This window comes from Collinsella aerofaciens (assembly GCF_028206795.1).
GTDB lineage: Bacteria > Actinomycetota > Coriobacteriia > Coriobacteriales > Coriobacteriaceae > Collinsella > Collinsella aerofaciens_AX.
In genome coordinates, this window is the sequence record NZ_JAQLFJ010000005.1 from 1 (window position 1) to 57,671 (window position 57,671).

Here is a 57,671-nt window from a genome sequence, read left to right on the forward strand (position 1 = left end):
TTTCTCGGGGCCGCCTCTCGGCGGCCTTGCGAAAAACAAATCCAAGTTAGACCATTTCAAATGGTTCGATGTCTGCCCGGATGCGACACTGAATGTGTCCATCCTCGCAGTATCCGGTTCTCAAGGTGCACGCCTGGCGGCTGATCCGGTCCGACCGGGCCGCGCGGCAAGGAGCTATATTGCCAGACCGCGAAGCCCTGTGGGTCGTCAATTCCACTCTTCACAAGTCCTACACAACATATCGCTTTTTATAGCTAATAGAAAGACTGGTGCGGATCTTCCGCACGTATCAGATGATGACCCTTTGGTTTAGGAATATATAGAGATCGGTCACCTGTAAGTGTCTATCTACCCGCGCTTTTAGCAATGTAAACCGCGCTTCAGATAAAAAGAGGGAGCGCCGCGCACACGCGACACTCCCCTAGCGATTCAAGAGAATCTATTAGGCCTCGAGAGCCTTCTTGGCGATGGTAGCCAGCTCGTTGAAGGACTCGATGTCCTCGTAAGCCATCTGAGCCAGGACCTTGCGGTCGAGCTCGATGCCGGCAACCTTCAGGCCGTGCATGAACTGAGAGTAAGAGATGTCGTTCAGGCGAGCGGCAGCGTTGATGCGGGTGATCCAGAGAGAGCGGATCTCGCGCTTCTTGTTGCGGCGATCACGATACTGATACTGCAGGGAGTGCTGGACCTGCTCTTTAGCATGCTTGTAAGTACGCGAAGCGGCACCGTAGTAACCCTTCGCACGGTGCATAACGGTACGGCGCTTCTTCTTGGCGGCAACAGCGCGCTTAATACGTGCCATGTTCTATCAACTCCTAGACGGTAAAACGAAAAACGGGAACGCGAACTTAGGCGAGACGCGACTTGATGACCTTGCGGTCGGCAGCGGCGATCTCGGTCTCCTGACGGAAGCCACGCTTACGCTTGGTGGACTTCTTGCTCAGGATGTGGCTCTTGAAAGCCTTGGCGCGCATAAGCTTGCCGGTGCCAGTCTTGCGGAAACGCTTCTTGGTGCCGCTGTGGGACTTCATCTTAGGCATGAAATACTCCTTAATCGGTTACAGAACACTAGTTACTTGGTATCGCTTGCCGCATTATCCTCATCGAAGGCGCCCTTAATCGGGGCGAGCAGCATAAGCATGTTACGGCCTTCCATCTTAGGCTTGGACTCGACCGTAGCGTAAGGCTTGAGATCCTCGGCGAGACGCTCGAGAACGTTAAGACCCTGCTCCGGGTGAGCCATCTCACGGCCGCGGAACATGATGGTGATCTTAACGCGTGCGCCCTTCTTGAGGAAACGCAGAACGTGGCCCTTCTTGGTCTCGTAATCGCCAACGTCGATCTTGGGTCGGAACTTCATTTCCTTGACCTCGACCTTAGACTGGTTCTTACGAGCGGCCTTGGCCTTCATGGCCTGCTGGTACTTGAACTTACCGTAGTCCATGACCTTGCAGACCGGCGGCTCCGCGTTGGGAGCGATCTCGACCAGGTCGAGACCCTGATCGTCAGCGACGCGCTGGGCATCGCGGATGGCGAACAGGCCGAGCTGAGAGCCATCGACGCCAATCAAACGGCACGAAGATGCAGTGATCTCGTCGTTGATGCGGGTGTCATCAGACTTAGCTATTTTCCCTACCTCCATTCATAAAAAAATAACCCGGCGCTTCTTTGCAACCAGGTCGTACACATAGACATCCTCGATACGAGGAAGGGAATCTAAGTTGTATGACCAGTCAGCTGCTCATTGGCGCCAAAAGGTGGGAACCCTCGGGTTCCTCTTTAGGGCATTGCGGGAACAACGCCTTGCGAATAATAACACGTATAGTGCGCTATCACATTACGTACACGAAAAAGGGGGTCTTGACCCCCTTGAACGCTCAGTTGCATGTATGGTGCCCGAGGCGAGACTCGAACTCGCACGTTGTTGCCAACGGTGGATTTTGAGTCCACTGCGTCTGCCAATTCCGCCACTCGGGCACGTAATGCGTGAGTTAGTTTATCACAGCTTTCTGTTGATTAGTCCGAAAATGGAACTTCGAGCATTTCGATGAGTTCGACCGTGCGGAGCATCTCACGCTGACGGCATCCGCGACCGTCGACCGAAGCCTCACCCATCTGGTTATCGTAAGGGTCCTCGCGCATGCCGTCGAAAGAGGGCTCAAACTCTGCCTGGAATCGATTGTTGGCCACCATACGCCACGGGTCGAGATTGCCAAAGTAGTGATGGCGGCGCCACTCCTCCCCCATCCTGCGAGCAGAAGATCCAAATGACACGTCGGCGTTGAGCCAACCGGTCTGCGGCGTATAGAACTCTGCCCAGTCGTGCGGCCCCACCGAATCGGGCGCAACATACAGGCCGCTCTGCCAACGGGCAGGCACGCCCGCGATACGGCACATGGTGATGAACGTGAGCGCCATAACGCCGCAATCGCCACGGAGCGAATGCGCGCAGTCATCGGCAATAGATCCCAAAAGCAGGTACGGCGGCTGATAGCGATAGTCGATATGCTGCGTCAGGTAATCATAGATAGCACGGGCGCGATCGAGCGGATCCTCGAGTCCGTCAACAACACCGGCCGTCAGCTGCTGCAGATACGGCGTGAATGCAATGTGCGGACGGTCCTCGGAAATATCTTCGGGCAACGGCGCGTCCATACAGGGATGCGCTGGAAGTGCACCCCCATAGATATCGCGATAAGCGGCATCGATTTGATAGCGATAGGTCACCGAGAATGTGCGATCGGTCGAGGAGACCCACGAGGCAGTACGCGCCGAGGCGCTCGCAGGAGCAATGGCCCCCTCCGGCGTCATATCAAGTATCTCGACCTGGGACTGCTGGCGGCAGGCGGCGGCAACGGGAAGCCACGCGCGAACGGTCTCCCCCTCCAAAACACCGGGGACAGACACGCATGCCTTAAGCGTAATGGTGCGAGACAGCCCGCCCTGCGACTCCATCTCCTCGAGCATCTGGTTGCGCAGCGCAATTCCATCCGCAGAATCGGGACGCAGACCCGGAACCTCCTTGGGATACACGCGCAAAGAATCAAGGAAGTTGTCAAGAACGAACAGCTCGCCATCGATAAAGCGCCAATCGATACGCTTGCGGTCAATCAGGTCGTCAAACTGCTCTTCGGTAAACTCAGGCCACTCCTCGCGGATCATCTCGATAGCCCGATCACGCGACACCGAAAAATGAAGCGGCGTCTCGATCATGCGATACCGCTCGGCGCGAACGCAGGCAGCCAGCGAAGGCTCAGGGTTCTGCTCCAAAAGGCGATCGCAGGCGGCAACAGCCTGCGTCAAATACCCGGCATCCTTAAGACGAAGAATCTCAGGCGGTAGCCCAATATCGAGATGGCGAAAATCATCACAGCAAACATCAACAGAGCAACCAACAGGACCCTCGTCAATAACCTTCCCATCCGAAGGCAGCACATCAATAACAGCCACACCAAACTCCAAGTCATTCGAACTCCTGGAGTCCATTGTAACGAGATAGAAAGAAAGCCCCAACAAGGGAGCCATCAACGCCGCTGAACGGTACCTATAAAAATGAATTCAGCCCAGTAACCCTGTAGCGAGTTAACAAAGGAGGCCCCGTTCACCCGGAGCTTTTCCCATTGCGCGACTTCTGGCGAAGCCAGTAGCCACCTTAATTCAGACTCGTAACCCTGCGGCGTTAAACGAAGGAAGCCCCGTCCCCCGGAACTGTTTCCTTGGCGTGACTTCTGGCAAAGCCAGGTGAGCGCAAAGGAAACAGTGTAGGGGGACGGGGCTTCCGGCGGGAAGTTTAACGACGCTTACGCCTTGTTGACGGAGCCAAACTCCTCCATGAGCTCCTTGGTGCGGGCAACGATGTTGTCGCGACCAGGCTTGAGGAGCTTGCGGGGATCAAAGCCCTTGCCCTGCTGATCCTTGCCAGCCTCGATGTACTCGCGGACGCCCTTGGCGAAGACGAGCTGCAGGTCGGTGTTGACGTTGATCTTGGAGATGCCCAGGGAGATGGCCTTCTTGATCTGATCCTCGGGGATGCCGGTACCACCGTGCAAAACGAGGGGCAGGTCACCGGTCTGAGCCTTGATCTCGCCCAGACGCTCGAAGGAAAGGCCAGCCCAGTCGGCGGGATACACGCCGTGGATGTTGCCGATACCGCAGGCGAGGAAGTCGACGCCCAGGTCAGCAATCTGCTTGCACTCAGCGGGATCAGCGAGCTCGCCGCTGGAGGTCACGCCGTCCTCGGTGCCGCCGATGCCGCCGACCTCGGCCTCGATGGACATGCCCTTGGAGTGGGCAAGCTCAACGAGCTCCTTGGTGCGGTCGAGGTTAAGCTGGAAGGTCTCCTCGTGAGAGCCGTCATACATGATGGACGTGAAGCCGGCCTCGATGCACTTGAAGCAGTCCTCGTAAGAACCGTGATCGAGGTGAAGGGCGACGGGAACGGTAACGCCCGTGGCCTCGACGGCAGCCTTGACCATGTCGGCGCAGACCTTGAAACCGCCCATCCACTTAGCGGCACCAGCGGTGCACTGAAGGATCAGCGGAGACTTGGCCTCCTCGGCGGCCTGGAGAATAGCCAGGGTCCACTCGAGGTTGTTGGTGTTGAAGGCACCGAGACCGTACTTGCCGGCCTCAGCCTTCTTGAGCATGTCTGCTGCGTTGACGAGCATAAAAGAAACCTCCTGTAAGGTTGCTCCGATAACGCCTGAGATTTTACCACGGCGCACCCGAGCATAAACGTTCGTTTGTTCACGAATATCGTCCAAACAGACTTTTTTGACCGTTTGCCCTACGGAATCGACCCGTTGGGGAAAATAGCTTGACGTTTGGACGCTTCTCGTGCTTCAAAAGCCGACTATTAAGCTACATCTGCATGAAAGGGTTCTGCATGAGCTCGCGTGCCATGGTGGTCGAATCGCCATGGCCGGTTAGGCAAACGGCATCGGGCGGAAGAAGCCGGGCGAGCTTGGAGAGCGAGCGCAGAATCGCTGCCTCGTCGCCACCGGCAAGATCGGTGCGGCCGTGGCTGCCCGGGAATAGCGTGTCGCCCACAAAGGCAATGTTCCCCTGCTCGGTGGCAGCAAACAAGACGATCCCACCCGGCGTATGCCCCGGCGTCTCGATCACCTGCAGGCAGATATCGCCCACCTCGATAGCATCGCCCTCGGCGAGCAGGCGCGTCGGCTCCCCGGGGTCGGGCGTCTCAATGCCCCACATAGCTCGCTGCTCCTCGATGTTCGCATGCGGCACCGTCACATCCTTAGCACACAGCTCATACTGGCAGCCCTCGCCAACGGTGGTTCGCACGCCGGCAACACCACCAACATGATCGGCGTGGCCATGAGTGCATACGGCGCCAAGCACGCGTACGCCGGGATGCTCGGCTCGAATATGCTCCACCAAACGCTCGCCTTCCCATGCGGGGTCGATAATCACGCACTCATTGTCCGAAATAACAGCATAGCTATTGGTCTGAATGGGACCGTTTACGAGCGTCTCAATCTCGACCGATCCCTTGGGAGTTAAATCCAAGGACACAGCACTCATGTCCCTCTCCTCTCTATAGAACTCGAGGCATCAAACGATGCCTCGAGCGTAGCGAATATCAATAATGTGACACGTTCGTCGCGACTAAACGCGGCGCTTAAGCTGGGCTCCACCCTCGCCGGGCATCAGGCGGCGCGCATCGTAGACCGAGTCGACGCTGCTGATAGAGGCCAGCAGCGGATCCAGACCGCTCGCGTCCGAGATCTCGACCATAAAGCGCAGGGTTGCAATACCCTCGCGGTTGGTCGACGTGGCGGCAGAAAGGATATTGCCGCCCGCGTCGCCAATGGCAATGGTGACATCCTTGAGCAGGCCCATGCGGTCCAGGCACTCGACCACGATCTCGACCTGGAAGAGGGTGTCGGCAGCGCCGTCCCACTCCACTTCGATCATGCGCTCGGGATGCTCCATAAGACCCTTGACGTTGGGGCAGTTGGCGCGATGCACCGAAACGCCACGACCGCGCGTGATGAAACCGACGATGTCGTCGCCCGTCACCGGATTGCAGCAATGCGCCAGACGGACCAGCAGGCCGCTGTTGCTCTCGCCCTTGACGATAATGCCGTTGCTGGCGCTCTTGCCGCGCTTTTGCGGCTTGCGGTTGGAACCGCGGGCAGGCTGCTTGACGACCTCGGCAATAGCCTCGGCCTTGGAGAGCTGCTCCTCGGGCTTGGGGTCCAAGATTTGCTCGACCTTGTTACCCACAGCGCGCGGGGCAACCTTGCCGGCGCCGACGGCGGCAAACAGGTCCTCGAGCTGCTTGTAATTAAACTGCTCCGCCACGGCGTTGAGCGCACGCGTGGATCGCGGCGTAGAGATGCCGTACCCGCGCTTGCGCAGGTCCTTGGCCAGTATATCGCGGCCGGCGGCAGCGTCGTCGTCCTTGGTCGCGGCGGCAAAATAGCGGCGGATCTTTGACTTGGCCGAAGGCGTCTTGACGATCTTGAGCCAATCACGCGACGGCTTGGAGCTCTTGTTGGTCAGGATTTCAACGCGGTCGCCCGTCTTGATCTCGTGCGTGAGCGGCGCTACCGCACCGTTGATCTTGGCGCCGACGCAGTGGTTGCCGACCTCGGTGTGAACGGCGTAGGCAAAGTCGAGCGGCGTGGAGCCGGCACGAAGTGCCATGACCTCGCCCTTGGGCGTAAAGACAAAGATCTCCTGGTCGAACAGATCGACCTTCAGCGAGTGCAGGTATTCCTTGGCGTCGGTGATCTCATCAGACGCAGCCCAATCGAGCGAATGTTTGAGCCAGTTAATCTGGTCGTCCAAGCGCTGGGCATCATTGGTCTTAGACGCAGACGATCCGCCCGACTTCTTATAGAGCCAGTGGGCGGCAATACCGTACTCGGCCTGCTCGTGCATATCGTAGGTACGAATCTGAATCTCGAGCGGACGAGCCGTGGGGCCGATAACCGTCGTGTGGAGCGACTGGTAGTTATTGACCTTGGGCATGGCGATATAGTCTTTAAAGCGCCCGGGCATGGGGTGCCACAGCGTATGCACCGCACCGAGCGTGGAGTAGCAATCGCGCACCGAATGCGTGATGACGCGCAGCGCCACCAGGTCGTAGATCTCGGAGAATTCCTTGCCCTTGCGCTTCATCTTTTGGTAGATGGACCAATAGTGCTTGGAACGGCCGTTGATCTGGAAGTCCTCCAGGCCAATGCGGTTGAGCTCGTCGGTGAGTGTCTTGATGGTCTCGGCCAGATAGCGCTCACGGACCTCGCGCGACTCCGCCACCATGCGTGCGATGCGCTGGTAGGCGTCGGGTTCAAGGTAGAAGAAGGACAGGTCCTCGAGTTCCCATTTAATGGAGCTCATGCCCAGACGGTCGGCCAGGGGCGCATACACGTCCATGGTCTCGCGGGCCTTAAACAGGCGACGGTCCTCACGCAGGGCCGCAAGGGTGCGCATGTTGTGCAGACGGTCGGCAAGTTTGACGATGATAACGCGAATGTCTTTGGACATGGCGAGGAACATCTTGCGCAGCGTAAGCGCCTGCTTCTCGTCCATGCTATCGACTTCGATGTTGGTGAGCTTGGTCACGCCATCGACGAGCTCGGCCACCGTATCGCCAAACAGGCCGGACACATCGGCAAGCGAGGTCTCGGTATCCTCGACGGTATCATGCAGCAGCGCGGCGCACACCACATCGCAGTCCATCTTGAGATCGGCCAAAATGATGGCCACCTCGACGGGATGGTTGATGTACATCTCACCCGAGCGACGCTTTTGGTTGCAGTGCTTCTCGGCAGCAAAGCAGTAGGCCTGCTCCACCTTAGAGAAGTCGTCCTCATTCATATATTTGAGGCACAGGCGCTCCAGCTTGTCGTAGCTGTCCGCCATAATCTCGGGCGGCAGCTCATCGGCATGCTTATAGTGCTCCATCTCCGAGAACGGCTGGAGGGTGGAATCATGGGCGGTACGGGCTGCGGCATCCATCGAGGTCCCCTTCCCCTAGGCCCGCGGTACGATCGGGCGGTTAACTTTGGCTAGCATATCAGAAGCGCACGAATCGAGCGCCCAGCTCCGGAAAGCTGAGAACTCCATGCGCGAGCGCAAGCCCTCCAAATAGCGAATTGACCTGCTCAATTGCACGCGGCCGGGGTTTTCGGCCATCGCGATGCGACGGGTGTCGTCAAACCCCGAGACGCAACAGAAACCAAGCTCTTCGAAGATTCCCAGGCCACTTTCCACCGAGCGCTCGTCGACCGGCGTGCGAGCATCGATGGCAAGGCACATCTGCGCGATGTCGATATCGCTCGCGCTAAAGGAATCGTCCCCGGTCTTGCCGCGGTTGGAGCGCCACATGGTTTGCAGCGCGCGATAGAGCGTGACGAGCTCGTCGCGCTCGGGCGCATAGCAGTCGAGTAGGCGCTCGTTAATGCGAGCGTCACGCGACGAATAGAGCAGGTGGATCACGGCAGGTTGGCCGTCGCGACCGGCACGTCCGCTCATCTGGTTAAACTCAATCGCGCCAAACGGCATGTGATAGAGCACGACATGGCGAATATCGGGAAGGTTGACGCCCTCGCCAAAGGCAGAGGTCGAGACGATGCAGCTGAGGCTTCCGTCACGAAACGCCTCCTCTACGCGATGGCGGTCGGTGCGCGTAAGGCCCGCGTTGTAAAAGGCGATATGCGACGCGTAGTCGGGAACGCGTTTGCGTAGCGTCTTGGCAAGCGCCACGGACTGATCACGCGAGTTGACGTAGATGACGGTCTTCTCCCCCGTCGCCACGATTGACACCAGGCGGTTTTCGCGGCTCGCAAGATCTCGGTCATCCTCGAGCTGCAAGTTCTCGCGCACCGTCTCGTCGACCACCGTACGGGTAATCGGTAGCACGCGGGCGAGCTCGGCCACAACCGGAGCCGTTGCGGTGGCAGTCGTGGCCAGAACGACCGGGTCGCCCAGAGCCTTGAGGATATCGGGCATGTCGAGATAGGCGCTGCGGTCGCCGCCCTTGGCAAGACCGGCATGATGCGCCTCATCGATAACGACAAATCCGATACGCCCCGAGCGCGCAAAGCGGTCGCGGTGAATAGACAGGAACTCAGGCGTCGTGAGCACGATGCCGGTGCGGCCCGAAGCCAGGCCGGCAAACACGTCATCGCGCGCTGCTTCCACGGTCTCGCCGGTCAACACGCCCACGCCAATCCCAAGCGCAGCCATCGTCGATGAGAGGTGATAGGCCTGGTCGGCAACGAGCGCACGCAGCGGATAGACAAAGATGCTCGCACGCCCACGAAGGACCGCCTCGCGCGCGGCGTGCACATGGAAGATAAGAGACTTGCCGCGCCCCGTTCCCATAACGGCCAGAACACTTTGGTGATCGGCCAGGGCATCGAGTGCCTCGACCTGCGCGCGATGTGGCTGGTTCGAGCCGATAAAGCTATGGATAAGCGAGCGCGTGAGCTCGGTATAAGAAAGCTGGGCGAGCGTCTCGCGTTTACGCAACTCCAGGCGCAGGCCAGAATCCGCCGGTTGTACGCCGCGACGAAGCTCACATGCCGGGTCGTCAACGCTGGGCGCCGCGGTATCGCGCACCAAGACATCTTTGATCATGAGCTTGGGTTTTACGCGACCTTGCCAATGCTCGGCCACGGCCTCGAACACCAAATCGACAGCGCTATCGCAATTGATGAGCTTATCGATCTGCGGCACGCGGAACATAATGGCCGGCACACTCGCAGCGCCATCGGTCGCCACGAAGCGCATGTGCTCGCCGGTTTTGCCCACCACGGCGCGATCGCACATTGTCACGCCCTCGGCCGCCAACAGCGGCACCTTGTTGCCCTGGCCAAACGGCTCAAGACGAGAAATCTGCTCGATGGTCTCGATATTCAGCTCGGAGAGGTCGACCGTGGCGGCAACCTCGTCGGTGTCCTCAAAGTCCTCGGCGGGAAGCTCCGATAGCACGGCGGAAAGGCGGCGGCGGAACTCATCGAGCTTGGACGCCTCGATGGTCACGCCCACCGCGCCCGCATGTCCGCCGCGACGAATCAGCAGATCGGAGCAGCGTTCTACGGCGTCGAACAGGTTGACCTTACCCACCGAGCGACCCGAACCGCGAGCGATACCGTCTTCAATCGAGAAGAGCAGCGCCGGCACGTGATAACGGTTGGTCAGACGGCTCGCTACGATACCCTTGACGCCCTCGTGCCAGCCCTCGCCACCCACGACGATTGCGCGACCGCCATCATAGGTCTCCTCGACCCTTGCCATGGCATCGCGTGTGAGCTCCGCCTCGATCTCGCGACGCTGACGGTTGATCTCCTCGAGCTCGGCCGCCAGCGCGCTTGCCTCAATAGGATCGCGGGCAAGCAGCAGGTCGAGCGCCAGCTTGGGATCGGCCATGCGGCCGGCAGCGTTTAAGCGGGGAATGAGCGAAAACGACAGGCCGTCGGCCGTAATGCTAGAGAGGTCGGCCTTGGCGAGCGCGGCCAGCGCGATATAGCCGGGACGGGCGGTCACGCGCATCTGCTGGATGCCCTCGGCGACCAGTGCGCGATTCTCGGGCGTGAGCGGCATCATGTCGGACACGGTGCCCAGCGCCGCAACCTCAATCAGCGAACGCCAATACGACGGCTTGTCCAGACGCTCACCCAAAACCTGCACCAGCTTGAGCGCCACGCCGGCACCGGCAAGCTCACGCGAAGGGCCCTCGTCCTCGAGCTTAGGGTCGGTCAGGGGCACGCCCTGCGGCACCTGATCGGAGGGCTCGTGATGGTCCGTGACCACCAAATCGATCCCCAGGCTCTCCAGATAGGAGACCTCTTCCTTGGCGGCAATACCGTTATCAACGGTCACGATCAGCTGGGGGCGAGCGAGCTCGTTAACGCGGTCGAGCGCCGCGCGCGAAAGACCGTAGCCCTCGTCAAAGCGATGTGGAATAAACGGCGTGACATCGGCACCAAACGCGCGCAGTGCCTCGGTCAACAGACAGGTCGACGTAATACCGTCAACGTCAAAATCGCCAAAGACCGCGATGTGCTCGTGGTTGCGAATGGCACGCTCGACGCGGTCGGCAACGACCGCCATGCCCGGGATAATGAGTGGGTCGGCCCAGTCGCGATCGAGCGAAGGCGTCAAAAACAGCTGGCCTTCTTCGATGGATGTAATGCCGTGCGCAACCATAATGCGCGCCACCAGCCCGGGTATGCCCAGGCCAGCCGAAAGCTCCTTTTCGAGCTCGGGGTTTTGCTGAGCGACCGCCCAGCGATGCGTCGTCTTAAGCGATGACATAGGCACCCACCCCCGATAGGGGCAGGTCGCCGCGATACCTCTCACGGTTCATAGCGATGAGTCCTCTGTGTATGCCCGCTTCGGCAGGCAGATCTGTTGAACGGATTTATTATACCGTGCAGCGCGGACGCAAATCGCCGCAGCACGCCGCGGTTTCGGTAAACGATGCCGGTAATAGCCTCGAAATAATCGAGCGTTTCTGACGCACGGACGCACGCGAGCGTCTAGCATATCCATTCAAAACGGATTCACGAGCAAAGGGAGTCACAAGAGCATATGAAGCAATGGGTTGGACTGGGCAAGTTTCTCGCGGGGCACATGCGGGTCATCGTTCCGATTTGCGTGACGCTCGGCGTACTCTTTCCCCAGCAGATCGGCGTGCTCAAGCCCATCGTTCCCGCCCTGTTTGCCTTTATGACGTTTCAGGGTGCGCTCAGCAACACCTTTCACCAGGTAGCCGAGGTGTTCCACCGTCCGCTGCACCTGGTCTTGGCGCTGCTCGTCTCGGCGGTGCTTATTCCCATCGCGGCGTATGCCATGGGGTCACTCTTCTTTGGCTCCAATCCCAACCTTGTCTGCGGCATCGTGCTCGAATACAGTGTGCCCGTGGCAGTCACCGCCTTTATGTGGATTAGCATGTTCGGCGGCAACGGCCCGCTCGCGCTCACCATCATCCTGACGTCCTCGGTCATCTCACCTGTGACGATTCCTCTTACGCTCAAGCTCCTGCTGGGCGCCACCGTCTCGATCGACGTGCCGAGCATGATGCAAGACATGGCCTTTATGATCGCCATCCCCGCCGTGCTCGGTATCGTCATTAACGAACTCACGCGCGGCTGGGGTCATGAGAAACTCTCCCCCGCGCTTTCGCCCGCCTGCAAGTTCATGATGATGGGTGTCATCGCGTCCAACTCCACCGCCATGAGCGACTACGTGCTGCACATGAACACGGTGCGCCTGGAAGTCGCCCTCTTTATTTTGGTCTTCGCCATCAGCGGCTTTGTCGTCGGTTTTCTGGTCGCCCGTACGCTGCATCTGCCATATAGCGAGACGACTACCATGTGCTTTACCTGCGGCATGCGTAACATCTCTTCGGGTGCCGTCATCGCCACGCAGTACTTTCCGGGCGAAGTCGTGTTCCCCGTCATGTGCGGAACGCTGTTTCAGCAGGTGCTGGCCTCGATTATCGGGCACCTCTTTGAGCGCCTAACCGGCGAGGAGCGCGCCAAACAGCGCAAGCGGGTCGAAGCCGGCCGCGACGCGATGGCACGCTAGGCAGCACACTTTTCGCAGGCGTTCGCCTTGCTATGCGAGCGTTTCCAGCTGCGCGCGTAGGCGCTCAGCATCGATATCGAGCGTGGTCTCGGCATTGACCTGGGCCAGACGATAGCCCACAAAGTAGGGCGAAACCACCCAACGCGGCAGCGCCTTGGCAATAGTCCGGCCGTCCATGTGGTAGAAGAACAAGTTGTACGACTCTGCGCGACCACCGTGGTGCCCGTTTAGGATATAGCGCAGAGCTACCTGGATCGCATCGGCAAAGAGATCCGCCTCGGCTTGGTCTCGTGCGTCATCGCTGGCGGCGATTCCCTGCGGAGCCGAGACGTTGACCTCAAAGAACCCCATGATCGGTTCGGTTGAGATATTGACCGAGATTCTCCCCTGTTGCCAGACATTGATGCCTTCAAAATTGGCTGAGGTCAGCGCCGCATAGTCGTCCTCCTGTTCCAAGCCCACAATCTGCATGTGCGGATGGACGAGGCTGCCGCCCGAAAGCGGGCCTTTGTTCTTGTACATGAGCACACTGCGGTACTGCTGGGAATCGATCATCTGCTGCCAACAGCCCAGGGCAAACCGCATCACATGATGCAGCTCATCCGGTTCATAGGTCACCAGGTCGGCGTCGTGATTGGCCGACTCGATCAATACGGTCTGACGGGTGGCCCGCAAGGTCTTGAACTTATTCTCGAGCCAGATGCAGTCACCATCGCGCTCGATGATGTTGGCGAGCCCCTCCGTGTCGCAAAAGGGGCACGCGGTGCCAGGGCGACGATTATCGTCGGGCTTGCCGCTCGCCTGCTGAACGTCAAATACCAGCGCCACGGGTTATACCTCCAGCGGCACAATCTTGGTGCCATGGAGCTCGGAGACGCCCAGTGCCGCCGCCACGGTATCGCGATTGGCCGTGGAAATGCCGCCACCGGGAAGAATGGTCAGGCGGTCGCCCGCATACTCGACAAGACGCGACAGGTGCTCCAGGTTGTCCTCGATCGGCGTTCCGGCAGCACCACCATGCGTCAGGATGCGCGTGATGCCGCAGTCGGCGAGCGTGTCAATGGCATCGAGCTGAGCCTCGAGCGAGAGCTGGTCAAAGGCCATGTGAAAGGTGATATCGATGGCCCCGCGCTTGCACTCCTCGGTCGCGCAGCCCGTAGCCATCACGAGGGCGCCGAGGGTGAGCTCGTCGAGCGCCCAGCCGCCGGCACAGGGCTTGCAGCAGCCAAAGACCAGGCCGTCAACGCCGGCGCTCACGGCAAGACCCAAGTCCATCTCCATCATGCGCAGCTCGTCCTGGTTGTAGTGAAAGTCACCGCCACGCGGGCGAATCATGCACATCACTCGCGCGTCATGCTCGTGAGCATAGCTGACCGTAGTGCTGATAACGCCGGCCGAGGGCGTGGTACCACCGACGGCAAGGTTGTCGCACAACTCGATGCGCTTAGCACCGGCATCGATAGCCGCCGGCACACGCTCAAAGTTCTCGGCACAAAACTCGTACAGCATAGATAGCCCCCAGGAGACATTTCGATTTCCACACGGCATTGTCGCACGTTAAATAGCAACCCGCACGATGGAACAAAACCTTGACAAGGAGTGTCCCAAAGTGCCGGCACATAAGGAACGTCCCCAGGTGCCACCTTGAGCGATGGGTACTCATTTAAGTACGTCCCCAATGAGTACCCGCAGGGGACAGACAGACCGGACTCCCTATACGACAACTGTTGACATCATATACTATATGTCATATAGTAGGTGTTACACAGTATACTACGAAAGGAGGTGTGCGGATGGAGGCACAGATGAAGCGCGGCTTCCTCGAGGCCTGCGTGCTCGCGGCCGTCTCGGGCGAGGAATCCTACGGCTATCAGATCGTGAAGGACGTGCCCGCGAGTATGGGGCTCACGGAATCCACGCTCTATCCGTTGCTCAAGCGCCTGGAGAAGGCGGGCTGCATCACCGCGCGCTCCGCCGAGCACAACGGGCGGCTGCGGAGGTACTACCGCATCACGGACGCCGGGCGCGAGCGTATCGCCGAGTTCCTCGCCGAATGGCCATCCGTGCAGGAGATCTACCGTTACGTGGAGGGGGCGCACCATGACGCGCGATGAGTTCTTGAACCGGCTGGGCGAGCTTCTGGCCTGCCTGCCGGCAGATCAGGTAAAGGAAACGCAGGAGTTCTACGCGGAGGCCATCGCCGACCGTATGGAGGACGGCATGACGGAGGCCGAGGCTGTGGCCGCCATGGGCACGCCCGGTGAGGTCGCCGAGGCAACGCTCGACGAACTGCCCGCCGTGCCGCGCGCGATCGCGAGGACCAAGCGCAAGAGCACGGCACTTCTATGGGCGCTCGCCATCGTGGGCTCTCCGGTATGGATTCCGCTGCTGCTCGCGTTCGTCGCCGTTGCCGCTGCAGTCTACATCTGTATTTGGGTTCTTGCGCTCTGCGTGTGGATCGTGGCCGCGGCATTCGGGGGCGCGGGCCTGGTAGGGCTCCTGTTCGCCGTGGACGGCATCATTATCGGGCATGTTCCGTACGTTTTGGCCTCGATGGGAATGGGATTCGCTTCCATCGGTGTGGCGCTCCTCACGGGAGCCGGCGCCTGGACGGCGTCCAAGCAGATCGCGCGCCTCTCTGCCCTTTGGGCGAAGAAAGCCGTTTCGCCCTTCTGGAAAGATCGAGGCAATAAGAGCCGCATGGGCGCCGAAGCGGCGCCGCTCACGGCATAGGAAGGAGTGCAAACATGTCCAGCGTAAAAAAGATTTACCTTGCCGTAGCGGGTGGGCTTGTTGCCACGGGGCTCGTCCTGGCTGCTATCGGATTTGTGGCCTCCGGCTTTAACCTCGCTGTGCTCAACACGCAGATCGACCTGCGCGATGACACCATCATTCTGGGTGGTGTTGAAATAGACGACCCGACAGGGCTTCCACTCATCGAGCAGCTTGCCGAGGTCGGCGAGATCCATATTGGATCTGCAACGACTGGTTCGTCTTCTCCTCGCAAATGATCGAGCTCGTAGCAGCCGCCCCCCTTCGGGCGCACCACGACGGGCATGAGCACGCCGCGCTCGGAGCCTTTTTGCGAGACCTTCCGTCACGCTCTTCCTGCGTGGTGAACCGGTCATCGACCGACGAGAGGCTGATGGGAATCTCTCGACTTCGGGCCAATCCCGCTCACCGATCTGGTCTTCCTTCGTGATGCGCACATAAGCGAGCAGACACCGCGCAGAGCTTCAGCGCGGCCGCACTTCCACGTCTATGACGGAGGTGCCCGGCGGCGTCTTGGCGATCCCCTTGTTTGCAGGCGTTAGCGCGTGGGGATCGCCCACTCGGGGGCCGAGGCCGCCGAGGACGGCGGCGAACCTCGCGGTGTCATTCGACATCGCGAGGTTCCCGGACCATGACCACCTGGCCTCGTACCGCGGCATAGCCCCAAGGGTGAGGAGCTTCGGCACGTCGATCAGGGCGCCCGCGCAGCGTCGACTGGTCCGCCGTTCGGTAGAACGGCGGAACCGCCTAGCCGCCCAAGTAAGCTTTACGCACGTTGTCGTCGTGCAGCAGCTCTTGGCCGGTGCCGGTCATGGTGATCTTGCCGGTCTCGAGCACGTAGCCACGCGTGGCGATCGAGAGCGCCATCTGCGCGTTCTGCTCGACCAGAAGCACCGTGGTGCCGGCCTTGTGCAGGTCCTCGACAATCTGGAAGATCTGCTCAATCAGAATCGGCGCCAGGCCCATGGAAGGCTCGTCAAGCATGAGCAGCTTGGGGTTACTCATAAGGGCGCGGCCCATAACGAGCATCTGCTGCTCGCCGCCCGAAAGGGTGCCGGCGACTTGGCGACGGCGCTCCTTAAGGCGAGGGAACTGCTCGTAGACGCGCTCAAGGCCCGGAGCCACCGTGGACTTGGGCTGCGTGTAAGCGCCCATCTCCAGGTTCTCCTCGACCGTCATCTGCAAAAAGGCACGACGGCCCTCGGGCACCTGGGCCAGGCCCTTGCCCACCAGCTTGTCGGCAGGCGTATGGGTAATGTCCTCGCCCATAAACTTGATGGAGCCGGTCTTGGAACGCAGCAGGCCCGAGACAGTCTTAAGCGTTGTAGACTTGCCGGCGCCGTTAGCACCGATCAAGGCCACGATCTCACCCTCGTTGACGTTAAAGGAGATGTCCTTGATGGCGTGGATAGCGCCGTACCAGACGTTGATGTTGTAGACGGAAAGCATCGGCTCTGCCATTTAGTTCTCCCCCTTATCCTGCTTGCCCAGATATGCCTCGATAACGGCGTCGTTGTTCTGAATTTCCTCGGCCGTGCCCTTGGCGATGACCTTGCCAAAATTAAGCACGCAAATGCCCTCGCAAATATTCATGACGAGCGACATATCATGCTCGATAAGCATGATGGCAATGCCAAAGGTGTCGCGAATCTTGACGATGTTCTCCATGAGCTCGGCGGTCTCGGACGGGTTCATGCCGGCAGCAGGCTCGTCGAGCAGCAGCAGCTTGGGGTTGGTGGCAAGCGCGCGGACGATCTCCAGACGACGCTGGGCGCCGTAAGGCAGCGAGCCGGCCTGCTCGTTTGCCAGGTGCTCCATATCAAAGATGGACAGCAGCTCCATGGCGCGCTCGTGGGCGGCCTTCTCGTGCTTCCAGTACGTCGGCAGACGCAGCACGCCCTCAAAACCAGAGTAGCGCTCCTGGTTGTGCAGGCCGACCTTAACGTTGTCCTCCACCGTCATGGTGTTGAACAGGCGAATGTTCTGGAACGTACGGGCGATACCCATACGGTTGACCTGGTAGACGGACTTGCCCGAGGTGTCCTCGCCGTCGAGCAGGATAGTACCGTGCGTGGGCCGGTACACCTTGGTGAGCAGGTTGAAGACCGTGGTCTTACCGGCACCGTTGGGACCGATCAGACCGGCGATCTCGGTCTTACCGATGGTCAGGCTAAAGTCGTCGACTGCCTTAAGGCCGCCAAATTCAATGCCCAAGTGGATGCACTCGAGCGCCGGGCGCTGGCCCAGGTCGCGGTCGGGAACGATGGCGCCAGAAGGATACGGGACCATCTTGCCCTTGTTGAACTCAAACTTACTGGGCATCGGCTGCTACCTCCTTCTTGGAAGCAAAGCGGTCCTTAATGCGTGCGAAGAACGCCTTGAGCTGCGGGTTGTTGGTAAAGATCATGACCAGGATCAGCACGATGGCGTAGATGAGCATGCGGTAGTCCGAGAACTGACGGAGCAGCTCGGGAAGCACCGTGAGCAACGCCGCCGCGATGACGGAGCCGCGCATATTGCCCAGACCGCCCAGGACCACGAATACCAGGATGAGGATGGACGTGTTGAAGTCGAACTTGGTGGCGGAAAGCTGCGAGAAGTTACCGCCGAAGAGAGCTCCGGCAGCACCGGCGAGGGCAGCGGAAACCACGAAGGCGATCATGCGGTACTCGGTGACGGAGATGCCTACGGACTCGGCTGCAATCTTGTTATCGCGCACGGCCATAATGGCACGGCCGGTACGGCTGCGAACCAGGTTGAGTACAATCACGAGCGCGACCATAACCAGGATGGCACCGGCGAGGAAGGTCGAGTACGTCGACACGCCCGAGGCACCCTGGGCGCCCTTGATGATGGCGGTGCCGTCCTCGAGCAGGTGCAGGTCGTCGATCGTAGAGTTGCCCGTGATGTTAAAGATCACGTGCAGGCCGCGGGAGTCGACACCCACAATGAGGCAGGTGACGATCTCTTTGATGATCTCGCCAAAGGCCAGCGTCACGATAGCCAGGTAATCGCCGCTCAGACGAAGGACCGGGATGCCAATCAAGAAGCCCAGAATGGCGGCAGCGATGGCGCCGACCACGATACTGATGATAAGGCGCACCGGATCGGAGGGAACGGCGCTCTCCAGCGCGACGGCGGTGACGATGCCCGTATAGGCGCCGACGCTCATAAAGCCCGCGTGGCCCAGCGACAAGTCGCCCGCGATACCGACGACGAGGTTGAGGGAAATGGCCATGACGATATAGGCCGTAATGGGGACCAGCTGACCGGCGATCATGCGCGGAATCATGTGGTTAGACTGCATAAAGAACACGATGGCGAACGCCACAAGGCACATGGCGTACGTAACAAAGTCGTGACGCGTCTGCTTGTCTTTAAGAAACTTCATAACGCTCACCTACACCTTCTCGGGGACGTACTTGCCCAAGAGGCCGGCAGGCTTGACGAGCAGGACGATGATCAGAACACCAAAGACGATGGAGTTGGCAAGGCTCGTGGAAATGTAAGCCTGTGCCATCGCCTCGATGATGCCGATAAGAATACCGCCAACAAAGGCACCGGGAATGGAGCCGATGCCGCCGAAGACGGCAGCGTCGAAAGCCTTGATACCAGGCATGGCACCCGTGGTGGGCTGCAACACCGGCGAGTAGGAGCACAGGAGTACGCCGGCGATGGCGGCGAGGGCGGAGCCGATGGCGAACGTCATCGAGATGGTGCGGTTGACGTTGATGCCCATGAGCTGAGCAGCGGCCTTGTCCTCGGACACGGCTCGCATGGCCTTGCCCATCTTGGTCTTACCCGTAAAGAACATCAGGCCGGCCATGATAACCAAGCAGGCGACGATGGTGACGAGCGAGACGGCGCTTACGTTAAACTTGGCCAAGAACTCCGGCACCGGAAAGGTGACGAGCGAAGTGAAGTTCTTGGGTGTGGCGCCCCACAGAAGCTGCGCGGCGTTCTGCAGGAAGTAAGACACGCCGATAGCCGTGATCAGAACGGCCAGCGGACCTGCTTGGCGCAACGGCTTATAGGCCAGACCCTCAATGAGGACACCGAGAACCGTGCAGACCACACAAGAGAGAACTACAGATGCCCAGCCCGGGAGGCCGAGATACGACGTGGCGCAGAACGAGACATAGGCACCGACCATGATGACATCGCCGTGAGCGAAGTTCAGCATCTTGGCGATACCGTAGACCATGGTGTAGCCCAACGCGATGATGGCGTAGACGCTGCCCATGGACAGGCCGTTGACCAGGTATTGGATAAAGACCGTCATGTTCCACATCCCCCTTTCGAATAGGTTTCCAGTTGATGTATGAAACAGGGACGTTACATCGTCCCTAGATACCAAGCAAGCAGGGAAGGCCACAACCTCCCCTGCTTGGGATCAAAACCGCTCTATGTAAGGCGGCCTATTATGCCTGTACGTACTTGCCGTTGGTGATGACGTACGCAGTGGGCTCCTTCTGGACCTGGCCCTTATCGTTCCAGGTGAGCTTGCCGGTCAGACCGTCAACGGTAATCTTGAGCATAGCCTTGGGCAGCTTCTCGGAGACCTCGGTCGGGTCGGCGTCGACACCAAGACCGGCCTCCTTGAGGGCCTCGGCCACCGCGTGCACGCCGTCGTAGGCGTCGGCGGCAAACTGGTCGGGGGTATCGCCGTACTTATCCTTGTAAGCGTTGACGAAGTCGGCGTTCTTCTCGTCGTCGGCGGAGAACGGGGTCATGAGCAGCAGACCCTCGGCAAGAGAGGTGTCGAAGCCCTCAACGCCCAGGATGCCGTCCATGCCGTCGCAACCCATCATCTTGACGTCGTAGCCCATATCCTTGGCGTTCTTGAGCAGGACGGACGCCGGCGTGTAGTAGATCGGCGCGAAGATCATGGTAGCGCCGGCCTGCTTGGCCTTGGTCAGCTGGTTGGTAAAGCTCGTAGCAGAATCGTCCTTAAAGGTCTCCTCGTCGACAATCTCGAGCTTGGACTCAGCGGCCTGGGCCTTAAAGGAATCCGCGATACCCGAAGAATAGGCGTCGCCGGAGTTGTAGAACAGCACGAACTTCTCATCCGCATACTTCTCTGCCAGGAACTTGGCAGCGTTGACGCCCTGGTTGGGGTCGGTGAAGCAAACCTGGAAGACGCAATCCTTGCCGTCAGTGACGTCCTCGGAGGACGCGGACGGGGTGATCATGAACGTCTTGGGGTCGTTACCACACTCAGCGGCAACGGCAACCGACGCACCCGTGGTGGTCGGGCCGACGAGGGCCTGCATGCCCCAGTCGAGCAGGGTATTAAAGGCGTTGACGGCCTTCTCGCCGTCGGCCTGGTCGTCCTCGGCCTTGCTGGCAAGCGGCAGCTCCTTGGTGGAGAAGTCCTTGCAGCCAAGCTCGACGCCCTGGGTAACGGACTTGCCGTAAGACGCGGCGGCACCGGTCAGCGGGCCGATGGTGCCGATCTTAAACGAAGCGTCGCTCGAAGCGGAACCGCTGTCGCCGCCGTTGGAGGAGCAGCCAGCTAGAATGGACATCGCCCCCAGACCTGCTGCGCTCGCGATAACGCTCCTGCGATTCATAACAGGGTTCAATGACTTACCGGTGAGGCTCGACATGCGGCTCTCCTCTCAAATCTCGTCGGGTTTTGGTTACCCGACAGGCCATCCTTCGCCGTGTTCGGCGTTCGCAAAATAGTAGACGCTTTAGTTAGGAAAAGTGGCGGTTATTTCGACTTTTCTTTGGATTTGTTCATTTATCCATAATTATGCGTATTTATATCGGTTTATGCAGTTTAGCCACTTTATTGTGTGAAAGCAATGTTTCCGTTCTGTTACAAGCGCTCCTGCCCTGATAAAACAGCCTCACCGGTCGCGTTTTGTACGCACCTAGGCGGCGATGTACTTGCCGTCCTGAATCACCAAAGTCGACGTTTTTCTCGTCGTCGGCGGAGAACGGCGTCATGAGCAGCACACCCTCGGCAAGAGAGGTGTCGAAGCCCTCGGACCGTTCATGCCGTCTCTTGCGGTACAGGGCAAACCTTATGGTGCAAACGTTGACAGTTTGTTACGGAGTTCCGTTTGTAGCGAGCATGTTTCCAATGTTTCCGCAGCGTTTCGGGGGTGCCGTTTTGTGCGACTCCTGTTGCCTGACGAGCACACGCCCTCGGTTCACGCTAGAATGCACTCAACCTTTAAGCGGTTAATCCATCCATAAGATGCACGAAGGAGCTATCTATGAGCGAATCCCTGCGCACCGTGAACGTCGGTCTGATCGGTTTGGGAACCGTCGGCGGCGGCGTGGCCCGTCTGATCAAGAGCCACCACGATGAGTACCTGGCAGCCTACGGCATCGACCTTAAGCTGACCCGCGCCTGCGCGCTTGCTTGGGAGCAGGCCGAGGCGGCAGGCATTGGGCGCGAGGCCTTTACGAGCGACTGGCACGATGTCGTCACCGACCCCGCCGTCGACATCGTCGTCGAGCTGATTGGCGGCGAGCATCCCGCAACCGAGATCTTCACCACTGCCTTCGAGAACGGCAAGCATGTCGTCTCCGCCAACAAGGCCCTGCTGGGCCGCCATGTCGAGACGCTTGCCGAGAAGGCGCGTGCGTGCGGCGTGCAGATTAAGTGCGAGGCCAGCTGCGGTGGCGGCATCCCCATTGTCAGCACACTCGAGCACGACCTGGTGGGCAACAAGATCCTGACCATCGCCGGCATCCTCAACGGCACCACCAACTACATCCTGTCGCGCATGGACGCCGAGGGCGCCGATTACGCTGACGTGCTTGCCGACGCGCAGGCCAAGGGCTATGCCGAGGCCGACCCGTCCGCCGACGTCGACGGCTTCGATGCCGCCAGCAAGACGGCCATCCTCGCCTCCATCGGCTTTGGCACCCGCGTTACCACCGACGATGTGTACCAGCAGGGTATCCGCACCATCGGCGCCGAAGACATCGCCCAGGCCCGCGAGCTCGGCTACACCATTAAGCTGCTCGGCATTGCCCGCAACACCGACGCCGGCGTCGACGTCCGCGTGCACCCCACGCTGATTCCCGCCGACCACATGCTCGCCAAGGTCAACGGTGCCATGAACGCTGTCTACGTGGTAGGCGACGCCGTGGGCGAAACCATGTTCTACGGTGCCGGCGCAGGCTCCTTCCCCACCGCGAGCGCCGTCGTGGGCGATATCCTGTCGCTCTCCGAGCAAATCAGCCGCGGCGTGGCTCCGCTGCCCGAGATTGAGCCCTATGGCCACAACCTCACCTTTAAGCCCATGGACGAGCTCCAGACCAAGTACTATGTGCGCCTGAAGGTCGCCGACCGCGTGGGCGCCCTGTCCGAGACGGTCGACATCTTTGCCAAGCACAACATCTCGATCTCGCTCATCAACCAGGTCGAGGACGGCAAGTCGGGCATCAGTGATGCCTGCTCGGTCATCTTCCTGACGCACCGCGCGCTCGAGAAGGACGTCCAAACTGCCGCCGCCGAGCTTGCCGGCGTCGACTGCGTGGCCGAGGTCGCCAACGTCCTGCGCATCGAGGACGTCGAGGCCTGGACCGAAGGCGTCATGGCCAACTAGTCCACTACTTCGAACCCCAACGGAGCTCAACGCAAAAGGCGCGCTGCCTGCATCAACCGCAGGCAGCGCGCCTTCTATTATTTGGACGGAACCCGTATCCCGACATTCCTTGCTACTTGCCGTCGTCGTCCTGGGCTTCATCGCGCGCATAGAGCTCCAACATGCGGCGGCGGTATTCGCGCACGGCAAGCTTGGCGCGCTCCAAGCGGCGACGCTCGCGCGGAGTCAGCTCGGACGGGTCAACCTCGTCTCCATAGGTCTTGTCGGCAAGCAGGTGCGCCGCGTCCACAATACGGGCATCGATGTGGCCGCTCGCCGCCTCGGCGGAAAGACGCTCGGCAATCGTATCGAGCGTAGGCAGGCCCTCGAATACGCGACCGTGACCATGCGAGGTCAGCAGCTCGTGCTCGCGTGCGAGCAGACTCGCCAAATCGTGATGGGCACGCAGGATGTCGAACGCATCGGATGGATGCTCGGCAACCTCTGCCACGGCGGCGACCGGCGCGGCGTCGACCACGCGGTAGAAGAGCTGCGCGAGCAATGGCATCAAGAACACCGTGATGGCACCGGCGGCAACCATGACCGACGCAATTTCTTGCGACAGCGCGCCCGCGTTGACGGCAACGCTTGTCACGGCGACAATGATCGGCAGGGCCGTGGTGCAGTAGAGCGCCACGGTAATGCGACCATACGCCGACACATCGCGCGTCGCAGGACAAATGCTCATAGAGATGAGAATCGGCACGGCACGAATTATCAGCAACGCCACGATAAAGCCCGCGAGCAGCCCGGGGCGCGACGCCACGGCCGTCAGGTCGATCTTTGCGCCCGATACAGTAAAGAACACCGGAATCAAAAAGCCGTAGGCCAGGCCGTCGAGCTTGGTCTCAAGCGTATGGTTGCCCTCGGGGATGATATAGCGCAGGACGAAGCCGGCGGCAAAAGAACCCAACACGATGTCGAGATCAAAGACGGCCGAGAACGCCACGAGCGTGACCAGGATGAGCACCGTCAGGCGCACGAAGGTCTGCGACGTGGTATCGGCGCGCTCCTCGACAAACGCAAAGAAGCGGCTGCCGACGCGCTTGGAGCGGCTTGGGACCACGGCCAGCAATACACAAACCACCGCAAACAAGCCAAGGATTACGAGCGTTTGGATGCCAGTGCGAGCAGACAGCAGCACCGACATGGCGAGCACGGGACCGAGCTCGCCCCAAGTGCCATACGCGAGAATCGAGTCGCCCACACGCGTGCCGGTGAGCGAGCGCTCACGCATGATGGGCACGAGCGTGCCGAGCGCCGTAGAAGTGAGGGCAAGCGTCACGGCAATACCGTCGAAATGACTGACCGAGAACCACGGGGTAAAGCGCACGGCAAGCCAGGCGATACCAAACGTGACGACCCACGTCGCTAAGCCGTAGCGCCCCTCGACGCCCGTGATGCTCTTGGGGTCGATCTCAAAGCCGGCAAGCAGGAACAAAAAGGCCAGGCCGAGCTCGGACACAAGCGAGACCTCAGCATCTACATGGATGACGCCGAGCATATGAGGGCCCAGCACCGCGCCGAACACGAGCAAAAAGACCGTTTCGGGAACGGGTTTTCCGGGAATCGCCGAGGCGATGAAGGGGCTTGCAAAGGCCACGAGTGCGATGATGGCGAGCGAAACGAATGCCATGTGATGCCTTTCTCTTGTTTGCGCTTCACTGTAGCACCCTCGCCGTCCTCAACGCGCCGCGAGCTGTCGTATCATAGTGAGGTTTACAAACATGTGGCTCAAGGCGACCGCAGGGCAGGCCCCGCAAACCGACCGCTGCCGCATACCGTACCGTACGCCCAACCGATCAGGAAGGCAGGAACCAATGGTCTCTCGTATCTACGTGGAGAAGAAACCCGGGTTCGACGTCGAGGCTCAGCAGCTCAAGGGCGAGCTGACCGAGATTCTCGGCATCAAGGGCATCGAGGCCCTGAGGATCATCAACCGCTACGACGTCGAGGGCATCGACGAGGAGCTTTTCCGCTCCTGCGTGCCGACCGTCTTTAGCGAGCCCCAGGTCGATGTGACCTACGACGAGCTCCCCGCAAGCGATGGCGCCGTCTTTGCCGTCGAATTCCTGCCTGGCCAGTTTGACCAGCGCGCCGACTCCGCCAGCGAGTGCGTGCAGCTCATCAGCCAGGGCGAGCGCCCCGCCGTGCGCTCCGCCAAGGTCTATATGATCTCGGGCGCTCTGGACGAAGCCGCCATCGAGGCCATCAAGCACTACGTGGTGAACCCCGTCGAGGCACGCATCGCCTCGCTCGACCTGCCCGAGACGCTGTACATGGAGACCCCCGAGCCCCAGCCCGTCGAAGTGCTCGACGGCTTCCGCGAGCTCGATGAGGCCGGCCTTGCCGCCTTTATTTCCGAGCGCGGTCTTGCCATGGACGAGGCGGACATCGCCTTCTGCCAGCAGTACTTCCGCGATGAGGACCGCGACCCCACCATCACCGAGATCCGCGTGATCGACACCTACTGGTCCGACCACTGCCGCCACACCACCTTCGGCACCGTCCTGGACGACGTGACGATCGATGACGCCGTGGTGCAGCAGGCCTTCGACCGCTACATGGAGATGCGCCACGAGCTCGGCCGCGACGCCAAGCCCGTCTGCCTCATGGACATGGGTACCATCGGCGCCAAGTACCTCAAGAAGACCGGCGTCATGACCGATGTCGACGAGTCCGAGGAGATCAACGCCTGCACCGTCAAGGTAAAGGTCGATGTCGATGGCGAGGACCAGGACTGGCTGTTCCTCTTTAAGAACGAGACTCACAACCACCCGACCGAGATCGAGCCCTTCGGCGGTGCCGCCACCTGCGTGGGCGGCGCCATCCGCGACCCGCTCTCGGGCCGCAGCTATGTGTACCAGGCCATGCGCGTCACCGGCGCCGGCGACCCCACCGTCCCGGTTTCCGAGACGCTCGAGGGCAAGCTGCCGCAGCGCAAGCTCGTGACCACTGCCGCCGCCGGCTACTCCAGCTACGGCAACCAGATCGGCCTTGCCACCGGTCAGGTCAACGAGCTCTATCACCCCGGCTACGTGGCCAAGCGCATGGAGGTCGGCGCCGTCGTGGGCGCTACCCCGGCAAACCACGTGCGTCGCGAGTGCCCCGCCCCCACCGACAAGATCATCCTGCTGGGCGGCCGCACCGGCCGCGACGGCATCGGCGGCGCCACCGGCTCCTCCAAGACCCAGAACACCGAGTCGATCGAGACCTCGGGCGCCGAGGTCCAGAAGGGCAACGCCCCGGTCGAGCGCAAGCTGCAGCGTCTGTTCCGCCGCGGCGATGCCTGCCGTCTGATCAAGCGCTGCAACGACTTTGGCGCCGGCGGCGTCTCGGTCGCCGTGGGCGAGCTTGCCGACGGCCTGTATGTCGACCTTGATACCGTAACCAAGAAGTACGACGGCCTGGACGGCACCGAGCTCGCTATCTCCGAGTCCCAGGAGCGCATGGCCTGCGCCGTTGCCGACGGTGACGTCGAGGAGTTCATGGGCTACGCCGCCGAGGAGAACCTAGAGGCAACCGTCATCGCCGAGGTTACCGCCGAGCCGCGCATGCGCATGGCCTGGAACGGTGTCGCCATCGTCGACCTGTCCCGCGAGTTCCTCAACTCCAACGGCGCGCCCAAGCACCAGGTCGCCCACGTGTGCGCCCGCAGCGTGTGGCAGCCCAGCTGGGCCGGCACCACGCTTGCCGAGCGCATGACCTCGCTGGTCACCGACCTCAACGTCGCCTCCAACAAGGGCCTTTCCGAGCGCTTCGACTCCACCATCGGTGCCGCGACCGTGCTCATGCCCTTTGGCGGCAAGACGCAACTCACCCCCAGCTCGGCCATGGTCGCCAAGTTCCCCGTGGACGGCGAGACCACCACGGCAAGCGCCATGGCATGGGGCTTCAACCCCTACCTGATGGAAGCCGACCAGTTTGCCGGCGCCTACCTGTCCGTGGTCGAGTCCATCGCCAAGCTCGTGGCTGCTGGCTTTGAGCACAAGCGCGCTTACCTCTCCTTCCAAGAGTACTTTGAGCGTCTGCGCACCGAGGCCGAGCGCTGGGGCAAGCCCATGGCAGCCGTCCTGGGCGCCCTTATGGCCCAGGTCGACCTGGGTGCCGGCGCCATCGGCGGCAAGGACTCTATGAGCGGTTCGTTTGAGGACGAGGCCGGCGAGCTCAACGTTCCGCCGACCCTGATCAGCTTCGCTGTCGCCGTGGGCAAGGCGGCCCGCGCCGTCTCCCCCGAGTTCAAGGGCCTCACGCACCGCGTCGTCCGCATCGCCCCCGCCACCTATGGCCAGGACTACCGTCCCGATGCCCAGCAGCTTCTCGCCGCATTTGACGCCGTCGAGGCGCTCACCGCCACTGGCGACGCCCTGGCCGTCTCCACGCCCGGCTACGGCTGCGGCGCCGAGAGCCTCTTTAAGATGTGCGTCGGCAACCAGATCGGTATCGAGCTTGCCGAGGACGTGGACGTGGAGAGCCTCTTCACCCCGCTCTACGGCAGCTTTATCGTCGAGCTCGCCGAGGATGCCGAGCTGCCCGAGGTCGCCGACGGCGTTGTCGTCGAGCCCCTAGGCACCACCGTTGAGGGCTATGTCATCGATACCGGCTCCGAGGTCATCGAGCTCTCCGAGCTCCAGGAGGCCTGGGAGAGCGGCATCGAGGGCGTCTTTGCCTACCGCAGCGCCGGCGAGACCGCCGAGGTCGAGACCATCGACTTCCGTGCCAAGGATATCCACGTGTACGGCGGCGCCAAGATCGCCCGCCCGCACGTGGTAATCCCCGTGTTCCCCGGCAACAACTGCGAGTACGATAGCGCCCGCGCCTTCCGTGCCGCCGGTGCCGAAGCCGACACCTTCGTGATCAACAACCTCACGCCCGAGGCCGTCGCCGAGAGCACCCACGAGCTTGCCCGCCGCATCCGTGCAAGCCAGATTGTCATGATCCCCGGCGGCTTCTCGGGCGGTGACGAGCCCGATGGCTCCGCCAAATTCATCACGGCGTTCTTCCGCGCTCCCGAGGTCACCGAGGCAGTCCGCGACCTGCTCAAGGCCCGCGACGGCCTGATGCTGGGCATCTGCAACGGCTTCCAGGCTCTGGTCAAGCTCGGCCTGGTGCCCTACGGTGACATCGTCGACGCCACGCCCGATGCGCCCACGCTGACGTTCAACACCATCGGTCGCCATCAGAGCCGCCTGGTGCGCACCCGCATCTCGTCCAACCTGTCCCCGTGGCTGTCGCAGTGCAGCGTCGACGACCCCTACACCGTCGCCATTAGCCACGGCGAGGGCCGCTTTGTCGCCAACGACGAGGTACTCGCCCAGCTGATCGCCAACGGCCAGGTCGCCACTCAGTACGTGGGCGAGGACGGCAAGCCCAGCATGGATCTTTCCGTCAACCCCAACGGCTCTGCACTTGCCATTGAGGGCATCACGAGCCCCGACGGCCGCGTCCTGGGCAAGATGGGCCATGCCGAGCGTCGCGGCGACAACCTGTACCGCAACGTGCCCGAGCATGTCCCTGGCGATAAGTTCATGCCGGTCTTTGAGAGCGGCGTAGCCTACTTCGCTTAAAGCTATCCCATCGGGTACAATCCCCTCGGGTAACAACACCCGCCACCGGCGCTCCCGGTGGCGGGTTCTTTTTTGCTTCGCGCATATAGGAAGGACATCATGGAAAGCCGCAAGCCGCATCTCGCCACCCTGCCCGGACTCATCCTGGGCTGTCTTGTTTGCTGTGCGCTCTGGGGGTCGGCCTTTCCCTGCATCAAGATCGGCTACGGCCTCTTCGGCATCCCCGCGCACGACAGCGCCTCGCAGCTGCTCTTCGCGGGTCTGCGCTTCACCCTTGCCGGCATGCTGGTCATTATTGGCATGAGTGCGGCCCAGCGTCGCCTGCTCGTTCCGCAGGCTCGCGACATCAAGCCCATCTTTGTCTTGTCGCTCTTCCAGACTATCGGTCAGTACTTCTTTTTCTACCTGGGACTCTCGCGCGCCAGCGCCATGTCGAGCTCCATCATCGAGGCCAGTGCCAACTTCCTCGCAATCCTCTTTGCCGCCCTGGCGTTTCGCACCGAAAAGCTCAATACGGCCAAGGTGCTTGGCTGTGTACTGGGCTTTGCCGGCGTCGCGCTCGTCAACCTTTCGGGCGCGGATGGCACCTTTGGCTTTACACTCGACGGCGAGGGATTTATCTTGGCTTCCACCGTTGCGGGTGCCCTTTCGACCTGCCTGATCGGCATCTTCTCGCGCGAGCACGACGGCGTCTTGCTTGCAGGGTGGCAGTTCTTGGTCGGTGGCCTGGTCCTCACCGCCATCGGCTTTTTGATGGGCGGTGCGCTATCCCCCACCGAAATCGCCCCCGCCATCGCGCTCATCATTTATATGGCGCTCATTTCCGCCGTCGCATACTCGCTGTGGTCCCGCCTGCTCGCCGTCAACCCCGTTAGCCGCGTTTCGATCTTTGGCTTTATGAACCCGGTCTTTGGCGTACTGCTGAGTGCATTGCTGCTCGGCGAGGGCGCCGGCACGAGCCCTGTTACCGTACTTGTAGCCCTACTCTTGGTCTGCAGCGGCATCATCATTGTCAACAAACCTAAAAAGGCCTAGCGAGCTCACCTTTTTAGGAAAGGTGTTCGCACACTTTAGCTTAATGGAGTACATCGGTGAGCTGAGGGCCGCCACGCACACTAGCGTTCGCCCCTTTTTTCTAGCGTATCTGGACGCCGGCTTTCTTTTTCTCAGCCTTGACGCGGTAGAGCTCCGCATCGGCAGCGCGAAGTAAGTCTTGCCAGGTATCAACACTATCGCCGACCCGCGCGTAACCGATGGACGTCCGCAATGCATACGGCACCTCAGCACGAGCGAGCTCGTCGTTAATCGCCGAACACAAGTCTATGATGTCCTGTTCCGCCGCTGCCTTTTGGAGCACCACGAACTCATCGCCACCATAGCGCGCGATAAACCCACCAGCCGGCGAGCAGACATCCTTGAGCGCCGCCGCAACAACCTGAAGAGCATGGTCACCCTCCACATGTCCATAGCGATCATTAATCTGCTTAAAGCCGTCGGCGTCCATCATAAGCAGATATACATCTTCGGCCTGATCCACATTTGAAAAGAGCGACAGCATATAGGTCTCAAAACGGTTGCGGTTGTTGAGTCCAGTCAACGGGTCAGTCGAGATCAGTTGCTCCTGATAGACGATATAGAGCAGCAGGATGCTCAGCGTTATACCGAAGCAAAGGCCCGGTACCGAAAACAAAACCTGGAAGGTACCGCCCACCAGAGCCGGAACCGCAAAAAAGGCGAGGGTGCGATAAATGGCCTTCTTTTGCAGGCTTTCGACTTTTCGAGCCTGAATAAAGGCATGCAAGGACGTATATATGACGTAGCAGTAGCTAACGATAGGCTGAATCATATAAAGCGCTCCGCGACGATATACGCCCTGCGTATCGATATAGAACATAGCGTGCGTCCAGTAACTGGTAAATGCCAACACGACCACCAATGCGGTTGGCAACGTTAAAAGTACCACCCTATAGGGCGTGGTCAGGAGCCGTGAGCCCTGCATCGTCTCGGAATAGAAAAACCAAATGAGGCACGCGATGGCGAACAGCGAAAACGAAACCGCGTTGGAAATCCAGTTGGCCGTGATGCCTACAGGAGTGCTCACGCCGTCCGAGAGCGTCCAGATCATATCGAAGAAAATGTAGGCAGCAGACGTGTGGCCCAGCATGCTAAACAAAAGCTGCTGGGTGCTCGAGAACAGGGAGCGACGGCTTCGTACGGCAAGCCCGATAAGAATAATCATGCACAGCAGGAATATCTCGATCTTGAGTGCCTTAACCACTAGACGTCATCCCTTCAATATCCAAGTGGCCAGAATCGCCCGATTCGTGTCTGGGCAATAAACGCCCCTATTCCGCAGGGGCAATGGGGATAATAGCAGAGCGCCCGAACGTCACTGCAAAACAGCTTTCGTTCGGGCGCTCGAACGGCGCGAATTGCACGCCGGAATCATTGATGAGTGCTATTGTTACTCGCCATCGATGTCGGTCGTGACGGCTTTTTCGATGGCCTCAACGCCTTCGACCGACAGGTCCTCCTTGCCCTGGCAGAACTTCTTGTCGATCCAGCCGGTCAGAATCGGGGCCATGATTGCCGTGATGATGACGGCGGTGGCGATCTGCGCATACGCGGTGGGCGCAAGCTCGGCATAGCGCGGAGCGACCTCGGCGAGGGCGACCGGCGTGGTCATAGCCGTGCCGGCGATAGTGGAGCAGGCAACGGCCGCCTTGCCGTTACCACCGCACAGGCGCTCGAACGCAAAGGTGATGGGGCCGACGATAAAGAGCGTGATGAGGCCCAGCAGGATGCCCGAGATGCCGCCGGTGATAAAGCTCGAAAGGCTCATGGACGCACCGAGCTGAAATCCGATGACGGCAATCGCGGGATTGGCGCCGGGAACCAGCAGGTTCTTGATGAACGGGAAGAGGTTGCCCAGAACCATACCGATGACAAGCGGCAGGATGGAGCCGACGATAGTGCCCAGCGGGATATTAGCAAGACCCGAAACGCCCAGGATGATCATGGTGACGGCGGGGCCGGCCGTGAAGAATAGGATGCCCACGGCGCCCTGCTCGGACTCGTCGCCGAACTCGCCCATGATACCCGTGTAGAGCGCCATGTTGCAAAACGTAATGCCGCCGATGATGGAAACCGAGCTCAAGCCCAAAAGGTTGTCGTTAAAGAAATACGCAACGCCCAGACCCAGCGCGGCTGCCACCACAAGCTTAGGAATCAGCACGACGATGCCGGTCTTGATGGCGCCCGGCGTGGACTTAAAGCTGATGCCGGCGCCCACAAACAGCAAGATCGCGGCGACGATGGTGTTGGAGCCGCCGCGGCAGGCAGCCGTGAAGAAGCCGCCGATCTCAAAGACCTGCGGGCAGAAGGTATTGAGCAAAAGGCCGACGATCATCGGGTAGATCATGATGTCACCCGGGATGCGCGGTACTTTGAATTTCTTTTGCTCGTTGGCGGCCGCTCCCTGTGCCATGAAACCCCCATTTCCGCCGACGCGGAACAAAAGCCCACGTCACGCTTTGCTACAGTAAAGTTTGATCATGGTACCAGAAGAAGCAGACCGGCTCGGTGAGAAATTGGATTCGTTGGCCGGAACGCTAAACGTGCCCTGCTCTTATAGGAGGCTCAAAACGATATAGAGCACGATGCCCGAGACGCAGCACCACAACATCGACTTTGTCTTAATTGCCACCGCCACGACACCGGCAGCCGCAATCCAGGGAATCAAGCCCTGCCACAAGCCGGCGTCGAAAGCGCCAGGGCTTATCAAATCGTTAGCGACCAATGCCGCAAAGGCGGCAGGCGGAATATAACCCAAGGCCTCGGTAACGCGGGGTGACAGCGTTCTCCCGCGCAAGGCAAACGCCGGGGCAATGCGGAAAAACGCGATGACCGCCCAAGACGACAGCCACAGGACCAAAAACTCATGAACGGGCATCGCGAGCGCCCCTTCCTTCGGCGAGGACATCGCACGCGAGTGCCGTGACAACGCCGACGAGCACACTTGCCGGCACGGCGATATTCGTCCACCCCAAGAACTTGCATATAGCAACGGACACCGCAGCCAAACCGGCAGCTACGACATTGCTGCGCGACAGTCGCTGCGAAAAGAGTAGGCAGATAAAGAGCGATGTGCAGACAAAACCTGCAAGAGCGGTGGGAACATCGACAACGGCGCCGACGATGGCGCCCGTCGTACACGAAACGCCCCACGTTGCGATGAGGACCACGTTGAGCACAAAGGACTCGCGCGGACCCCAGTCCTTTCCCTCAACCAACTTGGCAAGCGAGATGCCATATGCCTCCTCGGTAAGTGTCGCGGCAACAGCCAGCGTCTGACGCTTCGAGGCACCCGTCAGATGCGGCGCGATCGATGCCGAGTAAAGCGCAAAGCGCGAGGAGATGGCAGCAACGCTCGCGACGATCGATGCTGCAGGCACGCCCGCCAGCCAAAGATTGCAGATCATAAACTGGCCGCTGCCCGTCACAAACGTGCTGCTCAGAGCAAAGACCATCCAGGGCTCCATTCCCGTCTGCCCCATGATCATTCCGCACGGCGCGCCTATTGCAACATAGGTAAGCATCACTGGCCAGACGATTTTAAAGATCCTAAGGACCATGCCACTCCCATTCTGGTAAGTCGTCTGCAGCGCGCCTTGCAACGCAGCAGAAATATCAACCGGTGGCAATAAAGTTCACCTACAATTGCCACCGGATCGAAAGACACAACTTTTTAGGAAGTCATTATGACAGCTATCGATCGAGACCGGGCGCGCGCGGCCTTCAAAAGCTACACCGATGCCTACGACGCCACCAACCCACGCATCGCGCTCAAAATCGAGCATACGTACCACGTGGCCGAGGCATGCGATGCCGTAGCGCGCGAGCAGGGCTGGTCGTCAGAAGATATTGACCTGGCATGGCTTTGCGGCCTGCTGCACGATATGGGCCGCTTTGAGCAGCTGCGACGCTGGGACACCTTTAAGGACGCCGAGAGCATGAGCCATGCAGTGCTGGGCATCGAGGTCCTCTTTGGCGAGAATCCCGCCGATGCACCCGCCGTAATGAGCATCCGCGACTTTATCGATGACCCGGCAGAAGATGAGCTCATCCGAGCGAGCATCGCCTATCACAGCGATTTCCGTCTACCCGCGCAGCTCGACGAGCGCACGCGGAGCTTCTGCGACATCGTGCGCGATGGCGACAAGATCGACATTATGCGCACCATCGCCGACAGCACCGTCGACACCGTCCTCAAGGTGGATGAGGACACGTTTCTCGCCAGCCACTTCTCGACACCGGCGCTTACCGCCTTTGACGAGCACCGCTGCGTCGCGCGCGATGAGCGCGATGAGCCCGCCGACTTCTTGGTGGGGCTTATCTGCTTTATGTTTGAGCTCGTCTATCCGGCAAGCCGCGCGCTGGCGCGCGAGCAAGGCGATATCTACCGCCTGCTCGACGCGCCCTTTGGCATTACGCGGCCCTTTACCGACCCCGCCACGCAGGCAACCTGGAGCCGCCTAAAGGACGAGATGCGCGACTGGCTGGCGCGTGCCTAGCGCTCAAACTGGGCCAGCAGCTCCTCGACGACCTCGACGGCATCACCGACAACCTTGTACTGGGCAGCACCAAAGATGGGGGCATCCGGGTCCTCGTTGATGGCGATAATGCACTCCGCCCCACCGATGCCGGCAAGATGCTGGATGGCGCCCGAAACACCGATACTCACGAGAAGCTTGGGCGAGACCGATACACCCGTCTGGCCAATTTGGTGGCGATACTCCAACCAGCCTGCCTCCACAATGGGACGCGTGCAACCAAGCTCGGCACCCAGGGCATCGGCGAGCTTTCGCATCAGGGGCAGATTCTTCTTGGAGCCGATGCCGCGGCCCACCACGACCAGACGCTCGGCATCGGCAATTGAGGCCTGCTGTCCCCACTCCTCGGCGGGAATCGAGATCTCGACGCGGGCCTTAACGTCATCCGCAAGCACTACCTGGGTAATCGTGCCGGAGCGGCTATAGTCAAACTCGGGCGCCTTAAAGATGCCGGGGCGCACCGTTGCCATCTGAGGACGGTGGTTGGGGCAGATAATGGTGGCCATCAGGTTGCCGCCAAACGCCGGGCGCGTCTGCTGCAGCAGACCCGTCTCCGTATCCATAGAAAGCACCGTGCAATCGGCCGTAAGACCCGTCTGCAAGCGCACGGCCACACCGGGCGCCAGCTCGCGACCAAAGGCGGTCGCGCCGTACAGAATGGCCTCGGGCTTGCGCTCGGCTACCAAATCGCAGATCAAGCGAGCGTAGACCTCCGCGTCGTTCTGACGCAGGCGCTCGTCACGACAGACCAGAACTTCGTCCGCACCGGCGCAAATCAGATGCTCCAGGTCCCCGAGTGAGCCCTCGGGGCTCATGCCGACCAGTGCCACCAGACGGCAGCCGCGGGCATCGGCAAGCTCGCGCCCCTTGCCCATGAGCTCGAAGGCCACGGATGCAACGGCATCGTGCTCGTCAGTCTGCACGAAGATCCAGATGTCTCGATATGCGTCAAGGTCTGCCGCGCCGGCGGCCTCGTCGCGCTCAATCGAGATGGCGTTGACGGGGCAGACGTCGACGCACCCACCGCACAGGATACAGCCGTCGGTTACGCGGGCACAGCGATTGGGGCGCTCACCCTCCACCACAATGCCGCCCGAGGCGCAGGCGCGAACGCAGCGACCGCAGCCGATACAGGCTTCGCTATCGATAATCAGCCCGCTCATCTATGCCATCCCCTCAATAATCTTGGCAAGTTTTACCGCCTGCTCGGACGCCGTTCCCTCAACGGCCTCGCACGTTTGGTCACGGTCGGGCACAAACGAGCGCACGACCTGCGTCGGTGATCCGGCAAGGCCGCAACGCGAGGGATCGGCGTTTACGTCGGCAGCGCTGGCCACACGCACGTCTGCATCCTCGGCCGCGCGAATACCGGCAATACTCGGCATGCGCAGCTGGCCAATCTCCTTGGCGGTCGTCATCGCACACGGCATCTCCAGGTACACCGTCTCCTCGCCGGCATCGCAGCCGTGGACGAGCGCCAGCGAGCCACACGTCGTAAATCCCGCGCTCTGCACACAGCTCACGTCGGTCACGCAGGGGACCCCAAAGGCGCCGGCCAGCTCGGGGCCGATCTGGGCCGTATCGCCGTCCACTGCCATCTTGCCGCAGATGAGCAGGTCAAAGTCCTCATCGAGTGCCTCGATGCCGCATTTGAGGGCATAGGTGGTGGCTAGGGTATCGGCGCCCGCAAAGGCGCGATCGGTCAGCAGCAGCGCGTCGTCGGCACCGCGGGCGATGCAGTCGCGCAGCAGCGATTCGGTCGCGGGGATGCCCATCGACATCACCGTCACACGCACGTCCATGCCAAAGCCGATAAAGTCGTCCTTCAGCGCTAGCGCACATTCGAGGGCACTTGCATCGAAGGGATTAATGACCGCCTGCTTGCCATCACGCACGATAGTATTGGTCTTGGGGTCCATCTTGACCTCGGTGCTTCCGGGCACCGCCTTGACGCACACCACCATATGGAAATCACTCATCTTCACGCGCCCCCTTTCTGGACGAGTTCATCCAAGAGCTTCTCCGTAAACAGGTTGCCGCGACCCAGCTGGCCGGCAGGATCGAGCTGGAGTTTGAGACGCGCCGACTCGACCATGGCCTCGTGACCGTACATCGTCTCCAAGAAGCCCGCCTTGATCTTGCCGACGCCGTGCTCGGCAGAAACGGCACCGCCCATGGCCGTGACCTCGGAAGCCCACTGGGCAAAGAGTTCTCCACCACGACGGTAGTCTTGCGCATCGCGCGGCAGGATGTTCACATGCAGATGGTTGTTCCCGATGTGTCCCCAGGCAGCAGACTCAAGCCCGCTTTCGGCCAGCGTGCGGCGATAGAGGGCCATGACATCGGCAAGGCACGCATTGGGCACCGACATATCCGATCCCAGCTTGGTAATGGTGGGGTCGATGCGGCGACGCTCGTCAATGAGCATATTGACACTCTCGGGGACCGCGTGGCGGAAGAACCGCTGGCACTCGCGATCGACTTCGGTGCGGGCGACCCATGTCGCATCGTCGCGGCCGCCCGCAAGCTCCAGCACCCATCCCAGGTGGTACAGCTCCTCGGTCGCCTGCGCCTCGTCGTCGCAGTCGAGCTCCACGTAGACACAGACCTTTGCCTCGTCGTCGAGCGCCGGCAGCGAGGCAAACGCGGTCGACTGCTCGCGCCGGCGACGCAGGATATCCAGGGCGCCAGCATCGAAATACTCAATAGCGGCGGCATGGGACAGCACGGGACGCACGGAATCGGTAAAGGACACGGCCTTGTCTTCGCTATCGAAAAAGCAACTCACACCCCATACGACCGAAGGTGCCGCCTGCAGGGCGATCTCGAGCTCGGTAATGACGCCGAGCGTGCCGCACGCACCGATAAAAAGATCGATGGCGTCCATATCGTCCGCAACAAAATACCCCGAGGCATTTTTGGTCTTGGGCATGGTGTAGTCAGGCAGATCAAGCTCGAATGTATGACCCTCTGCCGTCACGAGCGACAGGTGGCGGCCCCGTGCAAAAACCTCGCCACGGTGAAGCTCGAGCAGGTCGCCATCGGTCAGCACGACATGAAGGCCCGTGACGTGAGGGCGCATGGGGCCGTAAGCGTAGCTGCGGGCGCCGGAGGCGTTGCATGCCGCCATGCCGCCCAGACAGGCAGATGCCTCGGTGGGATCGGTGGGAAAGAACTGCTCGGGGGACTCTTGGAACTCCTCGTAGGCCTCAAGCGATGCCTGGTCCCAACCAGCGGTCGGCAGTACCTTCTTGCTCAGCTGCTTACGCAGCTCCGAGAGCACAACGCCCGGCTCCACGCGCAGCAGAAATTGGCCTTGTTCATCGCGGCGAAGGCCCAAGTAGCGATTCATACGGGAAGTATTGAGGATATGCCCACCGTGGGGCACGGCACCGGCGGCAAGGCCGGTTCGGGCGCCCTGAACCGTTACCGGGACACGCTCGGCATGGAGCGTTTCCAAAATGGCACGGACCTCGTCTTCCGTTGTCGGAAACGAGATGCTCGATGCTTCGCCCGATGCACGAGATTCATCGCGGCCATACTCTTCGAACTCATCGGTGAAGGGTTTAATGGTTGCAGACACGCGAACTCCCCCTTTAGCTAACTACAGTGTTTGCAGGGAGATGTTACCGCATCGTTTCGTCGACGTGTTCGAGACCGTCTCCATAATTGGCGATTTTTACGTTTGTGCAATTCGGCGAACGGCAAGGCTTCCTCGGCAGACGATGCTTTTGACACATATCGCCCCGCCGTCGCCGGCCGCTCGATTGTCGCTCGAAAAAAGTTGAAGTAATTTTTTTCACCTTTTACCTGCGGAGATGTCAATCCGTCAAGCATTTGGTCAGAAATTGGTCAAGTAGCGGCTGATACGGTCGGCGTCGACAGCCAAAACCGATAGAAGTTTTGGTCCCAGAAGCAGGGAGGTTCCCATGGCATATTACTGGCCCCAGTACGGCGTCGCCATCGAGGTCGACGACGATCCCTATCTCCTGCCTTTCGACGAAGAGGCGCTCCCCGATACGGCGGTCTACCACGTCACCACCGATGTTATCTGCGACCCCGAGTCGTTCTCGGCGCTCGCCCACCACATCGCGCGTATCCACGACATCGAGCTCCCCCACGACTTTGACGAGCTCATCTACTCGCGCCGCCTGATGCTTCACATGCTCTTTGGAGCGGAGCCGTCCACGTTCGCACGTGTCTACACCACCAAGGACGCCGCATGAGTGCGAAGAAGCCGCCCCGCCTCGCAGGACTGGGGCGTCGCAAGAAACTCGTCGTTGTCTGCCTGGCTATCGTCTGCGCCCTTGTCGCCGTAGGGCTATACGCCTGGCAGTCGCAGCCCGTGCCCGAAGCGGGTGCCTCAGTCACGACGGCAGAGGGTAAATCGCGCCAAGAAATCCAAGATGAGCTCGATGCCATCGTCCGCGACAATATGATGACGATTTCGGTCGCACCGATCGCTCAGCTGCAGGAGGACGGCAAGCTGCGCGTCAACGTGCAAAACGTCCAAGACAATAAATTTCCCCAGCGATTCCGCGTCATCCAAAACGACGAGACCATGTACGAATCCGGTGTGGTCGAGACCGGCAAGACAATCGAGACGTGCCCCGCCGGCGACATCAAAGAAGGCGAGGCATACATCGAGATCCAGGCACTCGATGCCAAGACCCTCGACAGCCACGGCAATCCGACACGTGTCAGGGTACGGGTTGAGCAAGCCGAGAACTAGCTTTTTCGACCGACGCGGCACCGCACGCAATTCACCAGCATTCGTCCAATCATCGCGGGGACGGCCCGCGGCGAATAGAAAGGAACGACCATGGACATCACCAGGAACATGAACGGAGCCAGAGCGCTCGTCGTGGGCGCAGGGCTCGCGCTCTCGCTCGCAATGGGCGCCGCCCCGACGCCAGCTCTGGCAGCCGGGCGCGTTGGAACCACAAAAGTAATGGTCAGGACCGAGATCGACAACGTAGAGTTCAAAGTTCCGACGGTTATTCCCTTCGTCGCCAAGGCCGACGGCACGCTTCAGGGCCCCTCAGAAGACGCGACCACCATCGACAATCATTCGGCCTACGGCATCCATGTCACCAACATGAAGATCGACGCCATGAACACCTGGACCATTGCCGCCGACGCCAAGGCCGGAACCGCGCAGAATTCCATCGACTTTAAGGTCGGCCCCAACGGCGCACTCCAGAACGCCAGCGCCGCAATGCAGGAGACGGGCCTCGATCTTTCCAAGAATGCAGCCTTCGACATGGGCTACCAGGGCATTGCCGGCGGCACGGACAAAATTAAGCTCAAGACAAGCGGAAACGTCGCCCGCGTCACGCGCGACATCTTCCGCGTAACCGGCGAAGGCGATCAAGTTGCAACGATCACCTGGACGGTCGAGCCCGGTGCGCACACGGCATAAGGCCGTCGCCCTGGCCACCGCCGTCAGTATCCTAGCGTTTGGGCCAGCCATGGCCTTTGCCCAGCAAGAACAGGCGCAGGCCGCCACGCAGGTGACGGTCGACCTCTCGGAGCTCGACCGCGGCAACTGCAAGGAACCGTTGGCACAGACAGACGACAGACGATGGCTCTTGGCAGCAGGCGCCACGACAGCAGGCGCGGGAACCGCCGGCCTCGGTCTGCACATCAAACGCAGCCAGAAACGAAACACGGACAGGCCGCACTAAATTAGCTAAGGAGACCCCATGGCATCGAAGAACCTTTTGCCCGTCGTCGCACTCTGCGGCGCGCTCGCAACCGGAACGCCTGTCGCCGCTTGGGCGACTCCCGTCATGGCAGACTCCTTACCAGCAGCCCTAAGCTCCGCACCAAATCCGTCGAGCGCCATTGCGTGCAAGCGTTTTTCGTTCGCACAGGCCGCAATCTCAACCTCGGGATGCCTTCGTCGTAATACGGACGGCTCGATAGTCGTGGATATCAATCGTTCGAACAAGGCAAACGGCTCCCAGGCGGGGTGCGCCGTCTGCACGTGGCGCTCGATTGTGCTCGATGCAGATGGCGATCCGTGCGATTTGGGGTTGCGCATCGATATCGCTTCGGTCGATGACTCGGCGAACGGAGCGAAGGTCGCCTTCGACGGTGCGTTTTTCGAGAAAGGAGGCGGTATATGTCTGGGCTGCGCCGCCGCGAATGCAGACGATGTGCAGCCCACCCTCTCATTCACGGCATCGCTGCGGCTGACCAAGGCGGGCACCGATGCCATCGCGGCGGGAGAAGCATCCCTGCTGTTCTACGCCGCCAGCACCGAAGACACAGACATTCATTTCGAGAAGCCAGCCGGATCGCTCAGCCTTACGCGCGGGACGGAGGCAGGCCCTATTGCGATCGATACCCACACGCTAGGCAGGCAACGCATTCTTGCCGACCCGGCGCTTCTCGAGATGGAGTGGAACGGATCCGGAGCCGTCGGGATTGTCCCCTCCGCGCTTGACGCCAAGACGCTCCCCTCAAACGACGAACCCATCAACGCAACCATACAAGAAGAGAGCACGGACAAAGAAGCAGGTGCGGGCGACACGCCGTCGCCGACAAACAGCGTCCCAGCTTCTTTCGAAGCACCGAATGAGCCCGCTACCGGTCCAAACGATCCCGAGCTCGCGGACAGTCTGGGGCTTGCTGATCCTCAGGAGATCGATGAAGGTAACTGCTGCGTGCTTGCCGCCCTCGACCACACAGAGGTCATCGATGCTGCAAACATCGAAGTTGCCGCCGCCAATCAGCCCGTCCGCAAGTCGGCCATCATCGCATTTCCCGAATCCATCGAAGTCGTCTTTTTGCCATCGGGCGAGGTCGTGGCCCCAACACTGCTCACCTTGTTGGGCGCCAAGAATACTCGAAACGAAATTAAAAAGGTCACGGTTGTCGACCCTGCAACCACCGCTAAACTGCGTCTATACGCCGTTGCCCCAGACGGAGGCAAGACCTTGGAATTCGATGGCGACACACTTCTAGCCTGGCGACGTCTGGACATTATGCAAGACGTCTCGTATCAGATCGAACTCGAAGGGTTTGATCGTGCCCGCGATGCCAATATCATCGCCGCGGCTATTGAATCCCCGCAGCGGCTTATGACACTGCGCTTTGACTACTACCCCTATGTCCCGACAACCACCTGAGGCTTAAATGCTGCGCATCATTCCTAATACCACTTATATAACGTATTAGATGAGTCGCGATGTGCCTCGCATTTCGTTCTGCTACGATTGCCACGTTGGCATCAATACAGGAGGGCTCATGCCGGGCTTGGGAACAATCATCAACGTTGCGCTTTTAGTTGCGGGCGGTCTTTTGGGATTAGCGGGCGGCCGCTTCATTACACCGCGCATCCAAGACACGCTCATGAAAGCATCGGGGCTGTGCGTCCTGTTTATCGGCCTGGGCGGCACCATGCAAAAGATGCTCATCATCGATGGAAAGGCGCTAGCGACCACCGGTACCACCATGCTCATCGTCTCATTTGCGCTCGGCTCGCTCATCGGCGAGGCCGTCAACTTGGAAGCCGCCATCGAGAACCTTGGCGAATGGCTCAAGCGCAAGACTGGCAGTGAGGGCGATAACGAGTTCACCAACGCTTTTGTCTCGACTTCACTCACCGTGTGCATTGGCGCCATGGCCATTGTGGGATCGATCCAGGACGGTCTGCTCGGCGACTGGTCAACGCTTGCCCTCAAGGGCGCACTGGACTGCATCATCGTCTGCACCATGACGGCCTCGCTTGGCCGCGGCTGCATCTTCTCGGCCCTGCCCGTCGCCGTGTTCCAGGGGACGATCACGTTGTTTGCCGGCGCGCTCTCCCCCATCATGACCACAGCTGCCCTCAACAGCCTTTCGCTCGTAGGTTCCATGCTCATCTTCTGTGTCGGCGTCAACCTCATCCGTCCTCAGACCTTCCGCACGGCCAATATGCTTCCCTCCGTCGTCATCGCCGTCATCTACGCCCTCCTGTTCTAAATCTACCAACGCAGCGGCATCTCGAACATCTGTTTGATGCTGTGCTATGATATGAGGTCACCGTAGCTGTGTTCGAGAGGAGGAGCGGTGGCCGACCAGGACATCAAGATGCTCATCGAGCGCATCATGGCCGAGGCCCGGACCCATCAGTCCGCCCGCTTCTCAAACGAAACCTACGCAGACGAGCCGATTCTCAAAACCGGCCGACAGATGCAGAATTTCCTCCCCGACCAGTACCGTAAAATGCGCGAGATATCGCGCTGGCAGGATGACCCCAAGGGCGGTGCGGGCCGCTGGCTTTCGGAAGCCGAGCTTTTTTACCGCCAGGGCCTGCTGATGGCCGACTTTGAGGACGACTGTCCCTACAACGGCACCTTTAAGTCGTGCTTTCCCACCTACAACGCCATGAGCGACCGGCAGCTGCGCGGCTACTTTACCTGGCGTGCCCAAGTGCGCCGCGGAACCGTCGAGGAAACGTCTACGTCCTTTGCCTTTCTGTATCTCTATGAGCTGATCTGCGGCATTGGCGTAGATGATCCACTCGATGGTTTTAACAAGATCAGGGCTTTTTGGGATGTCTATCGCGCCTTCGAGCCCGGCATCGACCGGTTTGCGCGCGTGTGGCTGCAAGATTACGCCGTGTTCCACGGGCTCGACCCCAAGCTGCTTCGCGACTCTAAAACCGTCATGTTCGATAACGCCCTTATCGAACTGCGGCGCGCGGCACGAGACCTTGTACCGGCACCGTCCGGCCAGACCCCTAAGCGTCGCAAAACCTCCGAGCCCACGCTCCCCCTTCCGCCCGATGAGGTGCGCGAGGAGCGACTCATGGCCGCCATCAACGCCCTCTCCACGTACAACCTAAGTAGCTCGCGGCTCGACCGCAGCCACCACCGCGATCTGCGCCACGTGGCGTGCGCCGTGTATGTCCGCATGGCGCGCTACTATGACACGCACCGAAAGACCGGCATCGTGGCAAGTTTATTTGGGGAGGAGACGGCAATGCCCTACACCATGTTTGCCTCGGCCGTATTCTTTGCGCCCGAGCGCCACGAGGACTGCGAATACCGTCTGGACCCCATCCATATCTACCGTTGCCAAAACGGCTTTTGGGAATGCATGCGTATCCACGGTAGTAGGCAAAAGAGCAGCAAGCTCGGTGAAATGATGCGCGCCTGCGACCAACGCCTGCGCCTGGCGCTGGACCCTGCCCATCCCCTTAAGGAAGAAAAGGTCCCCAAATATCTGGCCAAGATTATCGATGACGAGATTGTGGCATGGCTTTCGTGGGACGCCGCACACCAGCCCGTCAAGATCGATATCGATCTGAGTCAGCTGGGGCATATTCGGAGCGCCGCCGCACAAACGCGCGAGGCGCTTTTGATTGACGAGGAACGCGAGGACGGCTCGTCCGCAGAAGCCGAGGCAGCGGACTCAGGGCAACCGGAAGCCGAGCCCGTAGCCGACGCGATGGTCGAGGCGGTCGCGGCGGCTGCAGGGCAGGACGAGTCCGACGAGCCGACCATATCCACCGAACAGTTTGGTGTCGTGGCACCGCTTCTCGCGCCGACGCCCACGTTCGCAGCTGCTACGCCCGCTGACGCCACAAACGAACTCGCGCCCGCCGCAAACGCCTATCTCCGCGCTCTGCTCGAGCACAACGCAGTACAGGCGGAATCGGCGGTAGTGCAATCGGAGCAGAGCGAGGACATGCTCGTCGATACCATCAACGAGGCGCTCTTTGACCTGGTGGGCGACACCGTAATTGAATTTAGCGCAGCAGGGCCGCAGATTATCGAGGACTACGAAGCAGACGTGAGAGGATACCTAGACCATGAGTGATACCGCATCCGCAGCACCTCGTGTGCCCAAGCGCGTCGCTGCCGTCATTCTCAACTCGCTCAAGGGCGGCGTGGTCCCGCGCATCGGCCTTCCTTACATCACCGTAGGGCGCGAGGTCGAGATCCGCGCCCTGCTCACCGATCTGAGTCTCATCGCCGACGGTGGCGCGAGCTTCCGCTTTCTGGTCGGTCGTTACGGCGCCGGCAAGAGCTTTTTGCTCCAGACTATCCGCACGCACGCCATGGGCGAGGGGTTCGTCGTCGCTGATGCCGACCTGTCGCCCGAGCGCCGCCTGCAGGGCGGTCAGGGACAGGGCCTTGCCACCTACCGCGAGCTCATCCGCAATATATCGACCAAGACGCGCCCCGAGGGCGGTGCGCTCAACCTTATTCTGGATCGCTGGGTCGCCTCGTGTGCCGACGTCGACGAGTCGGTCGTCAATGCCCAACTGGCCCCGCTCGAGGAGATGGTCCACGGCTTCGACTTCACCCGCATGCTCCGCCGCTATCGCATGGCCGCATCCGGGGGCGACGAAGAGACCATGAGCCGCGTGACCAAATGGATTCGCGGCGAATACCGCACCAAGAGCGAGGCACGCGCCGAGCTGGGCTCCTCGACCATCATCAGCGATGACGACTGGTACGACTACGTTAAGCTCATTGCGCGCTTTTTGGTTTGCAGTGGCTACAAGGGCATGCTGGTGCTCATCGACGAGCTCGTGAATCTGTATAAGATTCCCAACGCCATCACGCGCCAATACAACTACGAGAAGATCCTGACTATGTACAACGACACGCTCCAGGGCAAGGCGCAGTACCTGGGCATGATCATGGGCGGCACGCCAACCTCCATCGAAGACCGCCGCCGCGGCGTGTTCTCCTACGAGGCCCTGCGCAGCCGACTCGCTCAGGGCCGCTTTGCGCGCGAAGACCTTAAGGACATGCTCGCGCCCATCATCCGCCTGCAGCCACTCACCTACGAGGAGCTACTGGTGCTCATCGAAAAACTCATGCAGATCCATGCCGGCTACTTTGGCTGGACGCCCACGCTTGCCGAAAACGACTTGGTGGACTTTCTCAAGATTGAGTTCGGCCGCGTGGGAACCGATACGCACTTGACGCCGCGTGAGGTTATCCGTGACTTTATCGAGCTGCTCGATATCCTGTGTCAGAACCCCGATGCAAATGTGGCCGAGCTGCTGCAAAGCGTCGGCGGCGACGCGCTGGCGCCGGCAGCCGCAACAGGCGACACCGGCACCGCAGGCGGCAACCGCAACTTCGCCGAGTTCACCATCTAACCTACCAAAAAGGGACAGGTTTATTTTGGCAGGTTTTATCTGGGCAAACGTTGAAGCAGTAATGCAGCAAGCCGTTGCCAGCCGCGTTGAGAGATTCGTTGTTGAAAGGAGGCCCCGTGAACGCCTTTGACCGCTACGCCCCGTTTATCCAAGACTTCATCTACTCCCACGATTGGGAGAGCCTACGCTCTATCCAGGTTGCAGCAGCTGATGCCATCTTTAACACGCAAGATAATGTGCTCCTGACGGCATCCACGGCTTCCGGCAAAACCGAGGCAGCCTTCTTTCCCATCCTGACCGAGTTTTGGGAGAACCCGCCCGCAAGCGTGGGCGCCCTCTACATTGGCCCCCTCAAGGCGCTCATCAACGACCAATTCGTCCGCCTCAACGACCTGTGCGAAGAAGCCGATATCCCCGTCTGGCACTGGCATGGCGATGTCTCGCAATCACACAAGGCCAAACTCATCAAAAAACCGAGCGGCATCCTACAGATTACGCCCGAGTCGCTCGAGGCGCTCCTGATCCATAAGCACATGGCGATCCCGCGCATGTTTTGCGACCTGCGCTATGTGGTTATCGACGAAGTCCATTCGCTCATGCGCGGCGACCGCGGCGGGCAGACGCTCTGTCTTATCGAGCGCCTCTCGCGCATGGCAGGCGTGCAGCCCCGTCGCATTGGCCTTTCGGCCACCATCGGCGACCCCGAGCGCACGGGCGCCTTTCTCTCGCAGGGAACGGGGCGCGACTGCGTTATCCCCCGCTTTGAGGAACCGCACCGCGTGTGGCGCATCTCCATGGAGCACTTCTACAACTCGGGCCCCCAGGCTCAGCAACGAGGATTCGTAGGCACAGGTCCACAAGAAGCCGAGGTGCTTGCTTGCGAGCGTATTGAGACGGCGGCGCCCGCGGCGCTGCCCGCATCCGGACAAGACATGTGCCACAGCGGACAGCTTACACAGGAAGAACACCGTCAACGTCGTGAGCAGGCGCGGGGCAAGGCCGCTCCCAAAGACCGTCGCACTTCCTCGGCCCCCGAGGGCGAAGTCGACATCCCACGAGCGACCGAGCAGGCGCTTCTCAACCCCACCGACACGGCGCCCGACAACGCCGACCCCGGCATGGGCTATATCTTTGAGCATACGCGCGGCCGCAAATGCCTGGTCTTTGCCAACTCGCGCGAGGAGGCAGAGGCCGTGTGCTCCATGCTGCGCAGCTACTGCGAGAGCCGGCACGAGCCCGACCGTTTTCTCATCCATCACGGCAATCTTTCGGCATCGCTACGCGAGACGGCCGAGGAGCTCATGCGCGACGAGGAGCAGACGCAGACAACCGTCACCACCTCTACGTTGGAGCTCGGTATCGATATCGGCCGCCTGGAGCGCGCCTTCCAGATTGACGCGCCGTTTACCGTTAGCTCCTTTTTGCAGCGCATGGGGCGCACGGGCCGTCGCGATCTTCCGCCCGAGATGTGGTTTGTCATGCGCGAGGAAGAGCCCGAGCCGCGCACGATGATGCCCGAAACCATTCCCTGGAAGCTCCTGCAGGGTATCGCGCTCGTACAACTCTATCGCGAGGAAAAGTGGGTCGAGCCACCCAAGCTCGATCGTCTCCCCTACAGCCTGCTCTATCACCAGACTATGTCGACCCTCACCAGCACCGGCGAGCTCACGCCGGCCGAACTTGCCCAGCGCGTGCTCACGCTCAGCTATTTCCACCGTGTCTCGGCAGACGATTACCGCGTGCTGCTACGTCACCTCATTAAGATCGACCATATCCAGGTCACCGAAGGTGGCGGGCTCATCGTGGGTCTCGCGGGCGAGCGCATCATCAACAACTTTAAGTTCTACGCCGTGTTCCAGGAAAACGAGGAGTTTACCGTCCGGAGCGAATCGGCCGAGCTGGGCACGATCGTTAATCCGCCCCCGCCCGGTGAGCGCATCGCCATCGCCGGACACTGTTGGATTGTCGAGGAAGTGGACTGGAAGCGCCACACTGTCTTTGCCACGCAGGTCAAGGGCCGGGTGCCGGCCTACTTTGGCGACTGCCCCGGCGACATTAACACGCATGTGCTCGAGCGCATGCGCAAGGCGCTCAACGAGCACGCGACATATCCGTACCTTATGGGTAACGCACGGGCCCGCTTGGCGCAGGCTCGTCATACCGCCGAGATTTCGGGGGCGGGAACCAAGCCGCTCATTAACCTGGGCGGCGATACCTGGGTGCTCTTCCCCTGGCTGGGCAGCTACGCCTTTTTGGCGCTCGAGCGCATGCTCAAGATTAAATGTGCCGCGGAGCTGGGCCTTCGCGGGCTCGATCCGTCACGCCCGTACTTTATGCAGTTTAAGATGAAGGCCGACGAGGAGACGTTCTTTGAGGTGCTCGCCGCCGAGGCCGAAAAGGACTTCGATCCCATCGAGCTCGTCTATCCTGGCGAGGTGCCTTACTTTGACCGCTACGACGAGTTTGTTCCCGAAGAGCTCGTGCGCAAGGGCTTTGCCGAAGGCGTGCTCGACATCGAGGGTATGAAGCGGCGCGTTCTCGGCTGGCGCGACCACGCCTAAGACCAGTCTTTTTTGGGACGGGGAGACTTACTTGTCGTGAAGGACGGTGCCGAGGAAGTCGGTGTCGAAGGGCACGGCTTCGGCAAAGGCGTAGTCGCCGTCGCTGGCGATGAGCAGGTAGTTCTCCTCGCCGCCGAACTCCGTATCGCCACAAGGCGCCACCCAAGCGCGGTTGAACACCTCAAGTGCCGTGGCAACGCAATCGCGCAGGAACGTCACATCGCTCCCCTCGTTTGCGCTCACGATATTGGCAACGTAGATGCCGCCGGCATTCAGGCTGCCCCGCACCAGGCGCAGCGCCTCAACGGTCGCCAGCTCGCGCACAGGCTCGGCACCGCCAAAGCAGTCGCTCACAACGACGTCGTAGCGACGATGGCCCACGCTCGTCACACCCAGATACGAGCGAGCCTCGGCGGTAATCACCCGCAGGCGATCGCCCACCGTGTGCTCCAGTTCATCCAGATAGAACCAACGGCGCGCCAAGCGCGTTATCTCTCCGTCATACTCGATGACGTCCATACGCAAGCCCTCATGCGACAACAGTGCAAACTTGGGATAGGAAAACCCACCGCCGCCGAGCATAAGCATGCGGTCGATGCCGTGACCATAAGCGTCGCGCATTGCATCCTCGGCCTCAAACACATCGTCAAATGCACGATAGTACGCAAAGGCCGGCTCCGCCCAACGATCGCCAACATAGCTCGCGCTTTGGTAGACGCCGCCCTGCACGAGCACACGGACCTCGTCACCGCCCTCATTGTGCATGCGCTTCACCCGCGCCAGCCCGTTGCGGGTCCTCGCGACCTGCAAACAGGCAGCGCGAACAGCGACGGCGGCCGCACCAAGCGCCGCGGCTCCCAGGGCAACGCCGGCAACGACGCCGGCAGAAACACTTGGCTTGTTCATCTAGAGCTCCTTCTGCAGATAGAGTCCATGGTCATAAAACCCAAGATGGCGATAGTACTCGCGCGTACCAATCGCGCTGATCACGTTGATGTGCGTATAACCGGCATCCCGAGCTATCTGGCACGCACGCTCCACGAGCAAACGTCCCAATCCATGGTGCTGCGCCGCCTGACCCTGGTCGCCCACGCGCGCCGCCATACCGTACACGTGCACCTCGCGAATCATCGCCTCGTCCGGCGTCGTCGGCAGCTCGTCCACATGCGCGGCAACAAAAGCGCGATCGGGCAGCGACAACCGCAAAAAGCCCGCGATCTTGCCCCGCGGCGTCACCCATTGCAAAAAGTGCTCGTAAGTCACCGGCGTCTCGTACGCCACTTCCTCATCAAGGGTCAACTCGTCCAGGTCGGCACCCGCCGTGCTGATCTCGCGATAGCGAATCTCACGCACCGTCGCACCGTCACCCCGAGCAGCCAGGCGGTTCTCGACGAGCTGACGTAGGTTGGGCTTCTTGTTGCCCACCATGATGTCGTCGGAGCTAAAGTCGCGAATCATACGGCTGATGCGGCAGAACGCCGGCGTCACCACGATGTCGTCGGCCAGCACATCGAGCAGCTCTTCCTCGGTATAGGGGCGCCACTCGCCACGCTCATAGCAGCCCACCAGACGCGAGCCCTCGATGAGCGCACACGGGTAAACCTTGACCTCGTCGGGCATAAAGGCCCCTTCGGTCATAAAGCGCTCGTAGTCGCGCTTGTCCCCCTCGGGCGTGGCGCCCAGCAAGTTGAGCATAAAATGCGCGTGGATCTTAAAGCCAAACAGGCGCGCAAGCGAAAACGCCCGCTCGATCTGCGCCACCGAAATGCGACGCTCGTTGATATCGAGCAAATGCTGGTCGAGGCTCTGGATACCCATCTGAATCTTGGTGCAGCCCAGACGGCGGATAAGCGTGAGGGCCTGCGGCGTTACGGCATCGGGGCGCGTCTCGATAACGAGTCCCACCACGCGATGCTTCGCCGTCTCGTTGATGCGCTGCTGACGCTCGAGCTCCTCCATCGTTGCCGTCTGCCACTCGGTGACCTCGCCCCACGGCGTACCGGGGCCGTACAGACGACGCACCGCGCGGTTATAGCCGCCCACGGCAACATCCACACGCTCCTGCTCGTCGGCAACGCCGGCAGCGAGCTTGGCCTCGTCTGTCGCAATGCCGGCAGCCCGATAGCGCTCGCGGCGCTCTGTTACCACCGGCGGCAGGGCATCGGCGGGAGCGTCATCGAGCAGGCGCCCCGCCTCGGCACGGCTGATGCCCGGACGCGCCAACATGGGGTTTGCCGCCACGCCCGCCACCGCATCATCATTGAGCGCACGGAAGAGCTCCGACATAAACCATGCCTGATACCCTTGCGAATAGTCGCTCCAGGTACCGCCGAGCACGATGAGCTCGATCTTGTCGGTCGCATGCCCCATCTGCGAAAGCGCCGTCAAACGGGCGCTCACCTGCAGATATGGATCGAAGCAGTTTTGCTCCGCACGGGCGCACGCCGGCTCGGCGTGCAGGTAGCTTTTGGGCATGCGCAGATCGTTGGGGCAAAACAGGCAATCGCCCGAGCATGGCCAGGGCTTGGTGATGACGGTAATGGTCGCCACGCCCGAGGCCGTTCGGCGCGGCTTCATACGCAGCACCTGCAGCAGTTGGCGTTCCAGATCGGCATCGACATTCCATCCAGCCCAACGAGCCGGCTCCTCGCGCTTCACCCGCTGGTAAAACGGCAGCAGGCGGCGCTTGGCCAAATCGCGTTTGTCGGCGCCCTCACGGCGCGCCTCGGCATGTATCAGCTTGACGAGTGCCTTGTCGTCCACGGTCTCGCCGCGACGCAGAGCCTCGAGTATGTTCAAAATAATCTGTTCCATGCCCCCATTGTAAAGGCAAAGGCGCCGGAGCCAGTCACGGCCCCGGCGCCTCCATCAAAGAGCATGCCTATATGCACCGATCTCCGAAAACCGCATGTCACACCGATTCGAACGACATGTCGCCCGAACCGACCTCAAAACGATACGTGGCAGACTTATCGCCGTTATCGAATTCAAGATTCAAAACGGTCTCGCCGTCGTAGCCAAGCGGAAGGAAATCGCTCTCGAAGTCGCCGCTGCCCAAGGTGAGGCTCGCCTTAAAGCCCGTCGAGTTCGGAACCGTCATCTCCACATCGCCCGAGCCCACGCTCACGTCCATCGACTTCGCGGGGGCCTGGTAGAGCTCGAACGTCACATCGCCCGAACCGACCTCGGCATTCAGGGTATCGGTCACGGTACCCGTAAACTCGACGTCTCCCGAGTCCAACGTCAAATCGAAGTCGTGGCACGCAATGTCCGTAATCGTCAGATCCCCCGACCCCACATTCGCCGAAATGTCCATCATGTTATCGGCAAGCTCGCGCGGCAGCTCGATGGTGACCGTACGGTCAAGCGCACGCTCGTCATCGCAGTCGAACTGGTTAATCTTGAGCGTAGAGCCCCTAATCTCGGCCAGATTTTGCGTGGCAGCATCGTAAGCAGTTACTCCTTTTGCAACGCGACCACTCTCGATGACACGCACCGGTCCATCGGAAACGTACTTAATATCGACCGTACCCGACGTCACATCCAGGTCAAGGGACTGGAATGAGTCGGCATCGAAGGTTTCGCTCGAAAGCTGCCGAGACTGAGCGGAATAGTTACCGCCATCCAAAGAATCGTCCCCGTCAACCACATCGTCCATACCGGACAAACCGGATGCAATATCGCCGAGATCCCACGGGCCATCAAAATGAAACAATATCCGCGAAGTGCCAAAGATAAGCCCGATGATGAGCACGAACGCTCCGATACCGACGCCCAGGCGGACCTTGGACTCATGCGAGAGCTTCATCATTCATCACCTTCTTTGGCGCTCGGCTCAGCGGCGGTCGAGGAAGCCACGTCAGTATCAACCGCAGCGGAAACATCCTGAGCCTTAGCCGCCTCCGGCGCCGGACCAACCTGAATATCCCCGCGTGCCCAATCGCCATCGAGCGCACGCGCCACCCAGTGATAGATGGGGATTGTAAAGAAGATCAGCGCGGCAAAGGAGCCACCAAACAGGAACATCAGCAAAAAGAACAGCAGCCAGCACACGGCCCAATACGGAAACGACTGGAACGGACCTTTCACCGGAGTCGAGCCAGCTGCGCCGCCACTCGTCACCTGCGCCGTAGCGGCATTGGCGGCCTGCGCGCTCCAGCTTGCCGCTTGCGCCGCCTTGGCGGCGGCATCACTCGCCTGTGTTGCCGCCTCGGTAGCACGTGCCGCTGCCTCATGGGTACGGGCGCGCTCCGCTGCCTCGGCCTCGCGCTGACGGGCGCGGTCCTCGTTCTCAAACTCGATATCGTCCTCGATCTCATCGCTCGGATTAAGGAGCTCATCCAAACTCACACCATAGAGTTTTGCGAGCGAGATCAGGTTCTCGGTATCGGGCGAGCTCTCCGCACGCTCCCATTTACTGACCGCCTGGCGCGACAGCCCCAGCTTTCGCGCCAGCCCTTCTTGGCTAAAACCCTTGCTGCGACGAAGGTCGGCGAGCCGCTGCGCAGTTTCTACATTCATGGTTCCTCCTATGCGATGCCAGCCGTGCCGCCGGACCGTTTTTGTTCTTAAGGCGCCTTGCACAGTTAAAAATCTATCCGCCACCGCCAAAAGCATGCCACCTATTCTAGTGAGATTTTTGACAACCGGCGGTTGCGGGCATATATGAGCTGCGGAAATGTGTCCAAACAAAGCAATGACCCGCAGCTCGGTTGTCCCCGTTGCGGCGTTAACGGTAGTATGGTCGTACTGTTTATTCCGCACCGCCAACGGAGGGAGTTCCGCGCCGTGAACCGCGATTTCGCCTCATCGCTCATTCAGCTCAACAATACGTTCTATCGCGAGCACTCCGCCTCCTTCTCCGATACGCGCCAGGCACCGTGGCCCGGCTGGGTACGCACCATGGACATAGCGCTCGAGCAGCTCGACGTCGCCACGATCGAGCATCCCGTCCGCGTCTTCGATCTTGCCTGCGGCAACATGCGATTCGAGAACTTTGCCGCCGGCGGCGCACTTTCCGCCAAGGGCGTCGACGGCGCAAACCCCTCGGCAGACGCCAGTTGCCCGTTTGAGTTCTATGGTGTTGACTCGTGTCAGGATTTGGCTATCGATGCGCACGGTCACGCCCTGCGCATTCCCAACCTGCACTTCCAGGAACTCGACGTACTCGATGCCCTCATGAAGCTCAACCCCGCCGAGACACCCGACGTGCTTTTCGACGCCCCGCTCGCCGACATCTCGGTCTGCTTTGGCTTTATGCACCACGTGCCGTCGTGCGAGTACCGCGTACGCGTGCTCGACGCCCTGGTGCGCCAGACGCGCCCAGGCGGCATCATCGCCATCAGCTTTTGGGAGTTTATGAACGACGAGCGCATGGCGCGCAAGGCCGTTCGCGCCGAAGCCCGCGCCGAGCTCACCCCGCCGTTTGAAAGTTACGATTCCGCGCAGTTTGAAGCCGGCGACCACCTCATTGGCTGGCAAAACGACCGCCACGCCTACCGCTATTGCCATCACTTTGACGATCAGCAGATCACCGACCTGGTGCGCGGCGTGCGCACATTCTACAAGAGCGGCGAGGTCCCCGTGCGCGAGCTTGAGCGCTTCCATGCCGACGGTCGCAGCGGCGAGCTCAACCGTTACGTGATTCTCAAGCGCCTGTAGGCATCGGCGACTTGCCGCCGAGCCGCACCGCAACTTTCGGGCAAGCTATGCCCCACCCTTTTCAACCCATTGATGGAACGTGCTGCCATGCGTTCCATACTCATGATCAAGGAGCCTCATGGGAGCCGTCCACGTTCGCACGCCTAAGAACTTTGTGCTCGAGGAGCGCCTGGAGCGCTACGCCGATGCGATTGAGACGAACCCCGAGGCCTATGCCGGAGATTGGCGCGAGGCTTGCGCGCCAGTTGGCAGCAAGCCCTTCGAACACCTTCACCTGGATCTTGGCTGTGGCAAGGGAACGTACCTTGTAGAGCGCGCGGCCCACGAGCCAAACACCCTCTTTATCGGTATGGACCAGGAGCCCATCTGCATCGCCTATGCCGCACAGAAAATCTGCGAGCAGGAGCTGTCCAACGCACTCGTCCTGCCCCGAGGCGCCGCATCGCTGCCGCAGCTGTTTGCCGCAGGCGAGCTCGATGCCATTACCATTAACTTTCCCACGCCGCAGCCCAAGGCCAAGTACGCCAAAAAACGACTCGTCCATGTCGACCATCTGATGCTCTACCGCCCGCTCTTTTCAGCCGGCGCCACCGTCACACTGCGAACCGACAGTAAGCCATTGCGCGACTACGCCCTGGGGCAGTTTGCCGCGGCCGGCTACGACACGCTTTGGGTAAGCGACGACGTCCGCCGCGACCATCCCGAGCATCCCGAGACCGAGTACGAATGCCGCACGCGCGAGATGGGTGCCGTCGTCTATGGCATTTGCGCCACACCCGGCGCGCAGCCCAGCAATGAACAGCTCGCGGCGGGCCGCGCGCAGGAGCAAAGCCTTGCCTGCTACCTGCCCGAAAACCTCGATGAGCTCACCTATGTACCTCTGGGCATGGAAGAGGCCGTCGAGAACTTTAGAAACCGCGCCCGCAAAGGCAAGAAGCGCCTGCCGCAAGAGTCCTAGGGGCTTCTGATGGTCGCGGCGTCGGCAAACAAGCGCAAATTGGCGCCAGCGAACGGCCCTCAAACCTAAGTGAGTAGACTTTTTTGCAATAGCCAGGCACAGCCCGCATAGCGAAACATAAAACCGCAGGTAGAACCCTTGCGCAAAAGTCATGTGCTCGCAATATCGCAAAAAGTCTACTCACTTGGCTAGCGACTACACTAAACGGCTGGGCAGAACGCCCATTTCCTGCATTTTCTTGCCTGCGAACGCATCGATGCGACGCTACGCCATAATAGTTGGCGGACAATCGCGAGAGAAAGCAAACACATGGCACAGACCACGACAGATATCGCCGCCAGCACCGTCCCCGGTGCCGGAGCCGCCAGTTCATTCTCGGGCGGCACGGGAACCGAAGCCGAATTCGGCTCACTCGGTGCGCTCTCCCCCACCTGGTGGGAGCCCGAGGACGGCAGCGAGCCCGAACCGTGGCTCACGCCCGACCAGGCCTTCGAGCGCTTCTTTGAATGGACGAGCGATCGCGGTATTGAGCTGTGGGACCACCAGGAAGAGGCCCTCATGGATCTAGCCGCCGGCGATCACGTCATTCTGGGCACGCCGACCGGATCGGGCAAGTCGCTTGTCGCGCTGGGCATGCTCTTTATGGGCATGGCACAGGGCAAACGCTGCTATTACACGGCCCCCATCAAGGCTCTGGTCAGCGAGAAGTTTTTCGACCTTGTGCAGGTGCTCGGCCGCGATAACGTCGGTATGATCACCGGCGACACGCATATCAACACCAAGGCGCCCGTCATCTGCTGTACGGCAGAAATCCTCGCCAACGACGCACTACGCGAGGGCGAAGATGCCGATGTTGGCTGCGTCGCCATGGACGAGTTCCACTACTTTGCCGACCCCGATCGCGGTTGGGCCTGGCAGGTGCCGCTGCTCACCCTGCCTCACACGCAATTCATGCTCATGAGCGCCACGCTCGGCGATGTCACTGCCATCGCCGCCTCACTCGAGGAGCACACCGGCGCTGCTTGCGACTTGGTCGTCGACGCCCCGCGTCCTGTTCCGCTGAGTTACGACTATGTGACGACCTCCCTCGAGGGCACGGTCGAGCTCGCCATGCGCCGCGACGAGGCCCCACTCTATATCGTGCACTTTAGCCAGGATGCCGCACTTGCGACGGCACAGTCGCTCGCCAATTTTGGCATTGCCAACAAGGAGCAGCGCGAGGCCATCAAGGAGGCGGCCAAGGGCACGAGCTTCTCGACGGCCTTCGGCAAAATCCTCAAGCGCTTGCTCGGATGCGGCGTCGGCGTGCACCATGCTGGCATGTTGCCGCGCTACCGCCTGCTGGTCGAGCGCTTGGCGCAGCAGGGCCTGCTACCCGTCATCTGCGGCACCGATACGCTCGGCGTCGGTATCAACGTGCCCATCCACACCGTGGTGCTCACCGCGCTCACCAAGTTCGATGGCTATAAGATGCGTCGTCTGCGCGCCCGCGAGTTCCATCAGATTGCCGGTCGTGCCGGCCGCTCGGGCTTCGATACCGAGGGCATGGTCATCGCCGAGGCACCCGAGCACGAGATCGAGAATGCCAAGCTTATGGCCAAGGCGGGCGACGACCCCAAAAAGCTCCGCAAGATTAAAAAAAAGAAGGCCCCCGAGGGCTTTGTCACCTGGAACAAGCAGACGTTCGAGCGCCTGATCGAGACGCAGCCCGAGACACTCAAGCCGCGCCTGCGCATCACGCACTCCATGGTGATTAGCGTGGTCGAGCAGGGTGGCGATGCCCGAGCCCGCGTACACGACCTCATCGAGACGAGCCTGCAGACCCCCGAGGAAAAGGCTAAGCTCGAGGTTCGTGCCGACGAGATCTTCGCCACGCTCATCGATTCCGGCGTCGTCGTGCGCACCGAGGTGCCGCCCGCACCCGACGCTCCGGCTGACGCCGCGCCGGACATCGACTACGCACTGACGGTCGACCTGCCCGAGGACTTTGCGCTCGACCAGCCGCTCTCGCCGTTTTTGCTTGCCGCGTTGGAGCTGCTCGATCCCGAGAGCGAGACCTATACCATGGACCTGATCTCGATGGTCGAGGCAACGCTCGAGGATCCCAAGCAGGTGCTGCGCGCTCAGGAGCGCGCAGCGCGCGACCGCGCGATGGCCGAAATGAAGGCTGACGGCGTCGAATATGAGGAACGCCTGGAGCGCATCCAGGATGTCACCTACGAAAAACCGCTCGAGGACTTGCTCGACGCCGCCTTCGACAAGTACTGCCAGGAAGTGCCCTGGGCAAACGACTACCAGCTCTCTCCCAAAAGCGTCCTGCGCGATATGCTGGAAAGCGCGAGCGATTTTAAGGGTTACATTCAAAAGCTCGGCATCGCCCGTTCCGAGGGCATTTTGCTGCGTTACCTGGCAGAGGCCTACCGTTCGCTCGACCGCACCGTGCCCATCGAGAAGCGCGACGAGCGTCTGCGCGACATTATCTCGTGGCTCGGCTTTGTGGTGCGCTCGGTGGACTCGAGCCTGGTGGACGAGTGGGAGAACGCCGGCAACCCGGCAGCCCTCGATGCTGCGCCGCCGCAGGGCATCGACGAGGTCGTGGCGGACCGCCGCGGCTGCACGCTGTTGGTGCGCAACGCGCTCTTCCGCCGCGTGACCCTTGCCGCCCGCGAGCACGTTCGCGACCTGGGCGAGCTCGACGACGACTGGGGCATGAGCGAGATCCGCTGGCAAAAAGCACTCGACGCTTACCACGAGCAGCACGAGGAAATCCTCACCGACGGAGATGCCCGCAGCGCCGCGATGTTTTCCATCGACGAGTCCGACGAGAAGACCGCGCACGTATGGCACGTGCACCAGATCTTTGCTGACGAGGATGGCGACCACGATTTTGGCATCATGGGCGATGTCGATCTGGACGCCACGCAAGACGGCGGCGAGGTAATCTTCAAGAACTACCGTGTCGGCTTTATCGAGGACCTGCTCGAGGACTAGCCGGGCGCAATGGGACGAAACAAAGCGGGGTCGCTGGCAACATCGCCAGCGGCCCCGCTTTTTGCGCGATACGCTATCCCCTACTCGGCATCCTCGACCTCATACGAATCCGCCTCGGCTGGCTCATCGTTCGTCTCTGTCGCGGCCCCGCGCGCCTCGTCAAACGCTGCTTTCATGGTCTTGTTGCCCCACGTGAGCTTGCGAATGGTAAGATCGTCGGCTTTCTTGTTGGCAAGGCGCAGATTGTTCTCGGAGGACAGCA

General features: G+C 60.7%; 48 protein-coding genes and 1 tRNA gene (1 of these 49 running past the window's edge). 20 read left to right on the top strand and 29 right to left on the bottom strand.

Annotated elements, in window-relative coordinates; translation table 11 throughout:
• Nucleotides 1-442: 442 nt before the first annotated feature.
• The 9 genes from rplT to recJ all read right to left on the bottom strand — a co-directional run bounded on the left by rplT (nucleotide 443) and on the right by recJ (nucleotide 11,292).
• Entirely contained in the window at nucleotides 443-802 is a 360-nt protein-coding gene (rplT, locus tag PMX70_RS04215; protein WP_006234421.1) for a 50S ribosomal protein L20, read from the bottom strand.
• A 46-nt stretch (nucleotides 803-848) separates the two neighbouring features.
• The gene (rpmI, locus tag PMX70_RS04220) at nucleotides 849-1,040 is read right to left on the bottom strand and encodes a 50S ribosomal protein L35 (protein ID WP_006234422.1); all 192 of its coding nucleotides are present in this window, start codon (nucleotides 1,038-1,040) and stop codon (nucleotides 849-851) included.
• Between the two features lie 32 nt (nucleotides 1,041-1,072).
• The gene (gene infC, locus PMX70_RS04225; RefSeq protein ID WP_271742979.1) at nucleotides 1,073-1,642 is read right to left on the bottom strand and encodes a translation initiation factor IF-3; all 570 of its coding nucleotides are present in this window, start codon (nucleotides 1,640-1,642) and stop codon (nucleotides 1,073-1,075) included.
• Between the two features lie 248 nt (nucleotides 1,643-1,890).
• Nucleotides 1,891-1,977 (bottom strand) — tRNA-Leu (locus tag PMX70_RS04230).
• Between the two features lie 39 nt (nucleotides 1,978-2,016).
• Entirely contained in the window at nucleotides 2,017-3,450 is a 1,434-nt protein-coding gene (locus PMX70_RS04235; RefSeq protein WP_271742980.1) for a transglutaminase-like domain-containing protein, read from the bottom strand.
• Between the two features lie 350 nt (nucleotides 3,451-3,800).
• On the bottom strand, nucleotides 3,801-4,667 hold the full coding sequence (gene fba, locus PMX70_RS04240) for a class II fructose-1,6-bisphosphate aldolase (protein ID WP_035137086.1): 867 nt from the start codon (nucleotides 4,665-4,667) through the stop codon (nucleotides 3,801-3,803).
• A 193-nt stretch (nucleotides 4,668-4,860) separates the two neighbouring features.
• Nucleotides 4,861-5,544, bottom strand: a complete 684-nt coding sequence (locus PMX70_RS04245) for an MBL fold metallo-hydrolase (RefSeq protein WP_271742981.1) — start codon at nucleotides 5,542-5,544, stop codon at nucleotides 4,861-4,863.
• Nucleotides 5,545-5,628: 84 nt separating this feature from the next.
• Nucleotides 5,629-7,989, bottom strand: a complete 2,361-nt coding sequence (locus tag PMX70_RS04250) for a RelA/SpoT family protein (RefSeq protein WP_271742982.1) — start codon at nucleotides 7,987-7,989, stop codon at nucleotides 5,629-5,631.
• Between the two features lie 15 nt (nucleotides 7,990-8,004).
• Nucleotides 8,005-11,292 carry a single-stranded-DNA-specific exonuclease RecJ gene (recJ, locus tag PMX70_RS04255; RefSeq protein WP_271742983.1) on the bottom strand — a complete coding sequence of 1,096 codons (3,288 nt, stop codon included), beginning with the start codon at nucleotides 11,290-11,292 and terminating at the stop codon, nucleotides 8,005-8,007.
• A 276-nt stretch (nucleotides 11,293-11,568) separates the two neighbouring features.
• Here recJ and PMX70_RS04260 point away from each other — a divergent pair, with 276 nt between their 5' ends.
• Nucleotides 11,569-12,567, top strand: coding sequence for a bile acid:sodium symporter family protein (locus PMX70_RS04260; protein ID WP_271742984.1), 999 nt, complete (start codon nucleotides 11,569-11,571; stop codon nucleotides 12,565-12,567).
• A 30-nt stretch (nucleotides 12,568-12,597) separates the two neighbouring features.
• Here PMX70_RS04260 and PMX70_RS04265 read toward each other — a convergent pair whose 3' ends face one another.
• Nucleotides 12,598-13,395, bottom strand: coding sequence for a DUF4931 domain-containing protein (locus PMX70_RS04265; RefSeq protein ID WP_271742985.1), 798 nt, complete (start codon nucleotides 13,393-13,395; stop codon nucleotides 12,598-12,600).
• Between the two features lie 3 nt (nucleotides 13,396-13,398).
• Nucleotides 13,399-14,076 carry a copper homeostasis protein CutC gene (locus PMX70_RS04270; RefSeq protein ID WP_117736941.1) on the bottom strand — a complete coding sequence of 226 codons (678 nt, stop codon included), beginning with the start codon at nucleotides 14,074-14,076 and terminating at the stop codon, nucleotides 13,399-13,401.
• 284 nt (nucleotides 14,077-14,360) lie between these two features.
• Here PMX70_RS04270 and PMX70_RS04275 point away from each other — a divergent pair, with 284 nt between their 5' ends.
• The 3 genes from PMX70_RS04275 to PMX70_RS04285 are packed head-to-tail and all read left to right on the top strand — an operon-like array spanning nucleotide 14,361 to nucleotide 15,578.
• A complete protein-coding gene (locus tag PMX70_RS04275) occupies nucleotides 14,361-14,681 on the top strand; it encodes a PadR family transcriptional regulator (RefSeq protein WP_187362357.1) in 321 nt (106 codons plus the stop codon).
• Nucleotides 14,668-15,300, top strand: coding sequence for a DUF1700 domain-containing protein (locus PMX70_RS04280; RefSeq protein ID WP_117655177.1), 633 nt, complete (start codon nucleotides 14,668-14,670; stop codon nucleotides 15,298-15,300). The genes PMX70_RS04275 and PMX70_RS04280 overlap by 14 nt, the downstream gene beginning before the upstream one ends.
• 14 nt (nucleotides 15,301-15,314) lie before the next feature.
• Nucleotides 15,315-15,578, top strand: a complete 264-nt coding sequence (locus PMX70_RS04285) for a hypothetical protein (RefSeq protein ID WP_271742986.1) — start codon at nucleotides 15,315-15,317, stop codon at nucleotides 15,576-15,578.
• A 508-nt stretch (nucleotides 15,579-16,086) separates the two neighbouring features.
• On the opposite strand, the gene PMX70_RS04290 is transcribed toward PMX70_RS04285, so the two are convergent.
• The 5 genes from PMX70_RS04290 to PMX70_RS04310 all read right to left on the bottom strand — a co-directional run bounded on the left by PMX70_RS04290 (nucleotide 16,087) and on the right by PMX70_RS04310 (nucleotide 20,948).
• Complete coding sequence (locus tag PMX70_RS04290; protein ID WP_006234438.1) at nucleotides 16,087-16,800, bottom strand: ABC transporter ATP-binding protein; 714 nt, start codon at nucleotides 16,798-16,800, stop codon at nucleotides 16,087-16,089.
• Nucleotides 16,801-17,661 (bottom strand): ABC transporter ATP-binding protein, encoded by an 861-nt coding sequence (locus tag PMX70_RS04295; RefSeq protein WP_271742987.1) that lies wholly within the window; start codon nucleotides 17,659-17,661, stop codon nucleotides 16,801-16,803. It abuts the gene before it with no gap.
• A complete protein-coding gene (locus PMX70_RS04300) occupies nucleotides 17,651-18,730 on the bottom strand; it encodes a branched-chain amino acid ABC transporter permease (protein WP_118405310.1) in 1,080 nt (359 codons plus the stop codon). The genes PMX70_RS04295 and PMX70_RS04300 overlap by 11 nt, the downstream gene beginning before the upstream one ends.
• 9 nt (nucleotides 18,731-18,739) lie before the next feature.
• Nucleotides 18,740-19,621, bottom strand: a complete 882-nt coding sequence (locus tag PMX70_RS04305; protein WP_040358647.1) for a branched-chain amino acid ABC transporter permease — start codon at nucleotides 19,619-19,621, stop codon at nucleotides 18,740-18,742.
• 139 nt (nucleotides 19,622-19,760) lie between these two features.
• Entirely contained in the window at nucleotides 19,761-20,948 is a 1,188-nt protein-coding gene (locus PMX70_RS04310; protein WP_271742988.1) for an ABC transporter substrate-binding protein, read from the bottom strand.
• Between the two features lie 618 nt (nucleotides 20,949-21,566).
• Between PMX70_RS04310 and PMX70_RS04315 the strand changes: the two genes are divergently transcribed.
• On the top strand, nucleotides 21,567-22,910 hold the full coding sequence (locus tag PMX70_RS04315) for a homoserine dehydrogenase (RefSeq protein WP_271742989.1): 1,344 nt from the start codon (nucleotides 21,567-21,569) through the stop codon (nucleotides 22,908-22,910).
• 112 nt (nucleotides 22,911-23,022) lie between these two features.
• Here PMX70_RS04315 and PMX70_RS04320 read toward each other — a convergent pair whose 3' ends face one another.
• Nucleotides 23,023-24,585, bottom strand: a complete 1,563-nt coding sequence (locus PMX70_RS04320) for a cation:proton antiporter domain-containing protein (RefSeq protein WP_271742990.1) — start codon at nucleotides 24,583-24,585, stop codon at nucleotides 23,023-23,025.
• Between the two features lie 184 nt (nucleotides 24,586-24,769).
• Between PMX70_RS04320 and PMX70_RS04325 the strand changes: the two genes are divergently transcribed.
• Nucleotides 24,770-28,516, top strand: coding sequence for a phosphoribosylformylglycinamidine synthase (locus PMX70_RS04325; protein ID WP_271742991.1), 3,747 nt, complete (start codon nucleotides 24,770-24,772; stop codon nucleotides 28,514-28,516).
• A gap of 99 nt (nucleotides 28,517-28,615) precedes the next feature.
• A complete protein-coding gene (locus PMX70_RS04330) occupies nucleotides 28,616-29,551 on the top strand; it encodes a DMT family transporter (protein WP_271742992.1) in 936 nt (311 codons plus the stop codon).
• A 100-nt stretch (nucleotides 29,552-29,651) separates the two neighbouring features.
• On the opposite strand, the gene PMX70_RS04335 is transcribed toward PMX70_RS04330, so the two are convergent.
• The 4 genes from PMX70_RS04335 to PMX70_RS04350 form a co-directional block, all read right to left on the bottom strand.
• Entirely contained in the window at nucleotides 29,652-30,794 is a 1,143-nt protein-coding gene (locus PMX70_RS04335; protein WP_271742993.1) for a GGDEF domain-containing protein, read from the bottom strand.
• Nucleotides 30,795-30,980: 186 nt separating this feature from the next.
• Entirely contained in the window at nucleotides 30,981-32,003 is a 1,023-nt protein-coding gene (locus PMX70_RS04340) for a 2-keto-3-deoxygluconate permease (protein WP_271742994.1), read from the bottom strand.
• Nucleotides 32,004-32,144: 141 nt separating this feature from the next.
• Nucleotides 32,145-32,468, bottom strand: a complete 324-nt coding sequence (locus PMX70_RS04345; protein WP_271742995.1) for an AzlD domain-containing protein — start codon at nucleotides 32,466-32,468, stop codon at nucleotides 32,145-32,147.
• Nucleotides 32,455-33,150, bottom strand: a complete 696-nt coding sequence (locus PMX70_RS04350) for an AzlC family ABC transporter permease (RefSeq protein WP_334203832.1) — start codon at nucleotides 33,148-33,150, stop codon at nucleotides 32,455-32,457. Before PMX70_RS04350 ends, PMX70_RS04345 begins: the two co-directional genes overlap by 14 nt.
• A 126-nt stretch (nucleotides 33,151-33,276) precedes the next feature.
• Between PMX70_RS04350 and PMX70_RS04355 the strand changes: the two genes are divergently transcribed.
• Nucleotides 33,277-34,089, top strand: coding sequence for an HD domain-containing protein (locus tag PMX70_RS04355; protein ID WP_117582900.1), 813 nt, complete (start codon nucleotides 33,277-33,279; stop codon nucleotides 34,087-34,089).
• On the opposite strand, the gene PMX70_RS04360 is transcribed toward PMX70_RS04355, so the two are convergent.
• From PMX70_RS04360 to PMX70_RS04370, 3 genes are read right to left on the bottom strand one after another with little or no spacing between them, the layout of a single operon-like run.
• Entirely contained in the window at nucleotides 34,086-35,291 is a 1,206-nt protein-coding gene (locus PMX70_RS04360; protein WP_271742996.1) for an electron transfer flavoprotein subunit alpha, read from the bottom strand. The genes PMX70_RS04355 and PMX70_RS04360 overlap by 4 nt on opposite strands.
• Nucleotides 35,292-36,107: an electron transfer flavoprotein subunit beta/FixA family protein gene (locus PMX70_RS04365; protein WP_271742997.1), complete on the bottom strand. Its 816-nt coding sequence runs from the start codon at nucleotides 36,105-36,107 to the stop codon at nucleotides 35,292-35,294.
• Between the two features lie 2 nt (nucleotides 36,108-36,109).
• The gene (locus PMX70_RS04370; protein ID WP_271742998.1) at nucleotides 36,110-37,711 is read right to left on the bottom strand and encodes an FAD-binding oxidoreductase; all 1,602 of its coding nucleotides are present in this window, start codon (nucleotides 37,709-37,711) and stop codon (nucleotides 36,110-36,112) included.
• Nucleotides 37,712-38,057: 346 nt separating this feature from the next.
• Between PMX70_RS04370 and PMX70_RS04375 the strand changes: the two genes are divergently transcribed.
• The 9 genes from PMX70_RS04375 (at nucleotide 38,058) to PMX70_RS04415 (ending at nucleotide 47,799) form a co-directional block, all read left to right on the top strand.
• Nucleotides 38,058-38,354 carry a hypothetical protein gene (locus tag PMX70_RS04375; protein ID WP_271742999.1) on the top strand — a complete coding sequence of 99 codons (297 nt, stop codon included), beginning with the start codon at nucleotides 38,058-38,060 and terminating at the stop codon, nucleotides 38,352-38,354.
• Nucleotides 38,351-38,860 carry a cell division protein FtsQ/DivIB gene (locus PMX70_RS04380; RefSeq protein WP_271743000.1) on the top strand — a complete coding sequence of 170 codons (510 nt, stop codon included), beginning with the start codon at nucleotides 38,351-38,353 and terminating at the stop codon, nucleotides 38,858-38,860. The genes PMX70_RS04375 and PMX70_RS04380 overlap by 4 nt, the downstream gene beginning before the upstream one ends.
• A gap of 90 nt (nucleotides 38,861-38,950) precedes the next feature.
• Nucleotides 38,951-39,550 (top strand): hypothetical protein, encoded by a 600-nt coding sequence (locus PMX70_RS04385; RefSeq protein ID WP_117563504.1) that lies wholly within the window; start codon nucleotides 38,951-38,953, stop codon nucleotides 39,548-39,550.
• A 49-nt stretch (nucleotides 39,551-39,599) separates the two neighbouring features.
• On the top strand, nucleotides 39,600-39,815 hold the full coding sequence (locus PMX70_RS04390) for a hypothetical protein (RefSeq protein WP_147325407.1): 216 nt from the start codon (nucleotides 39,600-39,602) through the stop codon (nucleotides 39,813-39,815).
• A gap of 18 nt (nucleotides 39,816-39,833) precedes the next feature.
• Nucleotides 39,834-41,264 (top strand): hypothetical protein, encoded by a 1,431-nt coding sequence (locus tag PMX70_RS04395; protein WP_117563506.1) that lies wholly within the window; start codon nucleotides 39,834-39,836, stop codon nucleotides 41,262-41,264.
• A 118-nt stretch (nucleotides 41,265-41,382) separates the two neighbouring features.
• Nucleotides 41,383-42,099, top strand: a complete 717-nt coding sequence (locus PMX70_RS04400) for a DUF554 domain-containing protein (protein ID WP_197032801.1) — start codon at nucleotides 41,383-41,385, stop codon at nucleotides 42,097-42,099.
• Between the two features lie 87 nt (nucleotides 42,100-42,186).
• Nucleotides 42,187-43,941: a TerB N-terminal domain-containing protein gene (locus PMX70_RS04405; protein ID WP_271743001.1), complete on the top strand. Its 1,755-nt coding sequence runs from the start codon at nucleotides 42,187-42,189 to the stop codon at nucleotides 43,939-43,941.
• Nucleotides 43,934-45,238: an ATP-binding protein gene (locus PMX70_RS04410; protein WP_124786404.1), complete on the top strand. Its 1,305-nt coding sequence runs from the start codon at nucleotides 43,934-43,936 to the stop codon at nucleotides 45,236-45,238. Before PMX70_RS04405 ends, PMX70_RS04410 begins: the two co-directional genes overlap by 8 nt.
• 116 nt (nucleotides 45,239-45,354) lie before the next feature.
• The gene (locus PMX70_RS04415) at nucleotides 45,355-47,799 is read left to right on the top strand and encodes a DEAD/DEAH box helicase (protein WP_271743002.1); all 2,445 of its coding nucleotides are present in this window, start codon (nucleotides 45,355-45,357) and stop codon (nucleotides 47,797-47,799) included.
• A gap of 27 nt (nucleotides 47,800-47,826) precedes the next feature.
• Here PMX70_RS04415 and PMX70_RS04420 read toward each other — a convergent pair whose 3' ends face one another.
• From PMX70_RS04420 to PMX70_RS04435, 4 genes are all read right to left on the bottom strand, one after another.
• A complete protein-coding gene (locus tag PMX70_RS04420) occupies nucleotides 47,827-48,705 on the bottom strand; it encodes a spermidine synthase (protein WP_117563509.1) in 879 nt (292 codons plus the stop codon).
• Nucleotides 48,706-50,613, bottom strand: a complete 1,908-nt coding sequence (locus PMX70_RS04425; RefSeq protein WP_117840168.1) for an elongator complex protein 3 — start codon at nucleotides 50,611-50,613, stop codon at nucleotides 48,706-48,708.
• Nucleotides 50,614-50,710: 97 nt separating this feature from the next.
• The gene (locus tag PMX70_RS04430) at nucleotides 50,711-51,607 is read right to left on the bottom strand and encodes a DUF4097 family beta strand repeat-containing protein (protein WP_271743003.1); all 897 of its coding nucleotides are present in this window, start codon (nucleotides 51,605-51,607) and stop codon (nucleotides 50,711-50,713) included.
• Nucleotides 51,607-52,320: a helix-turn-helix domain-containing protein gene (locus PMX70_RS04435; protein ID WP_117640543.1), complete on the bottom strand. Its 714-nt coding sequence runs from the start codon at nucleotides 52,318-52,320 to the stop codon at nucleotides 51,607-51,609. The genes PMX70_RS04430 and PMX70_RS04435 overlap by 1 nt, the downstream gene beginning before the upstream one ends.
• A gap of 267 nt (nucleotides 52,321-52,587) precedes the next feature.
• Here PMX70_RS04435 and PMX70_RS04440 point away from each other — a divergent pair, with 267 nt between their 5' ends.
• The 3 genes from PMX70_RS04440 (at nucleotide 52,588) to PMX70_RS04450 (ending at nucleotide 57,409) form a co-directional block, all read left to right on the top strand.
• Entirely contained in the window at nucleotides 52,588-53,460 is an 873-nt protein-coding gene (locus PMX70_RS04440) for a methyltransferase domain-containing protein (protein ID WP_117563514.1), read from the top strand.
• A 118-nt stretch (nucleotides 53,461-53,578) separates the two neighbouring features.
• Nucleotides 53,579-54,418, top strand: a complete 840-nt coding sequence (trmB, locus tag PMX70_RS04445; protein ID WP_117647468.1) for a tRNA (guanine(46)-N(7))-methyltransferase TrmB — start codon at nucleotides 53,579-53,581, stop codon at nucleotides 54,416-54,418.
• Nucleotides 54,419-54,727: 309 nt separating this feature from the next.
• Nucleotides 54,728-57,409, top strand: a complete 2,682-nt coding sequence (locus tag PMX70_RS04450) for a DEAD/DEAH box helicase (RefSeq protein ID WP_117647466.1) — start codon at nucleotides 54,728-54,730, stop codon at nucleotides 57,407-57,409.
• A gap of 80 nt (nucleotides 57,410-57,489) precedes the next feature.
• Here PMX70_RS04450 and PMX70_RS04455 read toward each other — a convergent pair whose 3' ends face one another.
• Nucleotides 57,490-57,671: the final stretch of a DUF2130 domain-containing protein gene (locus tag PMX70_RS04455; RefSeq protein WP_117563516.1), read on the bottom strand. The gene runs 1,576 nt beyond the window's last position; 182 of the gene's 1,758 nt are visible here — the last part of the coding sequence; its start codon lies off the right edge, out of view; it ends in the stop codon at nucleotides 57,490-57,492.

Excerpts from the sequence above, each read along its gene's own strand:
- PMX70_RS04435 (WP_117640543.1), bottom strand. The coding sequence starts at position 52,320 with ATGAATGTAGAAACTGCGCAGCGGCTCGCCGACCTTCGTCGCAGCAAG.
- PMX70_RS04420 (WP_117563509.1), bottom strand. The coding sequence starts at position 48,705 with ATGAACAAGCCAAGTGTTTCTGCCGGCGTCGTTGCCGGCGTTGCCCTG.
- PMX70_RS04360 (WP_271742996.1), bottom strand. The coding sequence starts at position 35,291 with ATGAGCGGGCTGATTATCGATAGCGAAGCCTGTATCGGCTGCGGTCGC.
- PMX70_RS04395 (WP_117563506.1), top strand. The coding sequence starts at position 39,834 with ATGGCATCGAAGAACCTTTTGCCCGTCGTCGCACTCTGCGGCGCGCTC.
- PMX70_RS04430 (WP_271743003.1), bottom strand. The coding sequence starts at position 51,607 with ATGAAGCTCTCGCATGAGTCCAAGGTCCGCCTGGGCGTCGGTATCGGA.
- PMX70_RS04245 (WP_271742981.1), bottom strand. The coding sequence starts at position 5,544 with ATGAGTGCTGTGTCCTTGGATTTAACTCCCAAGGGATCGGTCGAGATT.
- PMX70_RS04300 (WP_118405310.1), bottom strand. The coding sequence starts at position 18,730 with ATGAAGTTTCTTAAAGACAAGCAGACGCGTCACGACTTTGTTACGTAC.
- PMX70_RS04385 (WP_117563504.1), top strand. The coding sequence starts at position 38,951 with ATGGACATCACCAGGAACATGAACGGAGCCAGAGCGCTCGTCGTGGGC.
- PMX70_RS04410 (WP_124786404.1), top strand. The coding sequence starts at position 43,934 with ATGAGTGATACCGCATCCGCAGCACCTCGTGTGCCCAAGCGCGTCGCT.
- infC (WP_271742979.1), bottom strand. The coding sequence starts at position 1,642 with ATGGAGGTAGGGAAAATAGCTAAGTCTGATGACACCCGCATCAACGAC.
- PMX70_RS04260 (WP_271742984.1), top strand. The coding sequence starts at position 11,569 with ATGAAGCAATGGGTTGGACTGGGCAAGTTTCTCGCGGGGCACATGCGG.
- PMX70_RS04390 (WP_147325407.1), top strand. The coding sequence starts at position 39,600 with ATGGCCTTTGCCCAGCAAGAACAGGCGCAGGCCGCCACGCAGGTGACG.
- PMX70_RS04280 (WP_117655177.1), top strand. The coding sequence starts at position 14,668 with ATGACGCGCGATGAGTTCTTGAACCGGCTGGGCGAGCTTCTGGCCTGC.
- PMX70_RS04375 (WP_271742999.1), top strand. The coding sequence starts at position 38,058 with ATGGCATATTACTGGCCCCAGTACGGCGTCGCCATCGAGGTCGACGAC.
- PMX70_RS04425 (WP_117840168.1), bottom strand. The coding sequence starts at position 50,613 with ATGGAACAGATTATTTTGAACATACTCGAGGCTCTGCGTCGCGGCGAG.
- PMX70_RS04340 (WP_271742994.1), bottom strand. The coding sequence starts at position 32,003 with ATGGCACAGGGAGCGGCCGCCAACGAGCAAAAGAAATTCAAAGTACCG.
- recJ (WP_271742983.1), bottom strand. The coding sequence starts at position 11,292 with ATGTCATCGCTTAAGACGACGCATCGCTGGGCGGTCGCTCAGCAAAAC.
- PMX70_RS04270 (WP_117736941.1), bottom strand. The coding sequence starts at position 14,076 with ATGCTGTACGAGTTTTGTGCCGAGAACTTTGAGCGTGTGCCGGCGGCT.
- PMX70_RS04320 (WP_271742990.1), bottom strand. The coding sequence starts at position 24,585 with ATGGCATTCGTTTCGCTCGCCATCATCGCACTCGTGGCCTTTGCAAGC.
- PMX70_RS04350 (WP_334203832.1), bottom strand. The coding sequence starts at position 33,150 with ATGGTCCTTAGGATCTTTAAAATCGTCTGGCCAGTGATGCTTACCTAT.
- trmB (WP_117647468.1), top strand. The coding sequence starts at position 53,579 with ATGGGAGCCGTCCACGTTCGCACGCCTAAGAACTTTGTGCTCGAGGAG.
- PMX70_RS04310 (WP_271742988.1), bottom strand. The coding sequence starts at position 20,948 with ATGTCGAGCCTCACCGGTAAGTCATTGAACCCTGTTATGAATCGCAGG.
- PMX70_RS04250 (WP_271742982.1), bottom strand. The coding sequence starts at position 7,989 with ATGGATGCCGCAGCCCGTACCGCCCATGATTCCACCCTCCAGCCGTTC.
- PMX70_RS04285 (WP_271742986.1), top strand. The coding sequence starts at position 15,315 with ATGTCCAGCGTAAAAAAGATTTACCTTGCCGTAGCGGGTGGGCTTGTT.
- fba (WP_035137086.1), bottom strand. The coding sequence starts at position 4,667 with ATGCTCGTCAACGCAGCAGACATGCTCAAGAAGGCTGAGGCCGGCAAG.
- PMX70_RS04380 (WP_271743000.1), top strand. The coding sequence starts at position 38,351 with ATGAGTGCGAAGAAGCCGCCCCGCCTCGCAGGACTGGGGCGTCGCAAG.
- rpmI (WP_006234422.1), bottom strand. The coding sequence starts at position 1,040 with ATGCCTAAGATGAAGTCCCACAGCGGCACCAAGAAGCGTTTCCGCAAG.
- PMX70_RS04345 (WP_271742995.1), bottom strand. The coding sequence starts at position 32,468 with ATGCCCGTTCATGAGTTTTTGGTCCTGTGGCTGTCGTCTTGGGCGGTC.
- rplT (WP_006234421.1), bottom strand. The coding sequence starts at position 802 with ATGGCACGTATTAAGCGCGCTGTTGCCGCCAAGAAGAAGCGCCGTACC.
- PMX70_RS04355 (WP_117582900.1), top strand. The coding sequence starts at position 33,277 with ATGACAGCTATCGATCGAGACCGGGCGCGCGCGGCCTTCAAAAGCTAC.
- PMX70_RS04295 (WP_271742987.1), bottom strand. The coding sequence starts at position 17,661 with ATGCCCAGTAAGTTTGAGTTCAACAAGGGCAAGATGGTCCCGTATCCT.
- PMX70_RS04330 (WP_271742992.1), top strand. The coding sequence starts at position 28,616 with ATGGAAAGCCGCAAGCCGCATCTCGCCACCCTGCCCGGACTCATCCTG.
- PMX70_RS04315 (WP_271742989.1), top strand. The coding sequence starts at position 21,567 with ATGAGCGAATCCCTGCGCACCGTGAACGTCGGTCTGATCGGTTTGGGA.
- PMX70_RS04275 (WP_187362357.1), top strand. The coding sequence starts at position 14,361 with ATGGAGGCACAGATGAAGCGCGGCTTCCTCGAGGCCTGCGTGCTCGCG.
- PMX70_RS04325 (WP_271742991.1), top strand. The coding sequence starts at position 24,770 with ATGGTCTCTCGTATCTACGTGGAGAAGAAACCCGGGTTCGACGTCGAG.
- PMX70_RS04365 (WP_271742997.1), bottom strand. The coding sequence starts at position 36,107 with ATGAGTGATTTCCATATGGTGGTGTGCGTCAAGGCGGTGCCCGGAAGC.
- PMX70_RS04305 (WP_040358647.1), bottom strand. The coding sequence starts at position 19,621 with ATGACGGTCTTTATCCAATACCTGGTCAACGGCCTGTCCATGGGCAGC.
- PMX70_RS04450 (WP_117647466.1), top strand. The coding sequence starts at position 54,728 with ATGGCACAGACCACGACAGATATCGCCGCCAGCACCGTCCCCGGTGCC.
- PMX70_RS04290 (WP_006234438.1), bottom strand. The coding sequence starts at position 16,800 with ATGGCAGAGCCGATGCTTTCCGTCTACAACATCAACGTCTGGTACGGC.
- PMX70_RS04400 (WP_197032801.1), top strand. The coding sequence starts at position 41,383 with ATGCCGGGCTTGGGAACAATCATCAACGTTGCGCTTTTAGTTGCGGGC.